At 45.0% G+C, this 57,671-nt stretch carries 53 protein-coding genes, 1 tRNA gene and 1 riboswitch (2 of these 55 cut by a window edge); of the genes, 29 read left to right on the top strand and 25 right to left on the bottom strand.

Annotation, left to right across the window (positions count from 1 at the left end; genetic code table 11):
* Positions 1-469: the 5' end (the start) of a DUF3413 domain-containing protein gene (locus ACF8EG_RS07945; protein ID WP_020841078.1), read on the bottom strand. Its footprint begins 1,340 nt before the window's first position; 469 of the gene's 1,809 nt are visible here — the first part of the coding sequence; the start codon lies at positions 467-469; its stop codon lies beyond the left edge, outside the window.
* A gap of 23 nt (positions 470-492) precedes the next feature.
* Complete coding sequence (locus tag ACF8EG_RS07940) at positions 493-720, bottom strand: YejL family protein (RefSeq protein WP_005461743.1); 228 nt, start codon at positions 718-720, stop codon at positions 493-495.
* Between the two features lie 85 nt (positions 721-805).
* On the opposite strand from ACF8EG_RS07940, the gene yejK reads away from it, so the two are divergent.
* The 3 genes from yejK (at position 806) to ACF8EG_RS07925 (ending at position 4,474) form a co-directional block, all read left to right on the top strand.
* Positions 806-1,804, top strand: a complete 999-nt coding sequence (gene yejK, locus ACF8EG_RS07935; protein ID WP_020841077.1) for a nucleoid-associated protein YejK — start codon at positions 806-808, stop codon at positions 1,802-1,804.
* Between the two features lie 207 nt (positions 1,805-2,011).
* Positions 2,012-3,202 carry an Hpt domain-containing protein gene (locus tag ACF8EG_RS07930; RefSeq protein WP_392411341.1) on the top strand — a complete coding sequence of 397 codons (1,191 nt, stop codon included), beginning with the start codon at positions 2,012-2,014 and terminating at the stop codon, positions 3,200-3,202.
* Positions 3,203-3,310: 108 nt separating this feature from the next.
* The gene (locus ACF8EG_RS07925) at positions 3,311-4,474 is read left to right on the top strand and encodes a chemotaxis protein (protein ID WP_069504714.1); all 1,164 of its coding nucleotides are present in this window, start codon (positions 3,311-3,313) and stop codon (positions 4,472-4,474) included.
* Positions 4,475-4,560: 86 nt separating this feature from the next.
* On the opposite strand, the gene nhaC is transcribed toward ACF8EG_RS07925, so the two are convergent.
* Positions 4,561-5,994 (bottom strand): Na+/H+ antiporter NhaC, encoded by a 1,434-nt coding sequence (gene nhaC, locus ACF8EG_RS07920; RefSeq protein ID WP_069504712.1) that lies wholly within the window; start codon positions 5,992-5,994, stop codon positions 4,561-4,563.
* Positions 5,995-6,428: 434 nt separating this feature from the next.
* Here nhaC and asd point away from each other — a divergent pair, with 434 nt between their 5' ends.
* On the top strand, positions 6,429-7,544 hold the full coding sequence (gene asd / locus ACF8EG_RS07915; RefSeq protein WP_021484870.1) for an aspartate-semialdehyde dehydrogenase: 1,116 nt from the start codon (positions 6,429-6,431) through the stop codon (positions 7,542-7,544).
* A 61-nt stretch (positions 7,545-7,605) separates the two neighbouring features.
* On the opposite strand, the gene ACF8EG_RS07910 is transcribed toward asd, so the two are convergent.
* Positions 7,606-8,463, bottom strand: a complete 858-nt coding sequence (locus ACF8EG_RS07910) for an ion transporter (protein WP_005461750.1) — start codon at positions 8,461-8,463, stop codon at positions 7,606-7,608.
* A 35-nt stretch (positions 8,464-8,498) separates the two neighbouring features.
* Positions 8,499-9,137 carry a YchE family NAAT transporter gene (locus ACF8EG_RS07905; protein ID WP_005461786.1) on the bottom strand — a complete coding sequence of 213 codons (639 nt, stop codon included), beginning with the start codon at positions 9,135-9,137 and terminating at the stop codon, positions 8,499-8,501.
* A gap of 800 nt (positions 9,138-9,937) precedes the next feature.
* Between ACF8EG_RS07905 and adhE the strand changes: the two genes are divergently transcribed.
* A complete protein-coding gene (adhE, locus tag ACF8EG_RS07900) occupies positions 9,938-12,640 on the top strand; it encodes a bifunctional acetaldehyde-CoA/alcohol dehydrogenase (RefSeq protein WP_053815688.1) in 2,703 nt (900 codons plus the stop codon).
* Between the two features lie 149 nt (positions 12,641-12,789).
* On the opposite strand, the gene ACF8EG_RS07895 is transcribed toward adhE, so the two are convergent.
* The 3 genes from ACF8EG_RS07895 to sodB form a co-directional block, all read right to left on the bottom strand.
* Complete coding sequence (locus tag ACF8EG_RS07895; protein ID WP_053815689.1) at positions 12,790-13,533, bottom strand: SDR family oxidoreductase; 744 nt, start codon at positions 13,531-13,533, stop codon at positions 12,790-12,792.
* A gap of 134 nt (positions 13,534-13,667) precedes the next feature.
* A complete protein-coding gene (locus ACF8EG_RS07890) occupies positions 13,668-14,171 on the bottom strand; it encodes a VC2046/SO_2500 family protein (RefSeq protein ID WP_069504710.1) in 504 nt (167 codons plus the stop codon).
* A gap of 154 nt (positions 14,172-14,325) precedes the next feature.
* Positions 14,326-14,910, bottom strand: coding sequence for a superoxide dismutase [Fe] (sodB, locus tag ACF8EG_RS07885; protein ID WP_005485383.1), 585 nt, complete (start codon positions 14,908-14,910; stop codon positions 14,326-14,328).
* A gap of 316 nt (positions 14,911-15,226) precedes the next feature.
* Here sodB and ACF8EG_RS07880 point away from each other — a divergent pair, with 316 nt between their 5' ends.
* Both ACF8EG_RS07880 and ACF8EG_RS07875 read left to right on the top strand, forming a co-directional pair.
* Entirely contained in the window at positions 15,227-15,562 is a 336-nt protein-coding gene (locus tag ACF8EG_RS07880; protein ID WP_005494473.1) for a Grx4 family monothiol glutaredoxin, read from the top strand.
* Between the two features lie 75 nt (positions 15,563-15,637).
* Entirely contained in the window at positions 15,638-16,267 is a 630-nt protein-coding gene (locus ACF8EG_RS07875; RefSeq protein ID WP_069504709.1) for a DsbA family protein, read from the top strand.
* Positions 16,268-16,361: 94 nt separating this feature from the next.
* Here the strand turns inward: ACF8EG_RS07875 and ACF8EG_RS07870 are convergent, their stop codons facing one another.
* Positions 16,362-17,687: a Na+/H+ antiporter family protein gene (locus ACF8EG_RS07870; protein ID WP_005490613.1), complete on the bottom strand. Its 1,326-nt coding sequence runs from the start codon at positions 17,685-17,687 to the stop codon at positions 16,362-16,364.
* Between the two features lie 28 nt (positions 17,688-17,715).
* The gene (gene rnt, locus ACF8EG_RS07865; RefSeq protein ID WP_005490636.1) at positions 17,716-18,360 is read right to left on the bottom strand and encodes a ribonuclease T; all 645 of its coding nucleotides are present in this window, start codon (positions 18,358-18,360) and stop codon (positions 17,716-17,718) included.
* Positions 18,361-18,708: 348 nt separating this feature from the next.
* Between rnt and ACF8EG_RS07860 the strand changes: the two genes are divergently transcribed.
* Positions 18,709-19,590 (top strand): flagellar protein MotY, encoded by an 882-nt coding sequence (locus ACF8EG_RS07860; protein WP_005494483.1) that lies wholly within the window; start codon positions 18,709-18,711, stop codon positions 19,588-19,590.
* A gap of 211 nt (positions 19,591-19,801) precedes the next feature.
* Here ACF8EG_RS07860 and ACF8EG_RS07855 read toward each other — a convergent pair whose 3' ends face one another.
* The 10 genes from ACF8EG_RS07855 to ACF8EG_RS07810 form a co-directional block, all read right to left on the bottom strand.
* Positions 19,802-20,236: a DUF2753 domain-containing protein gene (locus ACF8EG_RS07855; protein ID WP_005490627.1), complete on the bottom strand. Its 435-nt coding sequence runs from the start codon at positions 20,234-20,236 to the stop codon at positions 19,802-19,804.
* A 143-nt stretch (positions 20,237-20,379) separates the two neighbouring features.
* Complete coding sequence (gene gloA, locus ACF8EG_RS07850) at positions 20,380-20,796, bottom strand: lactoylglutathione lyase (RefSeq protein WP_005480812.1); 417 nt, start codon at positions 20,794-20,796, stop codon at positions 20,380-20,382.
* Positions 20,797-20,828: 32 nt separating this feature from the next.
* Positions 20,829-21,470, bottom strand: coding sequence for an endonuclease III (gene nth / locus ACF8EG_RS07845; protein WP_005480814.1), 642 nt, complete (start codon positions 21,468-21,470; stop codon positions 20,829-20,831).
* Between the two features lie 79 nt (positions 21,471-21,549).
* On the bottom strand, positions 21,550-22,242 hold the full coding sequence (locus tag ACF8EG_RS07840) for an electron transport complex subunit E (protein WP_005480817.1): 693 nt from the start codon (positions 22,240-22,242) through the stop codon (positions 21,550-21,552).
* Positions 22,239-22,874 (bottom strand): electron transport complex subunit RsxG, encoded by a 636-nt coding sequence (gene rsxG / locus ACF8EG_RS07835; protein WP_069504707.1) that lies wholly within the window; start codon positions 22,872-22,874, stop codon positions 22,239-22,241. Before rsxG ends, ACF8EG_RS07840 begins: the two co-directional genes overlap by 4 nt.
* 7 nt (positions 22,875-22,881) lie before the next feature.
* The gene (rsxD, locus tag ACF8EG_RS07830) at positions 22,882-23,928 is read right to left on the bottom strand and encodes an electron transport complex subunit RsxD (protein WP_023585259.1); all 1,047 of its coding nucleotides are present in this window, start codon (positions 23,926-23,928) and stop codon (positions 22,882-22,884) included.
* A complete protein-coding gene (gene rsxC / locus ACF8EG_RS07825; RefSeq protein ID WP_392419357.1) occupies positions 23,928-26,195 on the bottom strand; it encodes an electron transport complex subunit RsxC in 2,268 nt (755 codons plus the stop codon). The genes rsxD and rsxC overlap by 1 nt, the downstream gene beginning before the upstream one ends.
* An 8-nt stretch (positions 26,196-26,203) precedes the next feature.
* A complete protein-coding gene (gene rsxB / locus ACF8EG_RS07820; RefSeq protein WP_005480813.1) occupies positions 26,204-26,800 on the bottom strand; it encodes an electron transport complex subunit RsxB in 597 nt (198 codons plus the stop codon).
* A gap of 3 nt (positions 26,801-26,803) precedes the next feature.
* A complete protein-coding gene (rsxA, locus tag ACF8EG_RS07815; RefSeq protein ID WP_005380762.1) occupies positions 26,804-27,382 on the bottom strand; it encodes an electron transport complex subunit RsxA in 579 nt (192 codons plus the stop codon).
* 327 nt (positions 27,383-27,709) lie between these two features.
* Positions 27,710-27,785, bottom strand: a tRNA-Asn gene (locus tag ACF8EG_RS07810).
* Between the two features lie 587 nt (positions 27,786-28,372).
* On the opposite strand from ACF8EG_RS07810, the gene uvrB reads away from it, so the two are divergent.
* From uvrB to luxU, 3 genes are all read left to right on the top strand, one after another.
* On the top strand, positions 28,373-30,403 hold the full coding sequence (gene uvrB, locus ACF8EG_RS07805) for an excinuclease ABC subunit UvrB (RefSeq protein WP_069504703.1): 2,031 nt from the start codon (positions 28,373-28,375) through the stop codon (positions 30,401-30,403).
* 289 nt (positions 30,404-30,692) lie between these two features.
* The gene (gene luxO / locus ACF8EG_RS07800; RefSeq protein WP_053343138.1) at positions 30,693-32,096 is read left to right on the top strand and encodes a quorum-sensing sigma-54 dependent transcriptional regulator LuxO; all 1,404 of its coding nucleotides are present in this window, start codon (positions 30,693-30,695) and stop codon (positions 32,094-32,096) included.
* A gap of 2 nt (positions 32,097-32,098) precedes the next feature.
* Entirely contained in the window at positions 32,099-32,437 is a 339-nt protein-coding gene (luxU, locus tag ACF8EG_RS07795; RefSeq protein WP_023623259.1) for a quorum-sensing phosphorelay protein LuxU, read from the top strand.
* Positions 32,438-32,513: 76 nt separating this feature from the next.
* Here luxU and ACF8EG_RS07790 read toward each other — a convergent pair whose 3' ends face one another.
* The gene (locus ACF8EG_RS07790) at positions 32,514-33,407 is read right to left on the bottom strand and encodes a YvcK family protein (protein ID WP_017447831.1); all 894 of its coding nucleotides are present in this window, start codon (positions 33,405-33,407) and stop codon (positions 32,514-32,516) included.
* A 173-nt stretch (positions 33,408-33,580) separates the two neighbouring features.
* A riboswitch (molybdenum cofactor riboswitch) is annotated at positions 33,581-33,714 on the top strand.
* Here ACF8EG_RS07790 and moaA point away from each other — a divergent pair.
* The 11 genes from moaA to ACF8EG_RS07735 all read left to right on the top strand — a co-directional run bounded on the left by moaA (position 33,703) and on the right by ACF8EG_RS07735 (position 43,877).
* Positions 33,703-34,692 (top strand): GTP 3',8-cyclase MoaA, encoded by a 990-nt coding sequence (gene moaA / locus ACF8EG_RS07785; protein ID WP_005461510.1) that lies wholly within the window; start codon positions 33,703-33,705, stop codon positions 34,690-34,692. It overlaps the preceding riboswitch by 12 nt.
* Positions 34,693-34,794: 102 nt before the next feature.
* Positions 34,795-35,307, top strand: a complete 513-nt coding sequence (gene moaB / locus ACF8EG_RS07780; protein WP_005461494.1) for a molybdenum cofactor biosynthesis protein B — start codon at positions 34,795-34,797, stop codon at positions 35,305-35,307.
* Between the two features lie 26 nt (positions 35,308-35,333).
* Positions 35,334-35,813 carry a cyclic pyranopterin monophosphate synthase MoaC gene (moaC, locus tag ACF8EG_RS07775; protein WP_069504700.1) on the top strand — a complete coding sequence of 160 codons (480 nt, stop codon included), beginning with the start codon at positions 35,334-35,336 and terminating at the stop codon, positions 35,811-35,813.
* Complete coding sequence (gene moaD, locus ACF8EG_RS07770; RefSeq protein WP_020841049.1) at positions 35,810-36,067, top strand: molybdopterin synthase sulfur carrier subunit; 258 nt, start codon at positions 35,810-35,812, stop codon at positions 36,065-36,067. Before moaC ends, moaD begins: the two co-directional genes overlap by 4 nt.
* 1 nt (position 36,068) lies before the next feature.
* Complete coding sequence (moaE, locus tag ACF8EG_RS07765; RefSeq protein WP_005461480.1) at positions 36,069-36,524, top strand: molybdopterin synthase catalytic subunit MoaE; 456 nt, start codon at positions 36,069-36,071, stop codon at positions 36,522-36,524.
* A gap of 560 nt (positions 36,525-37,084) precedes the next feature.
* Entirely contained in the window at positions 37,085-38,758 is a 1,674-nt protein-coding gene (locus ACF8EG_RS07760; RefSeq protein ID WP_069504698.1) for an ABC transporter substrate-binding protein, read from the top strand.
* 132 nt (positions 38,759-38,890) lie between these two features.
* On the top strand, positions 38,891-39,811 hold the full coding sequence (oppB, locus tag ACF8EG_RS07755) for an oligopeptide ABC transporter permease OppB (RefSeq protein ID WP_025552621.1): 921 nt from the start codon (positions 38,891-38,893) through the stop codon (positions 39,809-39,811).
* Between the two features lie 15 nt (positions 39,812-39,826).
* Positions 39,827-40,729, top strand: a complete 903-nt coding sequence (oppC, locus tag ACF8EG_RS07750; RefSeq protein WP_005482423.1) for an oligopeptide ABC transporter permease OppC — start codon at positions 39,827-39,829, stop codon at positions 40,727-40,729.
* A gap of 27 nt (positions 40,730-40,756) precedes the next feature.
* The gene (locus tag ACF8EG_RS07745; protein WP_005482402.1) at positions 40,757-41,728 is read left to right on the top strand and encodes an ABC transporter ATP-binding protein; all 972 of its coding nucleotides are present in this window, start codon (positions 40,757-40,759) and stop codon (positions 41,726-41,728) included.
* A complete protein-coding gene (gene oppF, locus ACF8EG_RS07740) occupies positions 41,725-42,717 on the top strand; it encodes a murein tripeptide/oligopeptide ABC transporter ATP binding protein OppF (protein WP_017447834.1) in 993 nt (330 codons plus the stop codon). Before ACF8EG_RS07745 ends, oppF begins: the two co-directional genes overlap by 4 nt.
* Before the next feature lie 212 nt (positions 42,718-42,929).
* On the top strand, positions 42,930-43,877 hold the full coding sequence (locus ACF8EG_RS07735) for a glutathione S-transferase family protein (protein ID WP_029829328.1): 948 nt from the start codon (positions 42,930-42,932) through the stop codon (positions 43,875-43,877).
* 113 nt (positions 43,878-43,990) lie between these two features.
* Here ACF8EG_RS07735 and ACF8EG_RS07730 read toward each other — a convergent pair whose 3' ends face one another.
* Positions 43,991-44,413: a hypothetical protein gene (locus ACF8EG_RS07730; protein WP_069504697.1), complete on the bottom strand. Its 423-nt coding sequence runs from the start codon at positions 44,411-44,413 to the stop codon at positions 43,991-43,993.
* A 285-nt stretch (positions 44,414-44,698) separates the two neighbouring features.
* On the opposite strand from ACF8EG_RS07730, the gene ACF8EG_RS07725 reads away from it, so the two are divergent.
* Positions 44,699-45,973 (top strand): MgtC/SapB family protein, encoded by a 1,275-nt coding sequence (locus ACF8EG_RS07725; protein ID WP_069504695.1) that lies wholly within the window; start codon positions 44,699-44,701, stop codon positions 45,971-45,973.
* 90 nt (positions 45,974-46,063) lie between these two features.
* Here ACF8EG_RS07725 and pta read toward each other — a convergent pair whose 3' ends face one another.
* Positions 46,064-48,208, bottom strand: a complete 2,145-nt coding sequence (pta, locus tag ACF8EG_RS07720) for a phosphate acetyltransferase (protein WP_005461502.1) — start codon at positions 48,206-48,208, stop codon at positions 46,064-46,066.
* 135 nt (positions 48,209-48,343) lie between these two features.
* A complete protein-coding gene (locus tag ACF8EG_RS07715) occupies positions 48,344-49,540 on the bottom strand; it encodes an acetate kinase (protein ID WP_005461478.1) in 1,197 nt (398 codons plus the stop codon).
* 345 nt (positions 49,541-49,885) lie between these two features.
* Here ACF8EG_RS07715 and yfbV point away from each other — a divergent pair, with 345 nt between their 5' ends.
* From yfbV to ACF8EG_RS07685, 6 genes are all read left to right on the top strand, one after another.
* Entirely contained in the window at positions 49,886-50,338 is a 453-nt protein-coding gene (yfbV, locus tag ACF8EG_RS07710; RefSeq protein ID WP_005461479.1) for a terminus macrodomain insulation protein YfbV, read from the top strand.
* Between the two features lie 367 nt (positions 50,339-50,705).
* Positions 50,706-51,671: an ABC transporter substrate-binding protein gene (locus ACF8EG_RS07705; RefSeq protein WP_005461481.1), complete on the top strand. Its 966-nt coding sequence runs from the start codon at positions 50,706-50,708 to the stop codon at positions 51,669-51,671.
* A gap of 190 nt (positions 51,672-51,861) precedes the next feature.
* Complete coding sequence (locus ACF8EG_RS07700) at positions 51,862-52,797, top strand: ABC transporter permease (RefSeq protein WP_005461508.1); 936 nt, start codon at positions 51,862-51,864, stop codon at positions 52,795-52,797.
* Positions 52,794-53,588, top strand: coding sequence for an ABC transporter ATP-binding protein (locus tag ACF8EG_RS07695; RefSeq protein WP_005482418.1), 795 nt, complete (start codon positions 52,794-52,796; stop codon positions 53,586-53,588). Before ACF8EG_RS07700 ends, ACF8EG_RS07695 begins: the two co-directional genes overlap by 4 nt.
* Before the next feature lie 174 nt (positions 53,589-53,762).
* Positions 53,763-55,589, top strand: a complete 1,827-nt coding sequence (gene malZ, locus ACF8EG_RS07690) for a maltodextrin glucosidase (protein ID WP_206926090.1) — start codon at positions 53,763-53,765, stop codon at positions 55,587-55,589.
* A gap of 108 nt (positions 55,590-55,697) precedes the next feature.
* Positions 55,698-57,158: a sensor domain-containing diguanylate cyclase gene (locus ACF8EG_RS07685; protein WP_206926089.1), complete on the top strand. Its 1,461-nt coding sequence runs from the start codon at positions 55,698-55,700 to the stop codon at positions 57,156-57,158.
* 113 nt (positions 57,159-57,271) lie between these two features.
* Here the strand turns inward: ACF8EG_RS07685 and dusC are convergent, their stop codons facing one another.
* On the bottom strand, positions 57,272-57,671 hold the final stretch of the coding sequence (dusC, locus tag ACF8EG_RS07680) for a tRNA dihydrouridine(16) synthase DusC (RefSeq protein WP_206926088.1). The gene runs 569 nt beyond the window's last position; 400 of the gene's 969 nt are visible here — the last part of the coding sequence; its start codon lies beyond the right edge, outside the window — the gene reads right to left on this strand; its stop codon occupies positions 57,272-57,274.

Here is a 57,671-nt window from a genome sequence, read left to right as displayed (position 1 = left end):
AAACCCATTCTGATAAGGCGAGCTGAACAAGGAATATCAGCGGCATCACAACAAACAGGTGTTGTAGATCCGAGCTTAACGCACTTTTATCATCGCTGAATAACAGCTCCCAAACCACAGGGGTTAGGTGCAGGTTTATGGATTGATATGCCTGGGTATCAATCAATAAGATTGTTTGTCCAACAGTGGTAAAGATCACTGCCACCAAACGAAATAACTTCCGTGATGGCAGGACAAACGTCAACGGGAACAGAACCAATAAGTAGAGAGCGAAAACAAGGAAGCCAAAATGGCCAACCCACGAAACCGCAAGATAGAACTGACCCAGCAACGTCTCGGGCCAAGGCGACTGAACAATGTAGCGTGTGCCTATCAACATCGAAGCTACGATGTTGAAGAATGCAAACCAATGACCCCAACCAACCAGTCGAGATACACGTTCGCCGTATGAGTTTCCGCTGTCTACCATGTATGTGTTCTATTTATCCGTTATTAATGTGTTTTTGGTGTTTCTAATGAAGACATCAGCGCCTGAGCAAACTTTTCAGCAATCAGTTTGCGTTGTGAAGCTGCAACACGTTGATTTAAGACATTCGTTGCGATATTTCCGGCAATCATTAGCGTCAATTCAGGAGAAGCGGCATGTTTTTCAAGAACCAAAGCGACTTCAGCAAGAATTTTCTCTACTTGTTCGTCAGTATATTTAGATGTAATCGGCATAAAGACTCTAATAATGATAGTAAAAGCGGCTTATGATAACCTACAATGCCCTTCAACTAAAACCTTGTAGCAAGATAAAATCACTATGAGCCTTCATCTTTCAAACGTTATTCTGCATCAACTGTGCAAAAACGATCAGGACGAACTGATTGTTAAACTTCGTCCAGCATCACTAGAAAACGATGCTTCAACTGAAAATCTCGTCGCAGAGCTCCATCGAGTATTCCATTCTAAAGCTGGTAAAGGTTTTGGCTCTTTCCAGTCAGACAGCGAATTTCAATTTTGGCTTCAAGAAATGCGCAAAGGAGAGCGAGATTTTTACGACTTCTCACAAATTAGTGCAAATCGCCTGAAAGAAGAACTGATTAAGTACCCATTTGCGGATGAAGGCATTTTGGTTTTTGCTGAGTACCAAAGTTTAGCAACAGATTATCTTTTCATTGGTATCTTGCCGATGAACCAAAGCCTTAAAGTGACTGAGGGTTTGGACATCAGCGCGACGGACTACCTCGATATCACGAAGATGGACATCGCGGCGCGCATTGACCTTTCGAGTTACGAGACGGATAAAGAATCTAACCGTTACCTACAATACATCAAAGGGCGTGTTGGTCGTAAAGTCGCTGACTTCTTCCTTGATTTTCTGCAAGCCGATATTGGGTTAGACACGAAACAGCAAAACCTTGTGTTGATGCAAGCGGTGGATGACTTCTGTGCGGATTCTAAGTTGGAAAAGCAAGAAGTTAACGAGTACAAAAAGCAGGTTTATAACTACTGTAACGAGCAGATCAAATCTGGTGAAGAGGTTCAAATTTCTGAACTTTCTGGTGAGTTACCGCCAAGCCAAGATGGTACGAGCTTTATGGACTTCACCAAAGAGCAAGGTTACGAGCTTGAAGAATCATTCCCTGGTGATCGCTCAACGGTTCGTAAGCTGACTAAATATGTGGGTGCCGGTGGTGGTTTAAATATCAGCTTTGACAGCTTGTTATTGGGCGAGCGTATTTTCTACGATCCAGAAACAGATACGCTGACGATCAAAGGGACACCGCCAAACTTGAAAGATCAGTTAAGTCGTAACTAATTCTTATGAAGAGAGCCCTAGGCTCTCTTTTTTTATGTGAAGCAAGCACAGCCAGAGCTCAGAACATGGTATATGCTTGTAATTAATGGATTATATGAGGACTGAGCGTTGCATCAATTAAGAGCAGGGATTAAGCGGATTATTTGGTTCTTATTCATTTTGTGGTGTGTATTTTCTGCAACTCTTTGGTTTCAAGCAAAGCAGACGATGCAAACGCTTTCCACATTGAATGAACTCGGCAGCAAAGTTGAGGAAGTACGTAACTTCTTTAATTTTGAGTTGCCGTATCGAGTTAAGCATGTCGATCAAGTCTCACTCAAACTTCAGCTTGTGTACGCGGTTCGTCTTCAATTAGAAAGTGAAGTCTCTGATGCGAATGGGCCAGACGTCACGCAATTGCTTTATTCAACTGACCGATTTTTGGAAAGTGCACGCGCTTTTATTGGTAGTGATGGTGAGTTGGTATCGTTGGCGGAGCAACTGCACACCAGCCGAGGTGCGGAAAACAACTCGCAGCAAATTGAAAACATGTATTACCGCTTGGGAGCCTTAGTTCTTGAATCGATTTTTAGCGACTCCAACACCAATACGGATACCTATCGCGAACTGGATTTACTGTTCATCGAATCGGATTCACTGTCGACAGGGGAGCGTTCTGCATTTCAACGTCGACTCGCACAAACCTCAAGTGTTCTTGCGGCGAATGCGCAGGGCAGTTATTTGGCGAATCAGTTATTAAAGCCAGATTTTCCTAATCAGTTGGTGTCGATGAAGGCTACGCTCGAACAAAAACTGGTTTCTTTTATCTTTTGGCTCATTGTCGTGAGCGGTTGTCTGTTGGCGTTGGTCTCATGGGCTGTCTTCTCTAAAAATGCGGTGGCGAATTCAAGTTCATCAGAGCCTGCCGTTTCTCAAACTGAAAACGCATCCAGTTCTTTAGAACACGAGAACAAAGCGCGTGAGTTGGCAAGTGATGCTCAAGCGAATAAAACGCAAGAGCTAGCCCCTGATTCGCGACAAGAATTGCTGGCTCCGCAAGAACCGTTTATCGATATAAACAGAATGCTGGATTCGCTTTCTGGCGATGAAGGCGCTGTCCGAATGTTGCTCGAGGTCTTTATTCAAGATCATGCTGAAGATGGTTCTAAATTACATAAACTTCTAAACGAAGATATAGACAACGCACAGCGCGCGGCGCACAGCCTGAAAGGGGTGTCAGGAAGTTTAGGTGCAATGCCCCTTCATTACATCTCAGGTGAGATAGAATTATTGATAAAACAGGGCAAAGAGGTACCGGATAATAAGCTCTGTCAATTAAGGGACGTATTACAACAAACAACACTTTTCGCAGAGAAAGTTCTCAACAGTGAAAAGATACGAGAAGTGCTAACAGATTGATATTCCTCTGACTTAAAATGTTGGCGGTTGAGGTATTAAAGGCGCGTTCGAACCTACACTTGGGTCCCGCTTAATTCATGTTCTATACAATTTGATAAAGGTAGCTTCATGTCCATTCGTCGATTATCGTCACTAATGGTTTTGTGGTTGGTTACCACTCTTTCAGGGTGTTCCCTGTTAGAAGTGAAAATTGACAGCCAGACCGTTCCTCTCACTAAGCAAGAGCTTAATATGCGCATTTTAACGCGCGAATATGCACTTCAATTTTTTGCTCAAGTTGAGCAAGCCGCCGATGTGCTTCAAGAGCAGTATGATCCCAATGATAAAGTGAACCAGTCTTACGTCCTGCTGTGGAAGATCAATGCAGAAGAAGGCTTGCAAGCTGCAGCATATCAAGTCTCACCAATGGCTGCATTGATTGATACGTGGGTGTTCACTCATCAAATGAACCAGTTTTATGCAACGGGCGCTGGCCGTGACATTTTTGCTACGGATGAAGCCAAACAAGTTTCGGCACACTTAGCCAACGAGGTAGACCAGCTAGCTCAATCACTGTTGAAAAAAGAGGTTTACGATAAAACGAAGCTCTTTGTTGCTGACTTTGTTAAACAGTATCCGTTCGCTGATTTAAGCATGATTAGAACGCCAGCTTACCGTGCTTGGTTAGAAGCCAATCAAATCAGTGAGGAAGACGCGGTAACAACGTTGGGTACGATGCCGGAAGCATTGGGAGATGTATCCGATAGATTGAGTTTGGTCTCTGAACAAACGCCAAAGATCATGACTTGGAAGGCGCAGTTATTAGCGTTGAACAGTTCGGCAAGTATTGAGAAGGTTAATGCCGCTTTGAACAGTCTGCAAGTGACTGCTGACTCAATGAGAGATTTCATCGATAACAACCCTGAGTATATGCGTTATTTGGCTGAACAAATGGCGGTTGAACTGCAGCCTTTAGTGGACGACATTGACCAAAAAACCGAAGCGCGTTTGTCTCAGTTAGGTGAAGAGCGACAAGCATTAGAAGAAATGGTGGCAAGAGAGCGCCAAGAGATCGCTCTGATCATCACTCATGAGCGAGAGAAGTTTGCTCAGGATATGGATAGAGTGTCTCAAGAGGTTGTGAATCTCGCCATGACCAAGTTGATAGAATTAGTGAAGAGCACAATTGTCTACTTTATTCTGTTCATTGCTGCGATATTCTTCGCTCCGCTTGGTTTAGGTTATGTGCTTGGCAAGCGAGCGGCGGTGAAAACAAAAGTAAAACAAAGCTAACGTGTAGTTTAGATACAAAAAAGAGCGCTAATGCGCTCTTTTTTTGTCTTTCATTCGGAAGGGAGGTTCTTCCTAACGCTGTGAAGTTAAGCCGTTTGCTGCTTTAATTTGCCTTCAGTTTGTTCAACTGCTTCTGCTGTTGGTTCGCATTTATCAACAAACCAACCCATGTAAGACGTGAAGATAGTCACAATAATACATACAAAGCTTAGCCACATGAATGGGGCGTAAGACAGCGTAGCAACACCCAAAATACTAGCCATGTAGATACCGTTGTCACTCCAAGGAACCATGCCTGATGTTAGCGTGCCGCCAAATTCTGCGTTACGAGATAAGTTCTTACGTTTGTAGCCTAGACGGTCGTAATTCTTCGCACAGATTTTTGGTGTCAGGATAAGTGAAACGTACATCGCCGAACCAAACACGTTACCCATAAAGGCCGTACCAATTGTGCTTGTTGCCAGTGAACCTGCACTTTGAACGCGTTTTTCAAACAGTTTCGCGATAGTTTCAAGCACGCCCACTTTGTCTAGCAGGCCACCAAAACCAAGGCCGAACACAATAACCGCTACCGAACCAAGCATTGAAGACATGCCGCCACGGTTAAGAATCGAGTCGATGAAATCTACGCCAGATGAGATTGCAAACGGAGCCCAAGCAGTGTTGAACGCAGTCAGGAAGTCCACATCTTGAATCATTACTGCCCAAATAATACCTAGCAGAGAACCAAAACTGATCACTGGGAATGAAGGCATACGCATTGCTAGAAGTGACAATACGATGATCACAGGAACAAATGAGTAAGGCGTGATGTAGAACTGCTGTTCCATCGCTTTAATCACTGAGTCCACTTGGCTCATGTCTATTTGACCTGCGTAGTGGAAACCAAAAGCAGTAAACATAATGCCAGTGATCACGTAGCTGATCAGCGCGATAGGCAGCATGCCTTTGATGTGCTCCATCACTTCAACGTTAGACATTGATGAAGCAAGAATCACTGAATCTGATAGAGGCGACATCTTGTCACCGAAGTAACAACCTGAAAGTACTGCACCCGCTGTAATTGGGGCAGGAACGCCAAGACCTTGGCCAATCCCCATCATTGCGATACCTGCGGTACCTGCTGCACCCCAAGATGTGCCGGTTGCCAACGCAGTCAATGAACAGATGATCATTGTTGCTAGCAAAAAGATAGAAGGGTGGATGGCTTTAAGACCGTAGTAGATGATGGTTGGTACGATTCCGCCTGAAATCCAAGTGCCGACAAGTGCACCAACGGCAAGGAGAATCAATACTGCACCCAGACCATTAGAAATACCGTTTAGCGCGGCTTTTTCTAAGTCTTTGTACTGATGACCAAGTTTAAGACCTAATAGCATGATGATAAACCAGCCGATGTACAGCGCGAGCTGAATTGGTAGGTCTAGCTTGGCAGTAAAGGAAAATGCCAGAAGTAGAAATAAACCTAGCGAGATAAATACCTGTATCAAGCTAGGAAGGCGTGTTGTAACTTGCTTCATATGTGCCTCTGTCAATCTTGGAGCAATAGAGGAAGGCGCTCCTTGTTGTAATGGCGCATAACATACATTAACAAAAATTATATTTCGAATATTTGGTGTTTTATCTTGATGTTCGTCGGCTAAAACGTTTGCTTGTAAAATTAACTGCCAATTAACTTTAAAATCTATGTATTTAAATGTTGTGTGATGTGAATTTATTGTGCTTCAGTTGTTGTTTTCTCACTGAGTGGTAAGACCAATACGCTCGGAGTAGGGGATTTCCCTACTTGTTAATCGAGGAGTAAAGGCAGCAGAAATAGTTCGAAATTACGGCTAACGTGAATTTTCTCGGTAAAAGGGTAAAAATTGACCTCATTTACAAATTAGGGCTTGAGATTTTTCTGCGAAAAATGAACTATGGGGTAGGTTTAATTTATTACATGGAGAGTTATGCGATGAGAGTAGGTTTAGTTGGTTGGCGCGGCATGGTCGGTTCGGTTCTAATGCAGCGTATGGTCGAAGAAAAAGACTTTGACTTGATTGAACCAGTTTTCTACAGCACTTCTCAAGTAGGTATCCCTGCGCCTAATCTAGGAAAAGATGCAGGTATGCTTCAAGATGCCTTTGATATCGAAAGTTTAAAACAGCTTGATGCGATCATTACGTGTCAAGGTGGCAGCTACACTGAAAAAGTGTACCCAGCACTTCGTCAAGCAGGCTGGAAAGGTTACTGGATTGATGCTGCTTCAACGCTGCGTATGGCGGAAGATTCGATCATCACGCTAGACCCTGTGAACCTAAAACAAATTCAACATGGTATTCATGGCGGCACGAACACCTTTGTAGGTGGTAACTGTACCGTTAGCCTGATGCTGATGGGTCTTGGTGGCCTGTTTGAAAAAGGGTTGGTGGAATGGACCAGTGCGATGACTTACCAAGCCGCTTCTGGCGCTGGCGCGCAAAACATGCGTGAGTTGATCTCTCAAATGGGCGTTATCAACGATGCAGTAAGTTCAGAACTGGCAAATCCAGCAAGCTCAATTCTTGATATTGACAAGAAAGTTGCAGACACAATGCGCAGCGCGTCATTCCCTACAGACAAGTTCGGCGTACCACTAGCTGGCTCGTTGATCCCGTGGATCGATGTGAAGCGCGATAATGGTCAGAGCAAAGAAGAGTGGAAAGCGGGTGTTGAAGCGAACAAGATCCTTGGTTCACAAGGTTCTCCAGTTCCTATCGATGGTACATGTGTGCGTATCGGTGCGATGCGTTGTCACTCTCAAGCATTAACTATTAAGCTTAAGCAAAATGTGCCGATGGATGAAATCGAAGAAATCATTGCAACTCACAATGACTGGGTGAAGGTGATTCCAAACGATCGTGACATCACGGCTCAAGAGCTAACGCCAGCGAAGGTCACCGGCACTATGTCAGTTCCTGTTGGTCGTCTACGCAAGATGGCAATGGGTGATGATTTCCTAAACGCGTTCACTGTTGGTGACCAATTACTTTGGGGTGCTGCTGAGCCACTGCGTCGTACGCTTCGTATTATCCTTTCTGAAAAAGCGTAATCGACAAAACTTCGTAAAAAGAGCTCCTATATAGTAGGAGCTCTTTTTTTAACCTTCTATTTTAACCTTCACCTCGAACCACTCTTTTGTCCGGGTCGGCCAACTCGCTTCCACAATGTTTACAGTAGATAGCGTCCGAGTCATGTCCAGCTTGAGAGCAATTAGGGCACTTCACCAGTACTTTGTGGGATTGCATCTCTTGATGTAGCTCAGCTGTAAATATCCCTGTCGGAACCGCGAGAATCGAGTAACCCAAGAGCATGGTTATAGATGCCAGCGCTTTACCTAAGTTAGTTTGAGGAACCAAATCTCCATATCCCACGGTGGTTATGGTCACAATAGCCCAATAAATACTTTTCGGAATACTGGTAAATCCGTTTTCTGGCCCTTCAACAATAAAAATCAATGAACCGAAAATCGTGACTAAAATGGCGACGGTTGTGAAGAAGATGAAGATCTTTCTGCGAGCCATTAGTAATGAGCGCAACAAAATGTTGGACTCTTGCAGGTACCTCACCAACTTCAAGATACGAAAAATACGCATCACACGTAGTGCTCTGATCACGCCCATGAAAGAGGCGGATGGGAAGAACAATACTAAGTAAGTTGGGATGATCGCCAACAGATCGACAATACCGTAGAAACTTTTTGCGTACGCCACCGGTTTTGGCGAGCAATACAGACGTAGCAAGTACTCAATGGTAAACAGGCCGGTGAAGGTGTATTCAAGGTACTTCAGTTCTTTTGCCCACTCGGCACGTACCGAGGGAATGGAATCTAGAACGAGAACGGCTAACGAGCTGATGATGGCAATAATAAGCGCGATATCAAAAGCACGGCCGGCTTTGGTGTGGGTGCCAAATATAGTGACGTAAAGTGTATTTTTTAGAGAGTGAGTCGTCATGACAAAGCGATCCATTGTTGAATCGCTCTATCATAACGTCATTAATAAAATCAGGCTAATCCAGGGAACAAGTTACGTAAGCCGTTTGCAATAAACTCGATGCCTAGCGCACCAAGAATCAAACCCATGATACGTGTGATCACGTTGATGCCTGTTTGACCCAAGAAACGAACGATCAAAGGTGCCGAACGAAATAGCAACCAAGAACAAAGGCAAAATAGACCAATCGTGATAACGATGCCCACGGTATCGAACATACTTGGGTAACGCGCGCCATAAACGATTGTTGAGCTGATTGCACCAGGACCAGCCATTAGTGGCATCGCTAGTGGTACAACGCCGATCTGTTCGCGGCTAACGTACTCAGATTTTTCTTGTTTGTTCTGCTTATCCTCACCGAGCTTACCGCTCATCATCGAAAAGGCGATGCTTAACAGCAGCAAGCCACCCGCCACTCGGAATGAATCCAGTGAAATACTGAACATATCCAACAGTAACTGACCTGCAAGCAGGGAAATGATCAGGATCACGGCCACTGCCACATTGGCTGTTGTCGCGGTTTTGATCTTTTCTTCTGGTGTCATATGTCCGCTTAAAGACACGAAAACAGGCATGATGCCTACAGGGTTAACGGCGGCAACCAACCCCAAGAAAAACTGCAGGAAAATGGCTAGCTCTAAAGTCTGCATATTGCGTACTCGTAAATGTTCACATTAGTGAAAAACGGAAAGGGTAAATTTACACCAATCTATCGGGTTTTGTTGCTAAGTAAATTCGTGGGAGGTGACTACAGTTAGAAAGGGATGGATAACTGTAGTCACCTTTGTTCTTATCGAATTTCTGCGCAATTATTGGAACATCTACTTACCAGATTCCAGATTGGTTTTCGGCGCTAAATGTAAGGCAAAAGTGCATTAGGAAGAAATGAAAAAAACTAACGTATTGACCCCACTATTTGTGAGAAAAACTAATTTTTTAATAAAATGTATCTAATCTGAGAGTGAAATGTTACATAGAATGTTGCTGTGAAATTGTGCTGTTTTACACAAACGTTAACATTCGCACATTTTTGATAAAAACAAAGGTGGTTTGTAGAGAGATGTATTTGATTCGATATACTCTCAGTAGCACAAAAAATTAGGCCTACATGTAATTTTGTTGGCTAAAAATGAAACTTTTTTACAGGTTGTTGTTGTTTCTTTTATTTTTTTGTCTGTTTGCTTGTTTTTTATGCAATAAATAAGTTGGTTTAATTTATTTGTTTATCAAATAGTTACATTAAATTGTTGTGGTTAACCACTACTTTGGTGGTATTTCGAGTGTGAGAACTGATCCAAGTCAATTTTTTTCACACTCTGAAATATTATACTCAGTCCTGAAAGCAATTTACTAAGACGTTTGTTCTCTAAGTGACTGATAAACAGTAAAAACGAAAGACAATTGCCTTAATAAAAAGTTTTTAATATTTGTTAATTTTAGGAGAATCCCTATGCCTGTAACTAATATGGCTGAACTAGATGCAATGATTGCTCGCGTTAAGAAAGCGCAAGAAGAGTTCGCTACTTACTCTCAAGAGCAAGTAGACAAAATCTTCCGTGCAGCGTCTCTTGCAGCTAACCAAGCTCGTATCCCTCTAGCGCAACAAGCGGTAGAAGAATCTGGTATGGGTATTGTTGAAGATAAAGTAATCAAGAACCACTTCGCTTCTGAGTTTATCTACAACAAATACAAAGACGAACAAACGTGTGGCATCCTAGAAGAGGATGACAACCTAGGTACTATGACTATCGCTGAACCTGTTGGTATCATCTGCGGTATCGTACCAACAACTAACCCTACATCTACAGCGATCTTCAAATCTCTAATCTCTCTGAAGACTCGTAACGGTATCATCTTCTCACCACACCCACGTGCGAAAAACTCTACTAACGATGCAGCTAAACTTGTTCTAGATGCAGCAGTAGCAGCAGGTGCACCAAAAGACATCATCGGTTGGATCGACCAACCTTCAGTTGAGCTATCAAACGCTCTAATGAAACACGATGACATCGCGCTTATCCTTGCGACTGGTGGTCCAGGCATGGTTAAAGCAGCTTACTCTTCTGGTAAGCCAGCAATCGGTGTAGGTGCTGGTAACGTTCCTGTAGTTATCGATGAAACAGCAGACATCAAACGTGCAGTTGCTTCTGTACTAATGTCTAAAACTTTCGATAACGGCGTAGTATGTGCTTCTGAGCAGGCTGTAATCGTAGTTGACGAAGTTTACGACGAAGTAAAAGAGCGTTTTGCTTCTCATAAAGCTCACGTTCTATCTAAAACAGATGCTGACAAAGTACGTAAAGTGCTTCTAATCGACGGCGCGCTAAACGCGAAAATCGTTGGTCAACCAGCTACAGCTATCGCTGAAATGGCGGGTGTTAAAGTTCCTGCAGATACTAAAGTGCTTATCGGTGAAGGCCTAGGCAAAGTATCTTACGATGACGCATTTGCTCACGAGAAACTGTCTCCAACTCTAGGTATGTTCCGTGCTGACAACTTCGAAGATGCAGTTGCTCAAGCAGTAACAATGGTCGAGATCGGCGGTATCGGTCACACATCTGGTCTATACACTAACCAAGACGTGAATGCAGACCGCATCCGTTACTTCGGTGACAAGATGAAGACTGCTCGTATCCTAATCAACATCCCGACTACACACGGTGGTATCGGTGACTTGTACAACTTCAACGTTGCACCTTCTCTAACTCTAGGTTGTGGCTCATGGGGTGGTAACTCTATCTCTGAGAACGTAGGTCCTAAGCACCTAATCAACAAGAAAACTGTAGCGAAGCGAGCTGAAAACATGTTGTGGCATAAACTACCTAAGTCAATCTACTTCCGTCGTGGTAGCCTTCCAATCGCACTTGGCGACCTAGAAGGTAAGAAACGCGCATTCCTAGTAACTGACCGTTTCCTATTCAACAACGGTTACGCAGATGACGTAGTAAGCCTACTGAAAGCTCAAGGCATGGAAGTTCAAACATTCTTCGATGTTGAAGCTGACCCAACACTATCTGTAGTAGAAAAAGGTGCGGCTCAAATGGCTAGCTACCAACCTGACGTTATCCTAGCGCTAGGTGGTGGTTCACCAATGGATGCAGCGAAAATCATGTGGGTAATGTACGAGCACCCAGAAACTCACTTTGAAGAACTAGCAATGCGCTTTATGGACATCCGTAAACGTATCTACAAGTTCCCTAAAATGGGTAAAAAAGCTGAGCTTGTATGTATCACTACAACTTCAGGTACTGGTTCAGAAGTTACTCCATTCGCAGTTGTTACTGACGACAAGACTGGTGCTAAGTACCCACTAGCTGACTACGAAATCACGCCAAACATGGCTATCGTTGATGCGAACCTAGTAATGAACATGCCTAAGTCTCTAACAGCGTTCGGTGGTTACGATGCAGTAACTCACGCTCTAGAAGCTTATGTATCTGTTCTTGCGAACGAATACTCTGACGGTCAGGCTCTTCAAGCACTTAAGATGCTAAAAGAATACCTACCATCAAGCTACGCGAACGGTGCTAACGACCCAATCGCTCGTGAGAAAGTACACAACGCAGCTACTATCGCTGGTGTAGCGTTTGCGAACGCATTCCTAGGTGTTTGTCACTCAATGGCACACAAACTAGGTGCTGAGTTCCACATTCCACATGGTTTGGCTAACGCACTACTTATCTCTAACGTGGTACGTTACAACGCGAACGACAACCCAACTAAACAAACTGCGTTCTCTCAATACGACCGTCCACAAGCACGTCGTCGTTACGCTGAAGTTGCAGACCACCTAGGCCTAAGCCAAGCTGGTGACCGCACTGCTCAGAAGATTGAACGTCTACTAGCATGGTTGGATGAACTAAAAGTTAACCTAGACATCCCAATGTCTATCCAAGCGGCAGGTGTTGCTGAAGCTGACTTCGTAGCGAAACTAGACGAGCTAGCGGTTGAAGCGTTCGATGACCAATGTACTGGTGCGAACCCACGCTACCCTCTAATTAGCGAGCTAAAAGACGTTCTACTAGCTTCTTACTACGGTAAAGCTTTCGTTGAAGGTGAAACTTTCGAAGGTACTACAGTAATCAAGAAGAAAGCAGACCAAGAAGCAGCGAAATCTGCTCCTAAAGCTAAAAAAGAAAAGGCTGACGCGTAATTAAGAGTCGCTTTGAGTAAGGTTTTCGCTAGCACGAAACTTTAATCGGGAAAAGGTTAAAGCCCCAGTCAAATGACTGGGGCTTTTTTTGTTTAGGAGCTGGAGGTTGCTTACATCGGAGTCGGGAAACACAGAGCAATGGTGTATGTTTACACTTCGGTCGCAACTACTCGGCCACTGAAGTATTCATTTGAGACGATGTATGCTGTGTTACGGACCAGTTCGTCTTGGATCTCTGCCCAGTGCCTTTCGTCAAGATCCTCTCGTGTATGACTGACAGAGGGAATCACGCCGCCGACGCGGATATTGAAAGGGGTGAGCTCTTTTGCCCAGCTGCGCGTAAAGCCAGACACCAAAGCCGCCATGCTTTCAACACCAGTCAGATCTTCGTGGTTATCGTGCGAAATGACATTCACGATCACACCTTTTTTATTGCGCGCTCTAAATCGTTCCGCGCCGACTTGCCCGTAGGTATAGAGAAAACGTGCCGCGGAAGATAGGTGGTCGATATAGATACTCATTGGTTCTGGCGCCATTAGGCTTGGCATCGGTGAGCTCGTCCAACAATTAACGATAACATCTGGCGTTGCTCTTAGCTGCGATTCGATCTGATCAAACAATAGGTTTATAGATGTGGGGTTATCACTACACACATTCATTGCATAGACTTTGTCGGTAAATGCGCGGATCTGATCATAGCTCGCCTTTAGGGCGCTTGAATTTTGGTCACACAGGATCAACGTCGCTCCGAGATGAGCGAAATGGCTGGAGCACGTTCTTCCGATGACCGAACCCGCAGATGTGACGAGAATGATTGACTCTTTAATATCCATAACACCTTCACTGTATCCATGTGTGAAAAACAATACACCAGTGGTTTGTGCTATCAGCATGGTTGAAAATCGTTGAGCTCAGTGTGAAAGGCTTCAAACTAACGCTTTCGAGTAAGGACTATTGTGCGGTAATTTGTAAGGCGTCACATTTCTGACGTGTTGATACTGCAAGCTGTTGGATGAAAAGCTGATCTCTATGCTTGAGCTTGGATCTGATACTGACGTTGAGCCGTCACTAGCTGATTGTAGAGGCCCGCGTCAGGAATAAGGCTCTTGTTGCGCTCACCTAAAGTGCGGCGCTCATGGCCTGACAAATTATGATAAACGTCTTCAGGAAGATCGAACGTATCTTCTGGCAAGTAGGTTAGGGCGTCTGGTTTTAGGTAGTGGCTTAACTTTGCAGATGGCAGACCCGCATTATGGAATTGTTTCGCTTGTAATGCGGCGAGCTCGTAGCTGCTGCTATCGGAGCGCAAAGCTTGAGGCTGAGAGAGCCCAAACTGTTGACGAAGAATCTCGTCGCTTGTGGCCGTTTCTTTAATTTCTTCAGCCGGTACGACATCTCGAACATCGTTTGAGAACATAGACAAAATCAGCGAAAAATCGGCACGACGACCTTCGTGAACAGCATAGTTGATACTGTTGCCGAACCGAATTTCGTTGATAATTGCTGCTTTGTCTAACGTATGAATTTGCATGATGTTCCTCTTGAGATGCTTTTATAACGGCGCATCAAAGAAGAACTTTAGGAAAAAGAAGAGATTAAATGGGTATTTTTAAGCGAGAAAAGAAAAAGCTCGCTGATTCAGCGAGCTTTTAAAATAAGACTAAATTGAACTAGGGGGAAGTCAATTACTTCGCTAGGTTCTCAGCTACGAAGTCCCAGTTTACAAGAGCCCAGAAGCCGTTCATGTAATCAGGACGTACGTTGCGGTAATCGATGTAGTACGCGTGTTCCCATAGGTCAACAGTTAGAAGTGGAGTAGTACCTTCTTCTGTTAGTGGCGTTGCTGCGTTAGAAGTGTTAACGATTTCTAGAGAACCGTCAGCTTTCTTAACTAGCCAAGTCCATGAAGAACCGAAGTTGTTGATTGCTGCGTCAGTGAACTTCGCTTTGAATTCTTCGAAAGAACCGAATGCTGCGTTGATTGCGTCTGCAACTGCGCCAGTTGGTTCGCCGCCCGCGTTTGGAGCAAGACAGTGCCAGTAGAACGTGTGGTTCCAGATTTGCGCTGCGTTGTTGAATACGCCACCAGTAGAAGTCTTGATGATCTCTTCTAGAGTTTTGCCTTCGAACTCAGTACCAGGGATAAGACCGTTAAGCTTAACAACGTAAGTATTGTGGTGCTTACCGTGGTGGTAGTCTAGAGTCTCTGCTGAGATGTGTGGTTCTAGTGCGTCTTTCGCGTAAGGAAGAGCTGGTAGTTCAAATGCCATTACTCGATTCTCCATTGATATGAAAGGTTAACCTTTCGATTGCTTCCAGTGTTTTTTATAGCTATGTAGCCTTTACGGCTGACTTGCTAGGTATTTTAGCAAGTTTTTACTTTATTAAAACCCCGATATGAAAATATTTTGAGATGCTAAGTGTTGTTCATGCTCGTCCACTTACCAACGAAGTGGTAGTAAGCGGTCAAACTTTTTGCTTTTAAATCATCTCAGTATAAACCGTATCAATTACATGGTTTTTATTCTGTCGTTATTGAGTAGAATGTGGCAAATAAACAAGTTCACATCCATGAATGAGGAAGCGATGGAAACTATCGACAAAATCAAACAGCAGATCTCTGAAAACTCAATCCTGCTGTACATGAAAGGCTCACCGAAACTGCCAAGCTGTGGTTTCTCTTCTCAAGCATCACAAGCGCTAATGGCATGTGGCGAGAAGTTCGCTTACGTAGACATTCTACAAAACCCAGACATCCGCGCTGAGCTACCAAAATACGCACAATGGCCAACGTTCCCACAGCTATGGGTTGAAGGTGAGCTAATTGGTGGTTGTGACATCATTCTGGAAATGTTCCAGAAGGGTGAACTTCAGCCTCTAATCAAAGAAGCTGCAGCACGCGCTGAAGGTCAAGCTGAGTAATTCGTAAATACTCACATTTGGCGATAGAATACGAAGGAGCCGCATTGGCTCCTTTTTCTTTTTTAGGTTAGTGGAATGAACATAACGCTTTACTACGTACATGACCCTATGTGCAGTTGGTGCTGGGGATACAAACCAACCATCGAAAAACTAAAACAACAACTGCCAGGTGTGATTCAGTTTGAGTATGTGGTGGGTGGGCTTGCACCAGATACTAATTTGCCAATGCCGCCAGAAATGCAACAAAAGCTTGAAGGGATTTGGAAGCAAATCGAAACTCAGCTAGGCACCAAGTTTAACTACGATTTCTGGAAACTGTGCACACCAGTGAGAAGTACGTATCAATCATGCCGCGCTGTTATCGCCGCCGGATTCCAAGATTCGTATGAGCAAATGCTCGAAGCGATTCAGCACGCCTATTATCTACGTGCAATGCCACCTCATGAAGAAGCAACGCATCTTCAATTAGCGAAAGAGATTGGCTTGAATGTGCAGCAGTTTAAAAATGATATGGATGGCACGTTATTGGAAGGTGTATTCCAAGACCAACTGAGTTTAGCGAAAAGTTTGGGTGTTAACTCTTACCCTAGTTTGGTGCTGCAAATCAACGATGCGTATTTCCCAATTGAGGTGGATTACCTATCGACCGAGCCAACGCTTAAGTTGATTCGTGAACGCATTATCGAAAACATGCCAGCGCAATAGTGGCTTCGTTTTCGATTGAATTAAAAAAACCGCTCATATCGAGCGGTTTTTTTGTTAGCAAAGGCATCAGTCTTTTCTGTTCGAAAACTTGATACTAAAGCACCATTGCAGCGATCCAACCGAAGATGATCAGTGGGATATTGTAGTGGATGAAGGTTGGAACAACCGTTTCCCAAATGTGTTCGTGCTGGCCGTCAGCATTTAGGCCAGAAGTTGGGCCCAATGTTGAGTCGGATGCTGGAGAACCTGCATCACCTAGCGCTGCAGCTGTACCTACTAATGCGATCGTTGCCATTGGTGAGAAACCAAACGCCAAAGAAAGCGGAACGTAGATGGTTGCAAGAATTGGAATCGTCGAGAATGAAGAACCAATACCCATGGTTACCAATAGACCAACAACCAGCATAAGTAGCGCAGCAAGCGGTTTGTTGTCACCAATACTTGTAGACAGTGACTGAACTAGGGTTTCTACGCCACCGGTTTGTTTCATTACCGCTGCAAAACCCGCGGCTGCGATCATGATAAAGCCGATCATCGCCATCATGTGAACGCCTTTGGTGAATACGTCGTGGGTTTCTTTCCACGCGATAACGCCACCAAACGTGAACACCATAAAACCAGCAAGAGCACCGATGATCATTGAGCCGGTGTAAAGCTGAACACCAAGCGCGGCAATAATACCAAGTGCAGCCACTAGGATGTGCTGTTTGTTAATGCTGTGGTCGGTTTCGTGAACCACAGTCAGTTCTGTTTCTTTGTACTCACGAGGTTTTCGGTAGCTAACAAAAATGGCCAGTAGCAAACCAAAAATCATACCCGCGCCAGGAAGCAACATTGCGGTTGGTACTTGGCTTGCGACAACGTTCTCTAAACCGTTGTCATGCAGGTTCTTCAGCAAGATGTTGTTTAAGAAGATCCCGCCAAAACCAACAGGAAGCACCATGTAAGGTGTAATCAGACCAAAAGTCAGCACACACGCAATTAAGCGACGATCCAGTTTAAGCTTCGCAAATACGCCCAAAAGAGGTGGAATCAAAATTGGAATAAAGGCGATATGAACAGGAATTACGTTCTGAGAAGACATGGTTACGAGCACTAACGCCACTAATACAGCGTATTTAAGGCCAGTAGTCGATGCCGCACTTTCTTTGCCGTTTAGGCGTTTAATCACGCTTTTTGCGAGCAGGTCAGTGATACCAGATTTAGAAATGGCAACGGCGAATGTGCCAAGCATAGCGTAGCTAAGTGCAATCGTTGCACCGCCACCTAAGCCACTTTCGAAGGCCGCTACGGTATCGCCTAAGCTCATTCCCGCAACAAGGCCACCAACAATGGCACTAAACGTGAGGGCGACCACCACGTTTACACGCATCAATGCTAACACGAGCATGACGCAAACTGAGATAACGACAGGATTCATACTATTCCCAATATGTTGTGTTTACTTATTATTCTTCGTTAACAAGCGGCCAACCGCCGAGGGCCTTCCATTTGTTCACGATGCCACAGAATAACTCTGCAGTTTTTTGTGTATCGTAAAGGGCAGAGTGCGCTTCACGATTGTCGAATTCCATCCCTGCCGTTTTGCATGCTTTAGCGAGAACAGTTTGACCATAAGCAAGGCCGCTTAATGTGGCGGTGTCAAAAGTAGCAAAGGGATGAAAAGGGACTCTTTTTAACTTGCAGCGTTCGTTTGCTGCATTAACAAAACTTAAGTCGAAAGCGGCGTTATGTGCAACCATTATTGCACGTGAGCAATCAGATGCTTTTTGTTCTTTACGAATCAGCTTATAAATTTCTTTTAATGCTTCTTGTTCAGAAACTGCACCGCGTAACGGGCTGAAAGGGTCACGAATACCATTAAACTCAAGCGCTTCTTTCTCTAAATTCGCGCCTTCAAAAGGTTCAATATGAAAATGAATAGTGGAGGCTGGATGCAGAACGCCTTCTTCATCCATACGAAGGGTGACGGCGCAGATTTCTAAAAGTGCATCGGTTTGAGCATTGAAACCAGCGGTCTCAACGTCAACAACCACTGGGAAATAACCACGAAAACGCTTTTTCAGGGTTAGGGCTTCATTTTCTATTGTCATGTTGGCTTATTTTTGTGTGACGAAGGCTGCATTATTGCAGATTATATCGATGAGAAAAACCGCAATTTTGGAGAAAAACGGAATTCTATTTTCCATCTAATCAATAAGCTCGCGCGGCGCTTGAGATAAAGAGCACAAGTACCGATTTTGGTATCACGCAGGTGCATATTTAACTCGGAAATAGATACGATTTAGCGGCATTTGTGGGAGAAATTAGAGCTGGAATCGTTCATTTTGATACTCTCACCAAGAAAGTTAGAGCATTGGCGGGATTTTTGCATGACAATCGTTGTAGTTTTAATGATTCCAATTAACGGCAAAAGACTGCCGTTTGAGAGATTGTACTAGATGAATAAATGGCTGATAACCAGTGGTGTCATGCTTTCACTGCTTAGCGCAAACAGTTACGCGGTGATGGGCAAGCGTTATGTCGCTACTCCGCAGCAATCACAATGGGAAATGGTGGTAAATACCCCTTTGGAATGTCAGCTTGTGCATCCAATTCCAAGCTTTGGTGATGCGGTGTTTTCGTCGCGTGCGAGTAAAAAAATCAATTTGGATTTTGAACTTAAGATGCGTCGCCCTATGGGTGAAACACGCAATGTCAGCTTGATCTCAATGCCACCACCTTGGCGACCGGGTGAGCATGCCGACCGCATCACGAATCTGAAGTTTTTCAAACAGTTTGATGGGTATGTCGGTGGGCAAACTGCTTGGGGTATTTTATCTGAATTAGAGAAAGGCCGTTACCCAACATTCAGCTATCAAGATTGGCAAAGTCGCGATCAACGAATTGAAGTCGCGTTGTCATCCGTATTATTCCAAAGTAAGTACAATGCGTTTAGTGACTGTATCGCTAATTTGTTGAAGTACAGTTTCGAAGATATTGCGTTTACGATTTTGCATTACGAACGTCAGGGTGACCAACTGACGAAAGCGTCTAAAAAGCGTCTTGCTCAGATTGCTGATTATGTGCGTCACAATCAAGATATCGACCTCGTGCTGGTGGCGACATACACTGATTCAACCGATGGTAAGAGCGAAAGCCAGAGCCTATCGGAGCGACGAGCAGAGTCTCTACGTACTTACTTTGAATCACTGGGTTTGCCAGAGGATCGTATTCAAGTGCAAGGTTATGGCAAGCGCCGACCTATTGCTGATAATGGCACGCCGATTGGTAAAGACAAGAACCGTCGTGTAGTCATCTCTTTAGGTCGAACTCAAGTTTAGGCCGTAGTAAAGCATGCTTACATATAAAACGCCGGAGAAATAATCTCCGGCGTTTTTGTACATTGACGTTGTTAGCTTGTAAATTAAGTAAAAGCATCGAAAACGCTCAAGTCTTACTTTGTATATGTTAGTGAGTATCTACTTACTGTCGAATAGCTTTCGTTGAGTCATTTCCAAGTGATGAGGTCAGCTTATTTTCGACCTTTGCTCATTAATTTAAACGAAACTTAGCGATCACTTCGCAATTGGTTGCGGTATCGATCTTCTCTACTTGTTTCGCAATTGCTGGGTTTGGATGACGCTTCATAAAATCGATAAGTGCTTTTGTGCAACAGCCGATGGAGTCAATAAAGCTCGCGCAATTCTGGTTTGGGCATTGGGGAATAAGTGTGAGCACTTTTTCAGATGCCAGCTGAAGATATTTGAGTTCGTATTCGGTATCACCAGCCCAGCGCCAAAATTGCGCGAGGTTGTGACAAGAGATTACAGAAATCAAAAGGCGCTCGTCTGCTTCAATTTCCACGCATTCACTAATGTCTTCACTTAAGCTTAAAGCTTGTTGATAGTGAAGAATGCTGCGTACAGGATCATCTAGTTGCAGGGCAGTATCGGCTAGGAGTGTGTGTTTTTCCCATTCACTGATCATTATCGTTGTCCCACGTATCGAATTTGGGATGAATCTAAACGATAATTATTATCAAGTAAAGTAGTTTGTTTACAAAAGGACAGGCAGATCGCAGACCTGCCTGTAATTGAGGTTCGACTTGCAATGCAAGTGAATCAGATGTTCTAGCCTTCTAGACCCGCAGAAGCTTGTTTGTTCTGGATAAGCTCAATCATGTAACCATCAGGATCTTTTACAAAGGCGATGTGTGTTGTACCACCTTTCACTGGGCCCGCTTCGCGAGTAACGTTACCGCCTGCGGCTTTGATTGCATCACATGTTGCGTAGATGTCGTCTACGCCAATTGCAATATGACCAAATGCTGTGCCTAGGTCATATTCTGTCTTACCCCAGTTGTAAGTCAGTTCAATCACGGCACCTTGGGATTCATCACCGTAACCAACAAAGGCAAGTGTGTATTCGTACTCTTTGTTTTCGTTGGTACGAAGCAACTGCATGCCCATGACTTCAGTATAAAATTTGATTGATTTGTCTAGATCACCTACGCGAAGCATAGTGTGTAGAATTCGACCGTTTGACATTTTTAGCTCCTAGCTTCTGTTTTCAGATAGCGTTAACTATCTGGGTATACTTTCTCTTTATATTCGCACAAATCTTCAATAATGCAGCTTCCACAGCGAGGCTTTCTCGCTAAACAAGTGTAGCGACCATGAAGAATTAACCAGTGGTGTACATCGAGTTTGAACTCTTTTGGTACCACTTTTAATAGTTTTTGTTCGACATCATCTACCGTTTTTCCCATCGCAAACTTAGTACGATTCGAAACGCGATAAATGTGCGTATCGACGGCAATGGTTGGCCAACCAAATGCGGTGTTGAGCACGACATTGGCGGTCTTACGGCCGACTCCTGGAAGAGCTTCAAGAGCGTCGCGATCTTCAGGCACTTCGCCATTATGTTTTTCTAATAAGATCTTACAGGTTTTGATGGTGTTTTCTGCTTTTGAGTTAAACAGGCCAATAGTTTTGATGTATTCCTTCAAACCATCGACACCCAAATCGAGAATACTTTGTGGCGTATTCGCAACGGGGAAGAGTTTATCAGTGGCTTTGTTGACACTGACATCGGTCGCTTGCGCTGAAAGTAGCACAGCGATGAGTAACTCAAATGGAGAGCTCCAGTTCAGTTCCGTTTCAGGATTGGGGTTGTTTTCTCTTAATCGTTCAAGAATTTCTATTCTTTTTTCTTTGTTCATTGCTGACTTCCAAACCCGTCTTTGCGGTTTATGAAAAAGGCCCTACGAGTGGTAGAGCCTTGATTTTAGAATTCTTATATTATGCGTTAGTTACGCGAGCACGCTCAATGGCCGGCTTTTCTTCTTTCGGCTGACGAGCCTGAATTGAGCTGTCGATAACATTTTTCAACGCAATCAAAAGTCCTACACCGATGAAAGCACCTGGTGGTAATAGTGCTAATAAGAAGCTGCTATCAAATTGGAATACTTGAATGCGCAGCGCTGCAGCCCAGTCACCCAATAGCAAGTCTGCACCGTCAAACAATGTGCCGTTGCCGATAAGCTCGCGCATTGAGCCCAACACAACTAGCACACTGGTCATGCCCAGTCCCATCCATAAGCCGTCCAATGCGGCAGGAAGCACATCATTTTTTGAAGCGTAAGCTTCGGCGCGACCGATGATGATACAGTTGGTTACGATCAACGGGATAAAGATACCCAGTGATAGGTACAATCCGTAAGCGTAAGCATTCATTAGTAGCTGGACGCAGGTTACGAGTGACGCAATGATCATAACGAAAACCGGAATTCGGATCTCTTTAGGAACATAGTTACGGATCAGTGAAACCGTTACGTTAGACCCCACTAGTACCAGTAATGTGGCAATACCAAGACCCAGCGCGTTGGTGATCGTCGATGAAACGGCGAGTAGAGGACATAAACCGAGCAGCTGAACCAATGCTGGGTTGTTGCTCCACATGCCGTTCTTCATCAATTGTTTGTTTTCGCTCATTGATTGTCTCCTGCGCAGTTTAGTGGCTGGCTGAGAATCTCATCACGAGATTGATTTACGTAGTTTACGGTGTTTCTGACTGCTTTGACGACAGCTCGAGGCGTAATGGTAGCGCCAGTAAACTGATCAAAGTCTCCACCATCTTTACGAACTTTCCAAGAATTCCAATTATCTTCGGTGACTTGCTTACCCGTGAAGCCAAGAATCCAACTGGTAACGCGAAGATCTATTTTATCGCCTAGCCCCGGTGTTTCTTGATGGCTAAGTACGCGCGTACCTAAAATCTTACCTTGATTATCGATACCTGTGATGACTTTGATTTCACCGTTATAGCCATCTGGTGCAATCGACTCAATGGCGATGGCTGTTGGCTCGCCATTTTTGGTGGCAATGTAGGTAGGCATTGCGTGCATCGTGCCAAGCTCTGGAGACGTCACCAACGTGCATGATTGAGTTAATGCGTTGTCGTGCATCGTTTTAGGAATTACTTGATTAAGCACTGAAAGTAGCTGCTTTTGTTCCTGAAGCTTGATTTGATCTTCGGTTAAGTACTGAGTCAACGCGACCAAACCTGTTGTGGCGCAAGCAAAGATCGCCAGTGTCAGACCATTTTTTCTAATTGCGGTTAACATGTTTACCTCAGTGGCCGTAAGTTCTAGGTTTGGTGTAGTAGTCGATAAGCGGAACGCACATGTTGGCTAATAGAACCGCAAAGGCGACGCCATCAGGGAAGCCGCCCCAACTACGAATAATAAAGACAAGAGCACCGATTAGCGCACCAAAAATAAGGCGGCCTTTTACTGTGGTAGATGCCGATACTGGATCTGTCGCAATAAAGAACGCACCTAGCATGGTTGCGCCTGACAGCAGATGGAAGATTGGCGAAGCCGTCTCTCCCGGCGTGATAACGGTGAAAATAAGGCTAAACAGAGTCAAACTCGCGAGGAAGCCTGCTGGAATGTACCACTGAATGATGCGTTTTTTGATCATCACTAAGCCGCCAATCAGGTAGGCTATGTTCACCCACTGCCAGCCGATGCCAGCCAAGCCACCAAAGATCGGCTGTGAAAGCACTTCACTAGGGGTTGCTCCCGTGTGAATACCTGTTTTAAAGGCATCCAGTGGAGTTGCCATTGTTACACCATCAACACCAGCGCGAACTTGTTGCAATGAAAGACCGTCATAATCAAAACCAGTGAAAATCAAAGAGAGGGTATCTGCGAAATTCACATGGTCTGGAATCAACAGTGTTGGTGCACTCCAACTGGTCATTTGAACCGGGAAGGAAATCAAAAGTACAACGTAGGCGACCATTGCTGGGTTGAAGAGATTCTGTCCAATGCCACCATAAAGGTGTTTGGCAATCACAATCGCAAAAATTAAACCAATAACTATGATCCACCACGGAGACCAAGGTGGAATGGCAACGGCGAGTAGCCATGCGGTGACAATTGCACTGTTGTCTCGTAACGCTCTCATTGGCGAGCGTTTACGACAGATCATCACGAGTGCTTCAAGTGATACTGCAACGGCGATAGCAAAAATCAGCTGGATTAATGTGCCCCAACCAAAGTAGTACGTTTGCGCTGCCAAGCCAGGGATAGCACATAAGGCTACCCATTTCATTAAGTCAGGCGTGCTGCGACGACTATGCGCATGCGGTGAACTGGCAATAAAAAACGACATTACTCGTTCTCCTCGGTATTATTTTTATTCGCGTCTTGTTGAGCTTTTCGCGCTTTTGCACGAGCAATCGCAGCAGCGACCGCGGCTTTCTTCGGATCTTCGGCTGGCTCTTGAGAAGCGGTTTCTTCAACAGGTTGAGATTCAGTCTCTTGTTGCGCTTTACGCGCTTTTGCACGAGCAATAGCGGCTGCAACTGCGGCTTTCTTCGGATCTTCGGCTGGCTCTTGAGAAGCGGTTTCTTCAACAGGTTGAGATTCAGTCTCTTGTTGCGCTTTACGCGCTTTTGCACGAGCAATAGCAGCAGCGACTGCGGCTTTCTTCGGATCTTCGGCTGGCTCTTGAGAAGCTGTTTCTTCAACAGGTTGCGATTCAGTTTCTTGTTGTGCTTTGCGCGCTTTTGCACGAGCAATAGCAGCGGCTACTGCGGCTTTTTTATCTTCTGGCTCTTCAGATGCGTTTTCTTCCTGCTGAGCTTTTTTCGCTTTCGCGCGCGCGATTGCTGCAGCAACTGCGGACTTTTTGTCATCAGCGTTGTTAGCAGGGGTTTCGCTTTGTTCTTTTTCTGTTTTACGTTCACGAGCAAGACGCTTGCGCTCTTCACGCAGTTTTGCCATTTCGGAGTTGTCAGGCTCAGTTGCACCAGCTTTTGCTGCTGCGGCTTGCTTCGCTTTTGCTTTGGCAATGGCAGCCGCGACAGCAGGTTTAACTGCTGGCTCAGCTTTATTATCTTCGTTCGATTTTTGTGCTTTAACACGAGCAATGGCTGCGGCGATCGCATCATCACCACCGGTTGATTTCATCTCTTTTCGACGGTCATCCGCGGCTTTCTTGAAGCGGTTCTCACGTTCTGCTTTTTCGCGCTCCATACGCGCTTTTTTCTCTTCGAAGCGCAGTTTCGCACGCTCTGCGGCTTCTGCTTCTTGAGTTCGAGTACGAATTTCTGCTTTTGCTTGGCGGTAATATTGCACCAGTGGAATTTCACTTGGACAAACAAACGCACAAGCGCCACACTCGATACAATCTTTTAGATTTAGTTGTTCTAGCTTGTCATATTCTTCGGCCTTAGCATGCCATTGAAGCTGCTGTGGCAGTAGAGATGCAGGACAAGCTTCCGCACATTGACCACAACGTATACATTCCATCTCGTATTGATGAGCTGAAATCTCGTGACGAGTCGGAGCTAAAATACAGTTCGCCGTTTTGGTGATAGGAACCTGTGAGTGGGGCAGGGTAAAGCCCATCATTGGTCCGCCCATGATCAAACGCTGAAGTTTTTTATCGGCTTTGTACCCGAATTCGTCGAGCAGTGCTTGAACTGGGGTACCCAAGAGCGCCCATACGTTTCGAGGCTGTTTAAAGGTTTTACCTGTTAACGTAACGACACGTTCGATCATTGGCTCGCCATCGATGATAGCGCGCTTAATTGAGTATAAAGAACCGACGTTTTGAACCAAGATGCCAATATCTGCAGGGATAGAGCCGCTAGGAACTTCCTTGTTGGTCAGAATCTTAATCAGCTGCTTTTCACCGCCCGATGGGTATTTCGTCGGGATTACTCGAATAACAATGTCCTTGTTCAGAGCGGCGCTTTCCAGCGCTTTAATGGCATCTGGCTTGTTATCTTCGATACCAATGATCGTCAGTTTTGGCTTAAGGATGTGTTCGACGATTTCGATACCCTGGATAAGCTCTTCGGCATGCTCCTGCATCAGTTTGTCATCGGCCGTGATGTACGGTTCACATTCTGCTGCATTCACAATCAGGATTTCTGTACGAGCAATGCCCGATTGGATCTTTTTCGCAGTAGGGAAGCCAGCACCACCCATCCCTGAAATGCCAGCAAGGCGAATAATGTCGATGAGTGCATCGGCGGATTCTTGAGTGTAGTCAGCGATAGGTGACTTTTCACACCAAGTATCTTGGCCGTCAGGAGTGATGACGGCGCACAATTCGCTCAAACCAGAAGGGTGAGCCACCGTTCGAGGCTCGATGGCAGTGATTGTGCCAGAAGTTGGCGCATGTACAGGTACTGTAAACCCCGTTTCTGATTGGGTTAAAGCTTGTCCTTTTAAAACGTGCTCACCAACAGAGACCAATAAGTTACCCGCTTTACCAATGTGCTGTTTCAGCGGAAGAATGATTTCAGCGGGAATGGATGCTCGCACTAAGTCGGCTTTATTGGATTGTTTTTTGTTTTCTGCCGGATGCACACCGCCTGGGAAGTCCCAAAGCGAGCCAGTACGAATTTGTTCAATCAAAGACAACATACGAAACCTTACTTAATTGAATCTTTCACGTTCGCTGCATCGCTGGCAGCATCCGTAATGTTAACCACTGGGATGGCGTTAAGTTGCCACTTCCAGCTATCTGTGGTGGTTTCCACAGGAATCATTTCAATACAATCGGTTGGACATGGCGCGACACACAAGTCGCAGCCTGTACATTCGTCTTTGATGACCGTGTGAACGGCTTTTGTCCCACCAACAATCGCATCAACAGGACAAGCTTGAATACACTTAGTACAACCGATACACATATCTTCGTGAATGAAGGCAACGGTCGGTACTTTGCTGTCTAGATCGTGTGCCGACTCTTCAGGTTCCACACCCATTAAGTCTGCGAGTTTTTCGATGGTTGCTTGACCGCCGGGAGGACACTTATTGATGTTGTCTCCATTCGCAATCGCTTCTGCGTATGGTCGACAGCCTGGATAACCACATTGGCCACATTGTGTTTGTGGAAGAATCGCGTCGATTTGATCCACGATAGGATCCGCTTCAACTTTAAAACGAATAGAAGCAAAACCAAGAATGGCGCCAAAAATCGCAGCAAGCACAGCGAGTGCGATGATCGCAATTAAAATCGTACTCATTGTTTACTTCACCAAACCTGTAAAGCCCATGAAAGCAAGCGACATTAAACCCGCTGTGATCATTGCAATCGATGCACCTTTAAATGGAACAGGCACGTCAGCCGCAGCGATACGCTCACGCATAGAAGCAAAAAGGATCAATACAAGTGAAAAACCGACGGCTGCACCAAAACCATAAATGATAGATTCGATGAAGTTATGATTCTCATTGATGTTGAGAAGTGCAACACCCAATACGGCACAGTTGGTCGTGATCAGTGGTAAGAAGATACCAAGCAAGCGATAAAGGGTCGGGCTAGTTTTGTGTACCACCATCTCGGTGAACTGTACCACGACAGCGATCACCAAAATAAAGCTCATGGTTCTTAAGTACTCGATACCGAGCGGTCGCAAGATATAGCTTTCCACTAAGTACGCACACACAGATGCGAGGGTTAGCACAAAAGTGGTTGCTAACCCCATGCCTATTGCTGTTTCCAGTTTTTTAGACACGCCCATAAATGGACACAAGCCCAAAAACTTCACCAGTACAAAGTTGTTCACCAGCACAGTGCCGACCAACAACAAAACATATTCGGTCATAGTTATTACGTTCTTAAAATCCGATCCCAATATTATCGTGTTTTGTGACACCAATAACAACCAGTGAACGATGTGGTTTTATACACACGGCTGAAAAATAACCGTCAATGTGAGTTAGATAGATGAATTTGTATCTGAATTAATAGTTTGGTGAATAATTTGTTGGGGGAATGAGAGCTAACGAAAAGTGCGCGAATCCTGAGTGGCCCATACGAACGATTGAGTTGGCCTCTGATACTTAGCAAGTGGATAGAAATTTTAAGCCGATTTTTTGACGATTAAAAACGAAAAAAGCTCAGTTTTTCAACTGAGCTTTTTTCTTGAATTTGGCTCCCCCTGCAAGACTTGAACTTGCGACATACGGATTAACAGTCCGCCGTTCTACCGACTGAACTAAGGGGGAATTGCTTTGCTTGAAAGCGGGAAGAATCTTACCGAGCACGAAAACTAGTGTCAACAGTAAAAAAATACATTTTTTTGAAAAAATTGCGCTTAAAGCGCTTTACTTTTTTGTAGTGCTTGCCAGTAAAGGGCTAGAGTTACTTATCCACTAAAATTGTGGATAAGTGTGTTGATGAGATCTGAGTAAAGATCTTTTATATGCAACTCGGTTTGTTTTGTGTGCATTTTTAGTCAGCTTTATGCGCAAAATAGGCAAATAAAACAGTGGTTTATTGAGTGCGTGGGTAAAATATTCAAAGTGGATAAAAGATGAGCTTTTGGGGATAATGAGCTTCTTAGAGAAGTTTTGGGGAAAAGTTGTGGAAACTATAAGTTGATATTAGAGGAGTGTTTATCAACTAGGGCGAAGTACTATATCAGAGCGACTCGAATAAGGCTATAGCCATATAGACAAAGTACAAAAATTATTAACAATGAGTGAGAAAAATCATTTAGGCATAGATTTCGTTTACTAAGGTGTATATATATACAGCATAGAAGTGGTAACACAGCCTAACGTAGTAAAGGCAGTAAAGATTGAGGAAGGGTATGAGTAAAGTTTATGAACTGGTCTCTGAGTATCAACCATCAGGTGACCAGCCAACCGCGATTAAGCAATTATTAGAAGGCTTAGATTCGGGGTTGGCGCATCAGACGCTTTTAGGTGTAACGGGTTCTGGTAAAACGTTCACGCTAGCGAATGTGATTGCTCAAGCACAGCGCCCTGCAATTTTACTGGCGCCAAATAAAACCCTCGCGGCTCAGTTGTATGGGGAAATGAAATCGTTCTTTCCTAACAATGCGGTCGAGTATTTTGTGTCTTACTACGACTACTATCAACCAGAAGCGTATGTGCCTACAACTGACACCTTTATTGAAAAAGATGCGTCAGTGAACGCTCACATTGAGCAAATGCGTTTGTCTGCCACCAAAGCTTTACTAGAACGAAAAGACGCCATCATCGTAGCTTCTGTCTCGGCCATTTATGGTTTGGGGGATCCCGAGTCGTATTTACAGATGATGCTGCACTTACGCCGTGGTGACGTGATCGATCAGCGTGACATGCTTCGTCGCCTAGCGGAACTCCAATACTCGCGTAATGATGTCGCTTTTGAACGCGGTCAGTTCCGTGTTCGCGGCGAAGTGATCGACATATTCCCAGCTGAGTCTGACCAAGATGCTGTCCGTGTTGAAATGTTTGATGATGAAGTGGATTGCATCAGTGTGTTCGACCCATTGACGGGTGTCGTGAAACAAAGAGATTTGCCGCGTTACACGATTTACCCGAAAACGCACTACGTGACGCCCCGCGACCGTATTCTCGAAGCGATAGAAAGTATCAAAGTTGAGCTCGAAGTACGCAAGAAACAATTACTAGAGAATAACAAGCTAATAGAAGAGCAGCGCATTAGCCAGCGTACACAGTTTGATATCGAGATGATGAATGAGCTCGGTTTCTGTTCTGGTATCGAAAACTACTCACGTTATCTCAGTGGTCGTTCTGAGGGCGAGCCGCCTCCAACCTTGTTCGATTACTTGCCTCATGATGGTTTGCTTATCATCGATGAGTCCCACGTGACTGTACCGCAGATTGGTGCGATGTATAAAGGTGACCGTTCACGTAAAGAAACTCTGGTTGAGTTTGGTTTCCGCTTACCATCGGCGTTGGACAACCGTCCTCTAAAATTTGAAGAATTTGAATCTCTTGCTCCGCAAACTATTTTCGTCTCGGCGACACCGGGCAATTATGAGCTAGAGAAATCGGCAGGTGAAATTGCGGATCAAGTCGTGCGTCCTACCGGCTTGCTGGATCCAATACTCGAAGTTCGACCAGTCGCGACTCAGGTCGATGATCTGTTGTCTGAAATTCGTATTCGTGCCGCCAAAGAGGAACGTGTTCTTGTTACGACTCTGACCAAACGAATGGCGGAAGATTTAACGGAATATCTGCATGAGCATGATGTTCGTGTTCGTTATCTTCACTCAGACATCGACACGGTAGAGCGCGTCGAGATCATTCGAGATTTGCGCTTAGGTGAGTTCGATGTCTTAGTGGGTATCAACTTGCTTCGAGAAGGGTTGGATATGCCGGAAGTCTCGCTGGTGGCAATTTTGGATGCCGACAAAGAAGGTTTCTTGCGTTCAGAACGTTCACTCATTCAAACGATAGGTCGTGCTGCACGAAACATTGAGGGTAAAGCGATTCTCTATGCGGATAGCATTACAAAATCGATGAAAAAAGCGATGGATGAAACCAATCGTCGTCGTGAGAAGCAGCAAGCGTACAACGAGAAAATGGGCATTACGCCGCAAGCGTTAAAACGTAATATCAAGGATATTATGGAATTGGGCGACATTACTAAGTCCAAACGTCAACGCAATACTAAGCAAGTGCCACTGTCTAAAGTCGCTGAACCATCTCAAACTTACGAAGTGATGTCTCCACAACAATTGGAGAAGGAAATCAGTCGACTAGAAGCGGCGATGTACCAACATGCTCAGGATCTGGAATTCGAGCTTGCGGCTGAGAAGCGTGATGAAATAGAAAAACTGCGTGCGCAATTCATCGCGAATAGCTAGTTAACACGAAAAGCTGTTTCTAAAGAGATACTTGGAATAGGCAAAAAAAGAAGCCAATAGGCAGTCGGGTCTATTGGCTTGTTTTGTGAACATATCGTTCACTAACAACGTCAGTTGGCTAGGTGACCCGAGGGGTCGCTAATATATCAGCATGCTTTATGCCACTTTTTAACCTATTGATATCGTTTTTGATTCTATTATCATTAACCGTAACTTTGCTAATGTTATTTGCAAAATGCAAAGCGTAATGCGATTATTGTTTAAAACACAACAAAATATTAGCTAGGTTATGCAACAAAAAACTGAAGGCCCAAAATCTCGTTACCTTCTGATGGTTGAGGATACAGCATCGGTTGCGGCGTTATACCGCTCGTACCTCACGCCGTTAGGGATCGACATTAATATTGTCGGTACAGGTAGAGATGCCATTGAAAGTCTCAATCATCGAATTCCAGATCTTATTCTTCTCGATCTTCGTCTGCCTGATATGACGGGGATGGATGTTTTGCACGCCGTTAAAAAGAGTCATCCAGATGTGCCGATCATTTTCATGACGGCTCATGGCTCTATCGATACAGCGGTAGAGGCGATGCGTCATGGATCTCAAGACTTTTTGATCAAACCGTGTGAAGCAGACCGTCTGCGTGTTACGGTCAACAACGCAATTCGCAAAGCAACTAAGCTAAAAAATGAAGCAGATAATCCGGGTAATCAGAATTACCAAGGTTTTATCGGCAGCAGCCAAACCATGCAGCAGGTCTATCGCACCATTGACTCTGCCGCTAGCAGTAAAGCGAGTATCTTTATTACTGGTGAAAGTGGTACGGGTAAAGAGGTATGCGCAGAAGCCATCCACGCTGCAAGCAAACGTGGTGATAAGCCGTTTATTGCCATCAACTGTGCAGCCATACCTAAAGACTTAATTGAAAGTGAACTATTTGGTCACGTAAAAGGGGCATTTACTGGTGCGGCAAATGACCGTCAAGGTGCCGCTGAGTTAGCCGATGGTGGCACGTTGTTCCTCGATGAATTGTGTGAAATGGATTTGGACTTACAAACCAAATTATTGCGATTCATCCAAACCGGTACGTTCCAGAAAGTGGGCTCTTCAAAAATGAAGAGCGTGGACGTGCGCTTCGTTTGTGCGACCAACCGAGACCCTTGGAAAGAAGTTCAAGAAGGGCGTTTCCGCGAAGACTTATACTACCGTTTATACGTGATTCCTTTGCATCTTCCGCCTCTTCGCGAACGTGGTGAAGATGTGATTGAAATTGCGTACTCACTGTTAGGCTACATGTCTCATGAAGAGGGCAAAAACTTTGTCCGCTTTTCTCAAGAAGTGATTGATCGCTTTAACAGTTATGAGTGGCCGGGTAACGTCCGACAACTACAAAACGTACTACGCAATATCGTGGTGCTCAACAACGGCAAAGAAATTACGTTAGATATGTTGCCACCGCCGCTGAATCAACCGTTAGATAGGCCATCTGTATCTAAACTGATTGAGCCAAAAGCGATGACTGTTTCAGAGATCATGCCGCTATGGATGACAGAGAAAATGGCGATTGAGCAAGCGATTGAGGCGTGTGACGGCAATATTCCAAGAGCCGCTGGGTATCTTGATGTCAGTCCGTCAACGATTTACCGCAAACTACAAGCATGGAATGGTAAAGAAGAGCGGCAGAAGGTGTAAGCATGACGATATTGAATCAACAAAAAATAGATGAACTGTCGATGGAAATCGGCAGTGATAACGTGCCTGTTTTGCTCGATATTTTTTTGGGTGAGATGGATACGTACATTGACAACTTGTCGCAGTTAGAAGGTTCAGAGCGCTTAATGTATTTGAAAGAGATCAGCCATGCGCTAAAAAGCAGTGCTGCGAGTTTCGGAGCCGACAGTTTGTGTGAGTTAGCGATGTCTATCGATAAAAAAGCCAAATCTGGTGAGTTAGTTGAACAGGGTAGTGAGGTTAACACTATGCTTGATCGCTTGAATGAAACACGCGACGCGTATCGCTCTTGGACTCAATAAAGTCTTTACTTTTTAAACACAAAGCCCTTCCATATTGGAAGGGCTTTGTCGTATCAACGTTGGCAGTCTCAAGTGGCTACTTAGCGAGTAGTTGGTTTTCTATCGCTGCTTTCAACTTATCTCGGTCGTGACGCCAATCTCGGTTGGTTGAGGCTAATGATTCGGTAACGACGTTCCATTGTTCCAACACTTTCTGGTCCGTTTCTTCGGCAAGGACGACATCGATTCTTCGTCCTTGGCACGCACGTTCACACCATTCCAGCTTTTGCGCCATCGACATTCGACCTGCTGGGCCGTATTCAGGGCTGAGGTTAGCAACGAATATCACCTTCGCTTTTCGGTTTGCTGCAATGGCTTTGCCCAGCTCAGGCAATAACAATGGCGGCATAATACTGGTGAGGAAACTGCCTGGGCCAAGAATGATTGCATCGGCTTCTGCCAGAGCAGTAACGGCTTCTTTAGTGGCTGGAACTTCTGGTGAAAGATCTAAGCGACGTAAGTCGGTTTCCATCTCATCCACATTGGTTTCACCTGTGACCCATTGCCCGTTCACTGAAAGCGCAGACAAATCCGAAGGGTGCTCTGACATTGGCAGAATATTGACATCAACCTTAAGCATGTTTCGGATCAGATTGATTGCATCCAGCGGTCGAACCGACAAGTTATCCAATGCTGTTAGCATCAAATTGCCAAGGTTGTGGCCGTCCAGCTCTCCCGTACCTTTAAAGCGGTATTCGAACATCATCGAACTGATAGATGGTTCAGTGATTAGCTGGTTGATGCAGTTTCTGGTGTCTCCCCAAGCGATGCCACCTTGGCAGTGACGAATACGTCCAGTTGAACCGCCATTGTCGGTTGTGGCTACAATGCCCGTAGCATTGCTGCCAAAGTCTTTTAAAGCGGCTAACATTCGACCTAAGCCATGACCACCGCCAACTGCGACCACTTTCTTATCCGTATAGATATTCATTACGTTCTTCTAATAATGTTGTAAAAAACGGCTACAATTTAACTTAATGAGTGTCCTAACGGTACTCACTAAGCGGTAATTTGTGTCTCTAGAGAGTTTTTTATCACTCAAGTCTGGATTCCATTACAAATATTAAGTATTTTACACCGCAAAGCTATCAGGGGTTATCCCTCTGGTTGCCATAACTCCGAGCTCACTATGCTAAGTCCGAGGATAAGCATTTTGAGCCAGTGACATACTGTCACAAGGGCATGATTGGAAATGGCCATGCCTCCCGTGTTTGGAAAGGTGTTCCGTGGCGCAACAATTCGAAGACAAATTTCATCGTAAGTTTTATTACTTGCGTCTGTCTGTGACCGACGTATGTAATTTCAAATGTACCTATTGCCTTCCTGATGGTTACAAACCATCGGGCAACAAAAACTCGTCTTTTTTATCTCTTCCTGAAATCAAACGGGTCGTAAAAGCGTTTGCTGATTGTGGCACGTCAAAAGTGCGCATTACTGGCGGCGAGCCAAGCTTGCGCAAAGATTTCACTGACATCATTCATTCTGTCGCAACGACGCCAGGCATCAAAAAAGTGGCGACGACGACCAACGGCTACAGAATGGCGAAGCAAGTTGCTGACTGGCGTGAAGCCGGTTTAACAAACATCAACGTGAGTGTAGATAGCCTCGACCCTCGAATGTTCCATCAGATTACTGGTGAAAATAAGTTCACTGAAGTCATGAATGGTATCGAGCGTGCGTTCGAAGTCGGTTATGAGCAGGTCAAAGTTAATGTGGTGTTGATGAAAGATCTGAACCATCACGAGCTACCCGCGTTTCTTAACTGGATCAAAGATCGTCCAATCCAATTGCGCTTTATTGAGCTAATGCAAACGGGCGAGATGGATGACCTCTTTTCAAAGCATCATGTTTCTGGTGTTGCGATTCGTAATCAACTGATTGCGAACGGCTGGTTACTGAAAGTGCGTTCGCACAATGATGGCCCCGCTCAGGTGTTTGTTCACCCAGATTATAAAGGTGAAATCGGTCTTATCATGCCGTATGAAAAAGACTTTTGTGAAAGCTGTAACCGTCTGCGTGTTTCTGCGCTGGGTAAGCTGCACCTTTGTTTGTTTGGTGAACATGGCGTTGAACTGCGTGATTTGTTGGAGCGTGATGACCAAGAAAACGAGTTGATTGAACGTATCCAATCGCAGCTGCAAACAAAGTCCGTAAGCCACTTCTTACACGATGGCAATACTGGTATGACGCCGCATCTTGCGTCTATCGGCGGCTAACTTTATTCAATTTTTTAGAGAGAGCTTAGTGCTAAGCTGGATCTAACTTTTTCCGAATCGATACCAAGCGTATCAAAGCTAATTTAGAGAATAGGTGAACAAATGGGTCACGCTGAAAGCAAATTTCAACCTGCAAATATTGCCGTTCTAACGGTATCTGACACACGTACAGAAGAAAACGATACCTCTGGTCGTTACCTTGTTGAACACGCTCAAGAAGCGGGTCACAACGTAGTAGACAAACAAATCGTTATTGATGACATGTACAAGATCCGCGCGATCGTTTCTCAATGGATTGCCGATGAAAACGTCCAAGCGATCATGATCACTGGCGGTACAGGTTTTACCTCACGCGATAGCACGCCAGAAGCACTTAAGCCTCTATTTGATAAAGAAGTTGAAGGTTTTGGTGAGTTGTTCCGTATGGTGTCGTATGAAGAGATCGGCACGTCTACCATTCAGTCTCGTGCGATTGCAGGTTTTGCTAACCACACCGTGATCTTCGCAATGCCAGGCTCAACGGGTGCGTGTCGTACAGGCTGGACAAAAATTATTAAACAGCAGTTGGATGCAAGTCATCGCCCTTGTAACTTCATGCCACACCTATCTGTATAACCTTTCCTAAAAGCGAAGGAAAAACAATGACCCAATTTACACACATTAATGCATCTGGCGAAGCGAACATGGTCGATGTGTCTGCAAAAGCAGAAACCGTGCGTGAAGCTCGCGCTGAAGCATTTGTACACATGGCTCCAGAAACCTTGCAACTTATTGTCTCTGGCCAGCACCACAAAGGTGATGTGTTCGCAACGGCTCGTATTGCTGGTATTCAAGCAGCGAAGAAAACATGGAATTTGATTCCACTTTGTCATCCGCTACTGCTTTCTAAAGTTGAAGTTCAACTGGAAGCTATCGAAGCAGAAAACAAAGTTCGCATCGAGTCCGTATGTAAACTTGCGGGTAAAACTGGTGTCGAAATGGAAGCGCTCACTGCAGCTTCCGTCGCTGCACTAACGATTTACGATATGTGTAAAGCAGTACAAAAAGACATGGTCATTGGTCAAGTTCGTCTATTAGAGAAGACGGGTGGCAAATCTGGACATTTCAAGGCGGAATCATGATTAAAGTACTTTTCTTTGCTCAAACCCGCGAGCTAGTGGGTATCGACAGCGTTGATTTGGACGGCCAGTTCGATACGGTCGAAGCCGTTCGCGCACATCTTGTCGAAGCGGGCGCAGAAAAAGCAGGCAAGTGGGATTTGGCGCTTGAGCCAGGCAAGCTGCTTGCTGCAGTGAACCAATCGATCGTCCCATTGGATACACAAGTAAACGCTGGCGACGAAGTTGCGTTTTTCCCACCGGTAACGGGAGGCTAAGATGGATCCTCGTGTTTCTGTACAAGTTGAAGACTTTTCTGTTGATCAAGAATATCAACGCTTGTCGGAAGGCACTGCTGCTGGTGCGGTCGTGACCTTTATCGGTAAAGTCAGAGATATGAACCTTGGTGACAACGTGATTGGCCTGCACCTAGAGCATTATCCGGGCATGACGGAAAAGAGCTTGAGCGATATTTGTGATGAAGCGGAAGCTCGCTGGCCTCTGCTTGGCGTGCGCGTGATTCATCGTGTGGGTGATATGGACAGCGGCGACCAAATTGTATTTGTGGGCGTTTCTAGTGCGCACCGCGGCGCGGCATTTGATGCGTGCGAGTTCATTATGGACTATCTGAAAACCAAAGCACCGTTTTGGAAAAAAGAGCGCACAACTAACGAAGATCGTTGGATTGAATCGCGTGACACCGATCATCAAGCAGCGCAGCGCTGGGAAAAATAGAACCAGCTACTCGTTTTGACAAAAAATAAAAAGCTAAGTGTTAATCGCACTTAGCTTTTTTGTATTTCGCGATTTGTTCAACCATATTGAAACGGTTCAATATTGCGATTCTTATCTTCGAAAACACCCGTGTTTTATCTCGGTGATATTGTTCACAATAAAAAATATCGAGCAATATATAAACGATTATTTGTTAGACTTCGTTTGTCACAAATGTTAAATAATATGCAAATATCTAGCATAAGATGCTATCAAATAGTTTAAATTCAGAGTAATCGAAAGTTTTGGCTGATAAATGTCAGTTACAGTCTTCATTTTACTAGTGAATGCTTTTGTATTGGAGTTTATTGCTAGATATGTGCGGTTATTACAGAATTATTAGTTTTTTTGCTACATTTTTATGGCAAATTACTTCAATGATTGCTAATGTGTGCCGCAGTCTCTGTAAGGTTTTAGGCTTTTGTGCTCAGAAAGTGCACTAAAAAAATCTAAAACGCTGACCGTTCCAGTCCCTTATAGAGAAGTCATGGATGCTAACGAAAAAACTTGGAGTTTTACGCATGTATAAGAATAAAATCACGCGCGCTTTATTTATTGGTGCTGGTCTTTCTCTTGCCCTAGCGGGTTGTGGCGACAATAAGCCAGAAGAAAAACAGGTGGCTCAGCCGGCACCTGCACCAGAAGCAAAAACTGATTCTTCAGAACCGAAACTAGCAGCAGTTCAAGAATTGGTGCGTGGTAACGGTACAGAAGTTGCGACAATAGACCCTCACAAATCTCAAGGTGTTCCTGAATCTCACGTGATTCGCGACCTACTTGAAGGCCTAGTAAACCAAGACGCAGACGGTAACACTATCCCAGGTGTTGCAGAATCTTGGGAAACTGAAGACAACAAAACATACACTTTCCACCTACGCAAAGACGCGAAATGGTCAAACGGCGATCCTGTAACAGCAGGTGACTTCGTTTACAGTTTCCAACGTGCTGTCGACCCTGCAACGGCTTCTCCATACGCTTGGTACATGGAATACACCAAGATGAAGAATGCGAAAGACATCGTTGCTGGCAAAAAAGACAAGAGCGAGCTGGGTGTTAAAGCTGTGGATGACCACACTCTAGTGGTAGAGCTAGATACAGCTGTACCTTACTTCGTGATGATGATGGGCCACACAACAGTGAAACCTGTTCACCAAGCGACAGTAGAGAAGTTCGGCGATCAATGGACGAAGCCAGAGAACTTTGTTGGTAACGGTGCTTATGTTGTTGACAACTGGGTTGTGAACGAGCGTCTAGTATTGAAGCGTAACGAGCAATACTGGGACAACGAAAACACCACACTAGAGAAAGTTACTTTCCTACCGATTGAAAACCAAGTTGCAGAAATGAACCGCTTCCTAGCGGGTGAAATCGACTTCACGAACGAACTGCCAACAGAGCACTTCAAGCGTCTGAAGAAAGAGCACCCACAAGAAGTATCTGTGACGGGTAACCTATGTACTTACTACTACATCTTCAACACGAAGAAAGCTCCGTTTGATGATGTACGTGTTCGTCAAGCTATCTCTTACGCGATTGACCGTAACATCGTAACTGATGCGATTTTAGCTCAAGGTCAAAAACCAGCTTACTTCCTAACGCCAGAAATCACAGCAGGTTTCAACCCAGAAATTCCTGCTTACGGCAAGATGACGCAAGAAGAGCGTAACGCAGAAGCGGCTCGTCTATTGGAAGAAGCAGGCTATGGCGCAGATAATCCACTTAAGTTTAACCTTCTTTACAACACGTCTGAGAACCACAAGAAAATTGCGGTTGCTCTAGGCTCTATGTGGAAGAAAACACTTGGTCTAGATGTAACGCTAGAAAACCAAGAGTGGAAAACATACCTATCAACAAAAGACTCAGGTAACTTCGAAGTTGCTCGTGCTGGTTGGTGTGGTGACTACAACGAAGCTTCGTCATTCTTGACTCTAATGATGAGCAACAACACCACTGGTGGTATTCACTACGACAGCAAAGAATATGATGCAATTATGAATAAAGCGTTCAGCTCTACGTCAAACGAAGAGCGTCAGGCGCTTTACCTAGAAGCTGAGAAGCTAATGGCGAAGGATATGCCAATTGCACCTATCTACCAGTACGTGAAATCACGTCTACTATCTACGAAAGTGGGTGGCTTCCCATCAAACAACGCGGAAGAAAAGATCTACTCTAAAGATCTCTACATCACTGAGTAAATCTTCAATCAGATAGAACTATAAAAATTAGGCTCTGCATGTGAGAAATTGCATGTAGCGCCTATGTTCAGTCCAAAATAAATCGGACTATTCTTTTTCATTTAAATTGTCACAGACTGAAAGAGTGAGTTTATGCTTAAATTCATCGCAAAAAGGATATTTGAGGCGATCCCAACAATGTTGGTTTTGATCACCGTATCTTTCTTTCTTATGCGTTTTGCACCGGGAAACCCTTTCTCGACAGAACGTCCACTACCGCCAGAAGTTATGGCGAACATTGAAGCGAAATACGGCCTTGATAAGCCAGTATTCGAGCAATACACAACGTATTTGATCAACGTTCTGCAAGGTGATTTTGGTCCATCGTTTAAATACCTAGATTACACCGTCAACGAGTTGATCGCCGTTGCTCTGCCAGTGTCAGCGAAAGTGGGTTTTATCGCCTTCATTTTTACGTTGGTCATGGGCGTTACGGTCGGGACGATAGCGGCTCTCAAGCAGAATACGTGGGTTGACTACACCATAATGTCGACCGCGATGCTTGGTGTGGTTATGCCGTCGTTCGTATTGGCGCCAGCTCTGATTTACCTATTCTCTCTACATTGGCACATTTTCCCTGCGGGTGGTTGGCAAGATGGTAGCTGGCAGTTTTTAGTGTTGCCGGTTATTGGTATGTCATTGCTTTACGTTGCAACGTTTGCCCGTATTACTCGCGGTTCAATGATTGAGACACTAAACAGTAACTTTATCCGCACTGCTCGTGCTAAAGGTCTGAGTTACCGTTACATCATCATCAAACATGCTCTTAAACCAGCACTTCTTCCTGTTGTTTCATACATGGGTCCTGCTTTCGTAGGCATCATCACGGGTTCTGTTGTTATCGAAACCATCTTTGGTTTACCGGGTATCGGTAAGCTATTCGTTAACGCTGCATTTAACCGTGACTACTCGCTAGTAATGGGTGTAACCATTCTGATTGGTTTCCTATTTATCTTATTCAACGCGATTGTAGATATTCTACTTGCAATGATTGACCCGAAAATTCGCTACTAACAGGGAAGTTTGGTTATGTTGACGAAAAAAGAAAACCTAGAAGCGATTGAAAAATTCTCTGAGAACTTAGAGATTGAAGGTCGCAGTCTTTGGCAAGATGCTCGTATCCGCTTTATGCGTAACAAAGCGGCGATGGTGAGCTTATTTATTCTTGTTTTAATGACGTTGGCGGTAATTGTTCTGCCGATGATCGCTCCTTACGCGTTTGACGATACTGACTGGTATGCAATGCACGTTGCGCCAAACTCTGAACATTGGTTTGGTACCGACAGTCTAGGCCGAGATTTGTACGTGCGTACTCTAATCGGCGGCCGTATCTCGCTAATGGTTGGCGTGATGGGTGCGTTCGTAGCGGTATTGATTGGTACACTTTACGGTGCGGCTTCTGGCTTCATTGGCGGTAAAGTTGACCGCATTATGATGCGTATTCTAGAAATCTTGTACGCTGTACCGTTCATGTTCCTAGTTATCGTACTTGTTACCTTCTTCGGCCGTAACATCATTCTTATCTTCGTTGCGATTGGTGCAATCGCTTGGTTGGATATGGCGCGTATCGTACGTGGTCAGACACTCAGCCTACGTAGTAAAGAGTTCATCGAAGCGGCGCACGTTTGTGGTGTAAGTAATTGGAAGATCATTACTCGCCATATCGTACCGAACGTATTGGGTATTGTAGCGGTTTACTCTACGCTTCTAATTCCGAGCATGATTCTGACCGAATCATTCCTATCATTCCTTGGTCTTGGTGTTCAGGAACCAATGACAAGTTGGGGCGCACTTCTACAAGAAGGTGCACAAACAATGGAAGTAGCAATTTGGCAGTTGGCATTCCCAGCGGCGTTCATGGTTGTGACTCTATTCTGCTTCAACTACGTTGGTGACGGCCTGCGCGACGCGCTGGATCCAAAAGACAGATAATTAAAAGATAAGATTAAGGAAGCAATGATGAGCTTATTAGATGTCAAAGATCTGCGTGTCGAATTTACCACCCAAGATGGTATCGTAACCGCAGTAAACGATTTGAACTTCTCTCTGAAGCAGGGCGAAACTCTCGGTATCGTGGGTGAATCTGGTTCAGGTAAATCACAAACTGTATTCGCAATCATGGGTCTACTGGCGAAAAACGGCAAGATCTCAGGCAGTGCGAAATTTGAAGGTCGAGAAATTCTTAACCTTCCAGAAAAAGAGCTGAACAAAGTTCGTGCAGAACAGATCGCGATGATCTTCCAAGATCCGATGACCTCGCTAAACCCATACATGAAAGTGAGCGATCAGCTGATGGAAGTGTTGATGCTGCATAAAGGCATGGGCAAGTCAGAAGCGTTTGAAGAATCTGTTCGCATGCTTGAAGCGGTAAAAATCCCTGAAGCTCGCAAACGTATCACCATGTATCCGCACGAATTTTCAGGCGGTATGCGTCAGCGTGTAATGATTGCGATGGCGCTATTGTGCCGTCCTAAACTGCTTATTGCTGATGAACCAACAACCGCATTGGACGTAACCGTTCAGGCACAGATCATGGACTTGTTGAACGAGCTGAAATCCGAGTTCAACACGGCAATCATTATGATCACCCACGACCTAGGTGTTGTTGCTGGTTCATGTGACAAAGTGCTTGTGATGTACGCAGGTCGTACGATGGAGTACGGCAACGTAAACGAAATTTTCTACAACCCAAGCCACCCTTATGCGGAAGGTCTGTTAAAGGCGATCCCTCGTCTGGATACAGAAGGTGAAATTCTGCCAACCATTCCTGGCAATCCACCAAACTTACTGCGTCTACCACCGGGCTGCCCTTACCAAGAGCGTTGTCATCGTGTGATGGACCGCTGTAAGCGTGAAGCACCAATCTTGACGCCATTTGGTGATGGTCGTCAGCGTGCATGTTTTTCTGAATGGGAGGCTTGGAACAAATGAGCGCAGATAAAAAGTTAATTCTGGATGTATCTGATCTGAAAGTTCACTTCAGCATCGCATCAAAATCAGCGTGGCCTTGGTCAAAACCTTCTAGCCTAAAAGCGGTAGATGGCGTAAATGTGCGCCTCTACGAAGGGGAAACGCTTGGCGTAGTAGGTGAGTCAGGTTGTGGTAAATCGACCTTCGCACGTGCCATCATTGGACTTGTTGAAGCGACCGATGGCGAAGTGGTTTGGTTAGGCCAAGACCTCACCAAAATGAAAGATGTACAGCGCCGTGAAACACGTAAAGAAATCCAGATGATTTTCCAAGATCCTTTGGCTTCTCTTAACCCGCGTATGACGGTTGGTGACATCATCGCAGAGCCGCTAGAAACGTTCTATCCAGAACTGTCTAAGCAAGAAGTGAAAGACCGCGTTAAAGAGATGATGGCGAAAGTTGGTCTATTGCCAAACGTAATCAACCGTTACCCGCATGAATTCTCAGGTGGTCAGTGTCAGCGTATCGGTATTGCGCGTGCGCTTATTCTTAAGCCTAAGATGATCATCTGTGACGAACCAGTCTCGGCACTGGATGTTTCTATTCAGGCTCAAGTCGTTAACCTTCTGAAAGAGCTGCAAAAAGAGCTAGGACTTTCTTTGGTGTTTATTGCGCACGATTTGTCAGTGGTGAAACATATCTCTGATCGTGTTCTCGTGATGTATTTGGGTAACGCGGTAGAGTTAGGCGAAGCGGATGCGCTATTTGCAGACCCTAAGCACCCTTATACGCGTGCGCTGATGTCGGCGGTTCCAATCCCAGACCCAGAGTTAGAACGCAATAAAACCATCCAAATGTTGGAAGGGGATCTGCCATCACCAATCAATCCTCCTTCAGGTTGTGTGTTCCGTACTCGTTGCCCTCAAGCGACAGAAGAGTGTGCAAAAACCAAACCTACGATTGAAGGTACAGACATTCACGCAGTCTCTTGTATTCACGTGAGCGTGTAACCAACCAAATGTTAGGTTAAGTAAATTCAGCCTGTGACGGGCTTAAGCGCGATTCCTTTTAATAGGGTCGCGCTTTTTTTATGCTCACTTTCTTTGAACATGAATTGCAATGCTCATTCGAATTTCTTGAACAAGATGTCCTAAGCGTGATGATTTTCTGTTTCTTATGAATCTCTAATATAAAGGGAGACATAAGAAATAGGAGAGCAATCATGGGTAAGTTGGTCGAAGGCGTATGGCACGATGTGTGGTATGACACAAAAGCGAATGGCGGGAAGTTCGTTCGTGAAGACGCTGGATTTCGTGACTGGATTAAAAATGATTCAGAGGCGGTATTCCAACCAGAATCTGGCCGTTACCATTTGTATGTTTCTCTCGCGTGCCCTTGGGCACATCGAACGCTTATCTTCCGTATGTTGAAAGGTCTAGAGCCACACATTGATGTGACGGTTGTTTGCCCTGATATGCTCAGTCAAGGTTGGCAAATGGGTTTACCCGAGCCACTGTTTGGTCATACACGTATGCACCAAATCTACACTCAAGCGAAACCCGACTACACAGGGCGTGTTACGGTGCCAGTTTTGTGGGACAAAAAGACCAACACCATCGTGTCGAATGAATCGTCAGAGATCATTCGTATGTTTAACTCCGCATTTAATGATCTCACGGGCAATCATGACGATTATTATCCCGAGCCACTACGCGGTGTGATTAATGAATGGAATGATTACATTTATCCAAACGTGAATAATGGGGTGTACCGTTGCGGTTTTGCTACTTCGCAAGAAGCGTATGAAGAGGCTTTTGAATCATTGTTTTCGGCCTTAGATAAAATTGATGGTCATCTGGCGACCCATCGCTATCTAGCAGGCAATAAAATTACGGAAGCCGATTGGCGTTTGTTCACCACGTTAGTGCGTTTTGATGCAGTGTACGTTGGGCACTTCAAGTGTAATAAACAACGCATTGCCGATTACGTCAATATTCAGGGTTATCTGAAAGAGTTGTATCAGATTGACGGTATCGCCGATACCACCGATTTCTATCATATTAAGCGCCATTATTACTTCAGTCACACAGGGATTAATCCAACGCAAGTGGTGCCTAAAGGGCCTGATTTAGACTTTAGTTCTCCTCACCAAAGAGAAATGATCGGTTAGTTTGTAACGGTTCATCCAATACAAAGCCCTTAACGACGAACTGCGTTGTTAAGGGCTTTTATTCACGCTAAGTACTGGGAGATAGAGGGGCAATTTTTAAATATATGCTCGCCTTATTTAGCGCGGACGATGTCCATCACCAACTTACCGTCAACCTTTACAGGACCATCTTCTTTGGCTCCGAGTGAATACTCAAATACGCCCGTCTTCATTCCACCTTTTTCTCCGTGGACCATTAGCATCAGCATGTCACCAGACTCAACCGGTTCCATCAAAATTGCATTCACGTTCTCATTTTGTCCCATTTTAAGCGGAGCATAGCCGATCACGGGGCCTGGCTTCATCGATTCATCTGTTCGGTGTACAACCATCCACCCGTTTTCGTCAGCATGAGCCATTTTTGCCGTTACGGTGCCCGTGGACATATCTTGATCTGCGCCTTCAATACTTGGAGAGGAAAAACTAAACGCAGAAAAACTGAACAGACATGCAGCTAAACCAAACTTTAGGAATGAGTTGTTGATGGATTTGTTCATATGTATTCCTTACTTATGTGTGAGATTGCGTAATTGCATCCCATCTTCGTTACGTAGTTTCTCGTAAGAAAGTTCAGATGATATGAAAATAATGCCGATAAATTGAACGGGATCGGGAAAATCGCTCTGTATTATTGAGCTCTGGTGATAGTTAAAAGCCAGGACAAGACCCGCAGGTAAGGCAGGAACTATGGCTAGTTTCAGATTATCTTCTTGTCGTCACAGCTTCTTACCAATATTCAAATAAACTAATGATATGACAACCGCTTTTTAACGGGGTGATGCATGGATATCAACGAGTTTGCGACTGGCGAGCATCTTATCTGGAATCTGCTTATTGCCTTGCTATTGGGCGCGATTATCGGGACACAGCGCGGCTGGGTGATGCGAAATAGTGTTGAAGGTAGTCGTGTTGCTGGTATTCGTACGTTCTCTCTTGTCGGGTTACTTGGTGGTCTTGTCGCGATTCTTGCGGATCTCTATTCTCCTTTATTGCTTGGTTTTGCCTTGATTGCGTTGGTGATATTGGCGTGTATCGCGTTTATCATGCAGCAGAAGAAGAGTCGCGATATCAGTATTACTGGCGTGGTTAGCTTGTTGGTGACGTTTGTGTTGGGCAGTTTAGCTGTGTCGGGAGAGGCGGTGCTTGCGGCATCTGCAGCTGTGATTACCGCAGTGGTGCTCGACAACAAACGAGAACTTCACCAAGCGTTGCAAAAATTACAGGAATACGAGCTAGATGCAGCGCTCCGGTTGCTGATTATCTCCATCGTGTTATTGCCGCTTCTTCCAAATCAATCCTATGGCCCTTGGAACGCTCTTAACCCTTACGAAATTTGGTGGATGGTCGTATTGATTGCCAGTATTTCGTTTGTGGGCTATTTCGCAATTAAAATCGGTGGGGCGAAACGTGGCATATTGTTCACCTCCATTTTTGCAGGTTTAAGTTCTTCGACGGCGTTAACGCTGCAGTTTTCCCATCTTTCTCGGGAGCAAGCCAATATCAGCCCATTGCTCGCCAGTGGCATACTCTTGAGTTGCGGCACCATGTTTCCTCGGCTGTTGATTATTCTGTTTGTGATTAATCCTCAACTTGTCTCGTTACTATGGCCGATTGTGATGGCCATGATGGCGGCGCTGTATTTGCCTGCTTGGTGGATATGGCGGCGGAGCGAAGTGGAACAGATCGAACAATCGAACAAACAGAGCAACCCACTCGCACTGCAATCGGCGCTGTTTTTTGGGATGATGCTGGCGGTGATTATACTGCTGTCACATGCGCTTGCTGAGTGGTTCGGTAATGCGGGTGTCTTAATTTTATCGGCCCTTTCAGGGATTACGGATGTAGACGCGATTTCCTTGGCGCTCGGTCGTCAGAGCATCCAAATATTGAGCGTAACCACCGCCGCGCTGGGTATCTTAATTGCCGCATCGGTCAATACCATTGTTAAGATGAGTATGGTTGTCGCGATAGGAGACAAAAAATTATGGCTTAGGGTCGCGCCTGTGATGGTGGGATGTGTTGCCGTTGGGGCACTGATGTTCTTTGTCTTGTATTGAGTATCTGTTTTCTAAACCGTGTGTCTTGAACAACAAAAAAGCCCTCGACGAATCGAGGGCTTTGACTATTCATTCAAGCAGAGAAAAGAATTACTTCTGTTCTTGAGTTGCTTGGATTGCTGTTAGAGCGATGGTGTACACGATATCGTCTACTAGCGCGCCACGAGACAAGTCGTTTACTGGCTTGCGCATACCTTGCAGCATTGGACCGATAGATACTAGGTCTGCTGAACGTTGTACCGCTTTGTAAGTCGTGTTACCAGTGTTTAGGTCTGGGAATACGAATACTGTCGCTTTACCTGCAACTGGAGAGTTTGGTGCTTTAGAAGCAGCAACGTTTTCCATGATCGCAGCGTCGTACTGTAGAGGACCGTCGATGATAAGATCAGGACGTTTCTCTTGAGCCAGTTTTGTTGCTTCACGTACTTTATCAACGTCTGCACCCTTACCAGATTCACCAGTAGAGTAAGAGATCATTGCAACGCGTGGTTCGATACCGAATGCTGCTGCAGAGTCAGCAGATTGGATAGCGATTTCAGCAAGCTGTTCAGCTGTTGGATCTGGGTTGATTGCACAGTCACCGTATACCAGTACTTGATCAGGCAGAAGCATGAAGAATACTGAAGATACGATAGACGCGTTTGGTGCAGTCTTGATGATTTGGAACGGAGGAACGATAGTGTTCGCCGTAGTGTGAACAGCACCAGAAACTAGGCCGTCAACTTCGTTGTTCTCAAGCATCATTGTGCCAAGGAATACTGAATCTTGTAGTTTCTCACGAGCTACAACTTCAGTCATGCCTTTCGCGCCACGTAGCTCAACTAGACGAGCAACGTAGTTTTCGCGAATAGCATCAGCGTCGATGATTTGAACGCCAGCACCTAGCTCAACACCTTGCTGCGCTGCAACGCGTTTGATTTCTGCTGGGTTACCTAGAAGCACACATTCTGCAATGCCGCGCTCTGCACAGATAGCCGCTGCTTTCACTGTACGTGGCTCATCACCTTCAGGAAGAACGATGCGCTTACCTGCTTTACGAGCAAGTTCAGTTAACTGGTAACGGAATGCTGGTGGGCTTAGACGACGAGATTTTTGAGTACCTTCCGTCATTGACTCGATCCAGTTACCGTCGATGTGACCAGCAACGTGCTCGTTAATGAACTCGATACGCTCTTTGTCGTCTGCAGGTACCTCAATGCTGAAGCTCTGTAGGTTTAGAGAAGTCTGCCAAGTGTTACCTTGTGCTTTGAAGATAGGTAGACCAGTTTCGAATGCTGGCTTACATAGACCTTCGATCTCACGTGGGATGTCGTAACCGCCAGTTAGCAGTACAGCACCGATATCAACGCCGTTCATTGCCGCTAGAGAAGCTGCAACGATTACGTCTGGACGGTCTGCAGAAGTAACAAGTAGAGAACCTGGTTTGAAGTGCTCAATCATGTTTGGCAGAGAACGTGCACAGAACGTGATGCTCTTGATGCGACGAGTGTTGATGTCACCTTCGTTGATGATATCTGCTTTCAGGTGCTTCGCCATGTCGATTGCACGAGTAGCAATAAGATCGATGCTCCATGGCACGCAACCTAGTACACGAATTGGAGAAGTGTTGAAGATTTCCATCACTTTCATTTCGTTTTGCTTCGCGCTGTCTGCATCGTCAAAGATTTCAGATAGGTCAGGGCGAGTACGGCCAGCTTCGTCAACAGGTGCGTTTAGCTTGTTGATGATAACGCCAGAGATGTTTTTGTTCTTAGTACCGCCGAAGTTAGAACATGCTACTTCGATGCGCTCTTTAAGTTGAGCTGGGTTATCAGTGCCTGGAGTAGCCACTAGAACAATTTCTGCGCCAAGTGTTGCTGCGATTTCAGCGTTCACTTGGTTAGCGAATGGGTGCTTACGAGTTGGTACTAGACCTTCGATAAGTGTTACATCCGCATCTTTATTGATTTGGTTGTAACGCTCAACAACAGTTTCTAGTAGCTCGTCCATGTTGTCGTTACCGATTAGGCTCTCAGCAACAGACATCGCCATAGGTTCACCGATCTTCATATCGCTGTTGTGGCCAACGATAGTAGAAGTCAGATCAGGTTGATCACCACCAGAACGTGGTTGAGAAATTGGTTTGTAGAAAGAAACCTTAACGCCTTTGCGCTCCATTGCGCGAAGAACACCCATGCTTACGCTAGTTAGACCAACACCAGCACTTGCAGGGATAAGCATAATAGTACGAGACATTCGTAGAGTACCTTTAGCTATTGGGGGATAAAAGCTCAACTCTTATTCCATGACGCTCGAAGAATAGGAGTTGAGCCCCTAAGAAATTCGTTGGATGAAAATCTGGCTAGCCAAGTGGCTAGCCAGAAAATTCAATTAAAGACCTGCTAGACGTGCAGTGTCTTCAGCAATAACTAGCTCTTCGTTAGTAGAGATAACCATTGCAGGGATACGGCTGTTTTCAGTAGTGATAACGCCTTCGCCGCCGAAACGAGCTTTAAGGTTAGCTTCGCTGTCTACTTCGATACCGAAGATACCTAGACGGTTTAGAACCATTTCACGGATAGGTGCAGAGTTTTCGCCGATGCCGCCAGTGAAAGTGATTGCGTCTAGACGACCATCTAGAGTTGCAGTGTAACCAGCAACGTACTTAGCTAGACGGTGACAGAACACGTCCATTGCACGAGTTGCTTCTTCTTTCTCACCGTAGTTGTCTTCAACGAAACGACAGTCAGAAGTCACTTCAGTTAGACCTTGAAGGCCAGACTCTTTAGTTAGCATTGTGTTGATTTTCTCAACTGAGTAACCAAGAGTGTCGTGTAGGTGGAAGATGATCGCAGGGTCGATGTCACCACAACGAGTACCCATTACTAGACCTTCAAGTGGCGTTAGACCCATTGAAGTATCTACAGATTGACCGTTCTTAACTGCACATACAGAAGCACCGTTACCTAGGTGACAGTTGATGATGTTTACTTCTTCAACTGGTTTGTTTAGTAGGCCTGCAACTTCACGAGTGATGAATAGGTGTGAAGTACCGTGCATGCCGTAACGACGGATACCGTGCTCTTTGTATAGGTTGTATGGAAGAGCGTATAGGTAAGACTCTTCAGGCATTGTTTGGTGGAAAGCAGTATCGAACACAGCAACGTTTTTAAGTGCTGGGAAAGATTTTTGAGCTGCTTTGATACCGATGATGTGTGCAGGGTTGTGAAGTGGTGCTAGAGTTGCACAGTCTTCGATACCTTTTAGTACGTCGTCAGTGATAAGTGCAGACTGAGTGAATTGCTCGCCGCCGTGTACTACACGGTGACCGATAGCAGCTAGGTTCTCAGAAAGCTCTGGCTTAGAAGCAAGAATAGTTTCTACCATGAACGCTAGTGCTTCTTCGTGTGCTGCACCGTTACCAAGTTGAGCTTCGTGTTTGCCATCAAGTTTCCACTTGATACGTGCTTCAGGAAGGTGAAGACATTCAGCAAGACCTGATAGATGCTCTTCGCCGTTCTCGGCATCAACAACAGCAAATTTAAGAGAAGAACTACCGCAGTTTAAAACTAAAACTAGCTTAGACATGTGTGACTACCTGTTATTCGTCTGATCAAAATCAGTTAAAGGATGAAAAATTAATCACAAGAATAGCCGATACCAGCAATGCTGCGTACTAATCTTGGTCAAAAATCGTTCTAATTCCATATAAAGAAATAGTGATGAACCCATCCATCACTATGATGCGATCCGTGCAGATAGATATCTCGGAGTTGCTTAAATTGTAAATAACAGCAACAATGAGATTGAGGGTCTGCAAAGGATAGCGATAATAGGCAATGATAACAAAAAAAATTTGAAAGAATATTAACTTTCATCAATTTTTTGCACCTTCAGTTGAAATGTTCAACTATTTTTTAGTGAGAGAGCGGTATGAGTAATAAAGTCGGATTGATCCATAGCCTGAAAGACGGCCAAAGTTACATGGAGATCTGGCCAGTTCGTAAAGAGCTGGGTGCCATATTTCCTGAGCAACGTATTATCAAAGCGACTCGTTTTGGCATTAAAGTCATGCCGGCTGTCGCTGCTATCAGTGTTCTCACTCAAATGGCGTTCAACAATTACAACGCGTTACCTCAATCTATTGTCGTTGCCCTGTTTGCTATCAGCTTGCCTTTGCAAGGTATCTGGTGGCTCGGTGCTCGCTCAAACACCAAATTACCGCCATCATTGGCTTCTTGGTATCGCGAACTTCATCAAAAAATCGTGGAAACAGGCTTTGCCTTAGAGCCAGTTAAAGCGCGACCTCGTTATAAAGAGCTCGCAATAATTTTGAATCGTGCTTTCCGCCAGCTTGATAAGTCCTCACTAGAGCGCTGGTTCTAACTCATTTTAGCGTTCAACAATTTTTAAATGGAGTGTGCAATTGCCACTCCATTTTTTGTTTTGTCTATATCCTCATCGCGCAGTATTCGCAGTGGGGCTAAGCCTTTAGCCCGCAACCATCCTCTAGCTACGTTTGAGTGCATTACATTGTTGCGTAATAGAATGCTATCTTGCGATCACAAATGTTGCCTTAGTGTTAAATGTTTCTTTTCTTTACTAAGACTTAGTAGTAATAATAAAAATAAGATGCACAAGAAGTGCACAGATACGCAAACACAACATCACGCCTTCTCACATTTGATCTCATGAGTATCCACATATTGCTGAAGCTCGTGAAACAAGGACGAAGACACATCAAGGAGTTATGATGAAAACGAAACGTTTATTAGCCACTGCCGTTCTATCCGCTACTGCTATTCTTTCTTCCACCCATGTATTTGCTAATACCGCAACAGTTGCGGTTTCTCAGATCGTTGAGCATCCAGCTTTGGATGCCACTCGCCAAGGTTTGCTAGATGGATTGAAAGCAAAAGGGTATGAAGAGGGTAAAAACTTAGAATTCGACTACAAAACAGCACAAGGCAACCCTGCAATTGCGGTGCAAATTGCGCGTCAATACGTGGGAGAGAGCCCAGACGTGCTAGTCGGTATTGCAACGCCGTCAGCGCAGGCACTGGTTTCTGCGACTCGTACTATTCCTGTTGTGTTTACTGCGGTGACTGACCCGGTAGGAGCCAAGTTGGTTAAATCGATGAAGCAGCCGGGCAAAAACGTAACAGGTTTATCAGACCTGTCTCCAGTGGCTCAGCACGTTGAGCTCATTCAAGAAATCCTTCCTCAAGTCAAAAGCATTGGTGTCGTCTTCAACCCTGGTGAGGCGAATGCGGTGACGCTGGTTAACCTTCTAAAAGAAAGTGCAGAGGCGAAAGGCATTAAAGTGGTGGAAGCCACAGCTTTGAAAAGTGCCGATGTTCAATCTGCTACGCAAGCCATCGCAGCAAAATCAGACATCCTTTACGCGCCTACGGATAACACTGTAGCGAGTGCGATCGAAGGCATGATTGTCGCGGCGAACCAAGCGAAAAAACCAGTCTTTGGCGGTGCAACATCTTATGTTGAAAAAGGTGCGATTGCTGGCCTTGGTTTTGACTACTACCAAGTCGGTGTGCAAACGGCAGATTACGTAGCAGCCATACTTGATGGTCAAGAGCCAGGAAAGCTGGATGTAAAAGTCGCAACGGGTTCGGATTTGGTCATCAATGAGAGCGCCGCTTCTAAGTTGGGCATCCAACTGCCGAGTTCTGTTGTTCAACGTGCGACTAGCATGCAGTAAATCACTTATCTTGAGGTAAGGACTCTTTCTCTCAGGCCCATTTGTCTCAGCATGAAAAATGGGCTAGTAAATCGTAAGTTTATGAGAGCAAAGTTTTTTCTGAGCGGATTGCTCTCTTTACCTCGACCTAAGTTGAAAGTTGTAACGTCAGATCGCTGCTAGCGATCTGAACATGCAGAAAGGAGCAGTTATGTCTGCATTTGCTTTTTTTGGCGCGCTTGAGATCGGCTTGATTTATGGCTTGGTTGCTTTGGGCGTCTATCTTACGTTTCGTGTTCTTGATTTTCCTGACTTAAGTGTTGATGGTAGTTTTCCTATGGGAGCCGCGGTTGCTGCGACAGCTATCGTTGCAGGCATCAACCCTTGGATTGCAACCGGTATGGCGATTATCGCTGGTGGCATGACAGGCTGGGTCACCGCATTTCTCGCTGTACGCTGTGGAATTTTGCATCTCTTAGCGTCCATCCTCACTATGATTGCCGCGTTTTCTATCAACATTCGCATCATGGGCAAACCCAATATGGCTCTTTTGGGTGAAGACACCATTCTCACTCCTTTTGAATCGATGGGTGATGCGATGTTTATTCGTCCGTTGGTCGTAGGCGTACTGGTTCTCATCTCTGCCTTTTTGGTGGTGCGATTGCTAAATAGCGACTTCGGCTTGGGCCTTCGAGCGACGGGTGTGAATGGCCGAATGGTGTCTGCACAAGGCGCAAGCACAGGGTTCTACACCTATTTTTGTTTGGCGCTGTCGAATGGATTTGTTGGCTTCGCTGGTGCGCTATTTGCGCAAACCAACAGCTTTGCTGACGTAACATCAGGCGTTGGTACCATCGTGGTCGGCTTGGCTGCGGTTATTTTGGGTCAAACGCTAATTCCAGGTCGCAAAATTTGGGTTGCCGTTTGCGCCGTTATTTTGGGCTCGGTGTTGTATCGACTAGCCGTCGCTTTTGCGTTGAGTTCTGGCATGTTTGGCCTTCAGGCCTCGGATCTCAACCTCGTGACCGCAGTGTTGGTTGCGGTAGCGCTCATTGCGCCTAAGCTCAAGCAAAGTATGAAAGCCAAACAACGCGTAACGACTGCGAAACAAGCGGCATCTAAAAATGGTTCTGGGGAGGCGTTATGATTGAACTCAACAACATCCAAGTGACGTTCAACCCTGGTACGATTTTGGAAAATCGCGCGTTGAAAGGGGTATCGTTAGAAGTACCAGAGCACCAATTTCTAACCGTAATCGGGTCTAACGGTGCGGGTAAATCGACATTGCTCGGAGCGGTGACGGGTGAGACACCAATGATTGGTGGTCAAGTGATCATTGATGGCAAAGACGTCACCAAGCAGACGGTTGCCCAGCGCGCTACTCAATGTGCACGAGTGTTTCAGGACCCGTTAGCAGGAACGTGTGGTGAGCTAACCATTGAAGAAAACATGGCTCTAGCGTACATGCGAGGTAAAAAACGTGGCTGGGGGCTGGCGCTGTCTGCCAAACGTCGCAAGTTGTTCCAAGAACGCATCAGTATTTTGGGGTTAGGTTTGGAAGACCGATTAGGTGACAGTATTGGTTTGTTGTCTGGTGGACAACGACAAGCCGTGAGCCTGGTGATGGCGACGTTATCGGAGAGTAAGTTATTGCTGCTTGATGAACATACGGCCGCGCTTGACCCACGTATGGCGGCTTTTGTCATCGATTTAACCAAGCGTATCGTCAATGAGTTTGATTTGACGGTGATGATGGTAACGCACTCGATGAAAGACGCGCTCGCTTGTGGTGACAGAACCGTCATGCTCCACCAAGGGGAAATCGTTCTGGATGTCGCTGGAGAGCAGCGCGCCAATATGCAAGTACCTGATTTATTAGACATGTTCTCTAAAGTTCGAGGCGAAGAACTTTCGGATGACAGTTTATTGCTCAATTAAATAGCATGTCTGATTCGTTACGCGTTTCTTCGACATAGTCAGAGCCGCGACTACGCCTACCAAGTGTGATCCTCCTTGAGAAAATAGGTAAAACACCGAATTTCCAAGGAGGATTTTTTATCTCTCATTCTTTAATAAAATAGTGGCATATCCACCTATTAAAGAGTGCTTATTATGTCTTTGCCATTTCTCTTTCATAGCCAGACGGTTGATGGTTTAGCTTTCGATGGTAAACGCGTGAAGGTCTGTCTAAAAACAGAAGCGTTAACATTTGATGCTGTTTATGTGCGTATTGAGCCAGACAACGAAGAATACCTTGTCGACATGGTGCAATGCGGCAGAGCTGGAGAGTTACTGCTGTGGGAAGTATCGTTCGAGCCGAATAGAGATCGAGACATCACCCACTATGTATTTAAAGTCGTTAGAAACGGTCAGCAATATTGGCTAGACGCACGTGGCGTGCAAAAACGTATTCCGCCCAAAGAATTTCATTTCAAATTGAATGTAAACCATCAACCGCCAAAGTGGGTTCAAGAACAAGTTTTCTATCAGATTTTTCCTGATCGTTTTGCCGCGAGTCAAAGTGAGTCTGCAATTCGTGAAGCGTACTGCGAGTACGATCCTGATGCTGTGATTAAAACGTGGGGAGAACCTGTAGGGAATCACCAAAATTCTGGGGCACGTGAGTTCTTCGGTGGTGATCTAAAAGGCGTTGAGCAAAAGCTTGGATACCTTGAACAATTGGGTGTGACTGCACTGTACTTCAATCCGATTTTTTCCTCGCCAAGTAACCATAAGTACGACACCACGGATTATTTCACGATTGATCCTATGTTCGGCACTAACGAGCATTTTGCGTCATTGTGCGAAAAAATCCGCAGCAAAAACATGAAGATCGTATTGGATGCGGTCTTTAACCATACTTCTGTGCATCACCCTTGGTTGGATATTCAGCAGAAAGGGAAAGGCGCGTACGGGAATCCTAAATCCGATTTTCGCGACTATTACTTCTTTGATGGGGAGAGTAATCACTATATTGGCTGGAAAGGTATCGACAATCTGCCGGTATTGAATTTTGAGAATCACGAAGTCAGAGAATATATCTACCAAGGTGAGGCATCGGTTATCAAACATTGGCTGAAGCCGCCATATTCCGTGGATGGCTGGCGTTTTGATGTCATTCATATGCTAGGTGAAGGGGAGGGGGCGAAAAACAACGCTCACTACGTGAAAGCATTTCGCCAAGCGACCAAATCCGTTAATCCGAATGCTTATGTGTTAGGTGAGCATTTTTTTGAGGCGACTCAATGGCTGCAAGGGGAGCAAGAAGACGGCGCGATGAACTACTACGGTTTTGCCCACCCTGTTCGAGCGTTTATCGCGCATCAAGACATCACGTACGACCCAATCGATATAGATGGTTTTGAGTTCAAAGCGTGGTTGGATGAATCCAGAGCAAAAGTTCCTTTTGCCAATCAGCTCTCACAACTCAATCAACTTGATAGCCATGACACGGCGCGTTTTCTCACCTTGGTGAATGGGGATGAGAAAAAAATGAAAATCGCGTTGGCCTTACTCATGACTTATGTAGGTGCGCCATGCATTTATTATGGTAGTGAAGTCGGTCTTGAGGGAAGCTTTGACCCAGATAACAGACGTTGTTTCCCTTGGCATTTAGTTCAGGGTTCGCATTGGATCCATCTGTACCAACAGTGGATTGAAATTCGCAAACAGTTCAAAGCCCTACAATCTGGCAGCATGCAATGGCTTTATTGTGACGAAAGAGCATTTGCTTATGCAAGACAGCTTGGTGAAGAGACGATCATTGTTGCAGTCAATATTGGTCTACAAGAAAGCACGATTGACCTACCATTGTGGCAGTTAGGCTTGAATGCGAAACACTTGCATCAATTATTAGATAAGTGTGAAATAATTGATTATGAAGGTCATGTTTCTGTCAATATGGCAGCATTAAGTATCAATTTGTGGCAAGTGAAGTGACACCGCATTCTATATTTATTAAAATTTGTGAATATGTTCATTAATAACTATAAACAGCCTCTTTAAGCCGATGCATATGAGAGGCGAACACTTAAACAATGGTACTCAATGGTTAACCAAAGGCGATTTAGCCTCTCATTTGTTGTTTTCTTTCCTTTAGTTCTATTCATTGTGGTAATGCTCGTTACTACAAAAAACTACTACGATGCAGTCAATCGCTATATTGATACTGAATATTCGCGTATCGATAGAGCGTTAACTCGTGGTATCAAAGTCTTAACTGCACTGGACTACAGCTTTACCAATTATTCAAACTTCGCGAACCCTCTTTCTGAAGAGCATAACTCTATTGTGAAAGGCGATATCTGCTATATATGGCCGATTGATGTTTTGCTATTGGAAAATGTTTACAGCGATGGCCTGCCAGCGGTTGATGTTGATTACATGATCGTCGGCGAAAAAAGCTTGTGTCAGGCAGGGACGAAAATCAACAAACTTGCAGAACAAAAAGCAGGCTTTGCCCCTTCTTTGTCCTTCCTTCATGATATTGAATCCCACATTGTTGGTATCCATTACATCGATAAACGTGGTTATGTGATTTCGTCGCCCGATAAGTACGCGAAGAATTTTACTAAAGAGCTTTGGTCAACGTTAAAGGCGAGGCCATTCTGGCAAAAAACCGCGCAAGATAAGGTCAACATTACATTGGCTGGGCCTGGGCCGATGCTTGATTCCATGGAAGGGCAAATCATCAGTTTAACAGTGCCAATTTACGAAAAAGGCGTCCACCAAGGGGTGCTCTCGATTGATTTTGATGTCGATGCGCTGCTCACGACTTCTGAAAACCTTGTCGGGAAGCTGCACTTAGTTTCCAATTTCCAAACGATTCCTGAAGATGCCGTGCGGATCAAGCCCATTGAAAAAGAGCGCTTGAGTGCCAATCACAGTATTTATTACGAATATAACTTATGGAGCGAGATTAAGAATTTAACGTTCTTTGAAAAGTTCAGCATCATGGTCGCGGTCTTTATTTACGTATTGAGTACCGTAGTACTGTTTTATGTCAACATGCACACCGAACGTCGCTACTTTAAAGATCTTGCTGCAAGAGACCCAATGACAGGGCTGCTCAACCGCAGAGGAATGCAGGCCGTTTGGCGTAATAAAATGACGAAGAAGAACGTGGCATTGGCTGTGTTCGATATCGATAACTTTAAGACTATCAATGATACTTACGGCCATGATGTAGGTGACTCTGCGATTCAACTGGTCGCGAAGTGCATCCGAGACAACATTCGTCACAGTGACGTCGCATCTCGCTTTGGTGGCGAAGAGTTTATTCTCGCGATATACGATGAAGATATTGAAGGGATGAAGCACATTCTTGAGCGAGTCAAAAAAGCGATTGATGAACGATCACGACGAGTCACGAAGAATGGGTTTACCGTGTCGGGTGGTGTGGTCTTTAGCTCTGCAAGCAAAGCGGAAAGCTTTGATGAACTGTTCAAGGCGGCTGATGAGAAGCTCTATGAAGCGAAAAGTACCGGAAAGAACAAGATTTGTTATTAGTTCGTGGCGCGCTTACTAAAAGGCCGTCTGACAAATAGCTAAAAGGGCGATAATATCGCCCTTTTTTGTACTTGTCGTTCAACCATTGCGCACAATTCGTGCATGTTGAGTGCTTAAGCCACTTGGCTTTGACGCGATTGGAGTTCATAGCGGTAGCGCTGGATGTGCTCAACAATCGGTGCTGCTTTATTAAATGTTCGGATTTCGCGGAATAATTCGTTAGCTTCTGGGTAAGATTGGCGCAGGTAAGCGAACCATTGCTTCACGCGGTTTGGATAGTACAAACCTTTATCACCCTTCATTTCAAACTTTGAGTAGTAGATCAGCAGGTCGACCACATCAGACCAAACCATTGGCGTGTGGTTGTGTTTTACCATGTTACCCAGGTTAGGAATGTTGAACGCGCCACGGCACACCATCAGAGAGTCGACACCAGTGGTTTCAATGCAGCGTTGACCATCTTCGAAATTCCAGATTTCACCATTGGCAATCAAAGGGATGGAGAATCGCTCG

Origin of the sequence: Vibrio sp. YQ_11 (assembly GCF_043103065.1) — a bacterium.
Taxonomy (GTDB): Bacteria; Pseudomonadota; Gammaproteobacteria; order Enterobacterales; family Vibrionaceae; genus Vibrio; species Vibrio parahaemolyticus.
The sequence above is the reverse complement of the archived record's forward strand: the minus strand, read 5'-3'. Positions and strand labels throughout refer to the sequence as shown.

Coding starts and splice junctions, on each gene's coding strand:
- oppC (WP_005482423.1), top strand. CDS start 39,827: ATGTTGACGAAAAAAGAAAACCTAGAAGCGATTGAAAAATTCTCTGAG.
- adhE (WP_053815688.1), top strand. CDS start 9,938: ATGCCTGTAACTAATATGGCTGAACTAGATGCAATGATTGCTCGCGTT.
- rsxG (WP_069504707.1), bottom strand. CDS start 22,874: ATGTTAACCGCAATTAGAAAAAATGGTCTGACACTGGCGATCTTTGCT.
- moaC (WP_069504700.1), top strand. CDS start 35,334: ATGACCCAATTTACACACATTAATGCATCTGGCGAAGCGAACATGGTC.
- rsxB (WP_005480813.1), bottom strand. CDS start 26,800: ATGAGTACGATTTTAATTGCGATCATCGCACTCGCTGTGCTTGCTGCG.
- ACF8EG_RS07730 (WP_069504697.1), bottom strand. CDS start 44,413: ATGAACAAATCCATCAACAACTCATTCCTAAAGTTTGGTTTAGCTGCA.
- moaD (WP_020841049.1), top strand. CDS start 35,810: ATGATTAAAGTACTTTTCTTTGCTCAAACCCGCGAGCTAGTGGGTATC.
- ACF8EG_RS07875 (WP_069504709.1), top strand. CDS start 15,638: ATGAACATAACGCTTTACTACGTACATGACCCTATGTGCAGTTGGTGC.
- rsxD (WP_023585259.1), bottom strand. CDS start 23,928: ATGTCGTTTTTTATTGCCAGTTCACCGCATGCGCATAGTCGTCGCAGC.
- ACF8EG_RS07695 (WP_005482418.1), top strand. CDS start 52,794: ATGATTGAACTCAACAACATCCAAGTGACGTTCAACCCTGGTACGATT.
- oppB (WP_025552621.1), top strand. CDS start 38,891: ATGCTTAAATTCATCGCAAAAAGGATATTTGAGGCGATCCCAACAATG.
- ACF8EG_RS07840 (WP_005480817.1), bottom strand. CDS start 22,242: ATGAGCGAAAACAAACAATTGATGAAGAACGGCATGTGGAGCAACAAC.
- ACF8EG_RS07930 (WP_392411341.1), top strand. CDS start 2,012: ATGCAAACGCTTTCCACATTGAATGAACTCGGCAGCAAAGTTGAGGAA.
- nth (WP_005480814.1), bottom strand. CDS start 21,470: ATGAACAAAGAAAAAAGAATAGAAATTCTTGAACGATTAAGAGAAAAC.
- ACF8EG_RS07895 (WP_053815689.1), bottom strand. CDS start 13,533: ATGCTGATAGCACAAACCACTGGTGTATTGTTTTTCACACATGGATAC.
- ACF8EG_RS07860 (WP_005494483.1), top strand. CDS start 18,709: ATGAATAAATGGCTGATAACCAGTGGTGTCATGCTTTCACTGCTTAGC.
- moaE (WP_005461480.1), top strand. CDS start 36,069: ATGGATCCTCGTGTTTCTGTACAAGTTGAAGACTTTTCTGTTGATCAA.
- oppF (WP_017447834.1), top strand. CDS start 41,725: ATGAGCGCAGATAAAAAGTTAATTCTGGATGTATCTGATCTGAAAGTT.
- ACF8EG_RS07735 (WP_029829328.1), top strand. CDS start 42,930: ATGGGTAAGTTGGTCGAAGGCGTATGGCACGATGTGTGGTATGACACA.
- gloA (WP_005480812.1), bottom strand. CDS start 20,796: ATGTCAAACGGTCGAATTCTACACACTATGCTTCGCGTAGGTGATCTA.
- ACF8EG_RS07715 (WP_005461478.1), bottom strand. CDS start 49,540: ATGTCTAAGCTAGTTTTAGTTTTAAACTGCGGTAGTTCTTCTCTTAAA.
- asd (WP_021484870.1), top strand. CDS start 6,429: ATGAGAGTAGGTTTAGTTGGTTGGCGCGGCATGGTCGGTTCGGTTCTA.
- rnt (WP_005490636.1), bottom strand. CDS start 18,360: ATGACAATAGAAAATGAAGCCCTAACCCTGAAAAAGCGTTTTCGTGGT.
- ACF8EG_RS07905 (WP_005461786.1), bottom strand. CDS start 9,137: ATGCAGACTTTAGAGCTAGCCATTTTCCTGCAGTTTTTCTTGGGGTTG.
- ACF8EG_RS07700 (WP_005461508.1), top strand. CDS start 51,862: ATGTCTGCATTTGCTTTTTTTGGCGCGCTTGAGATCGGCTTGATTTAT.
- rsxC (WP_392419357.1), bottom strand. CDS start 26,195: ATGTTGTCTTTGATTGAACAAATTCGTACTGGCTCGCTTTGGGACTTC.
- ACF8EG_RS07870 (WP_005490613.1), bottom strand. CDS start 17,687: ATGAATCCTGTCGTTATCTCAGTTTGCGTCATGCTCGTGTTAGCATTG.
- ACF8EG_RS07880 (WP_005494473.1), top strand. CDS start 15,227: ATGGAAACTATCGACAAAATCAAACAGCAGATCTCTGAAAACTCAATC.
- ACF8EG_RS07855 (WP_005490627.1), bottom strand. CDS start 20,236: ATGATCAGTGAATGGGAAAAACACACACTCCTAGCCGATACTGCCCTG.
- yfbV (WP_005461479.1), top strand. CDS start 49,886: ATGAGTAATAAAGTCGGATTGATCCATAGCCTGAAAGACGGCCAAAGT.
- ACF8EG_RS07890 (WP_069504710.1), bottom strand. CDS start 14,171: ATGCAAATTCATACGTTAGACAAAGCAGCAATTATCAACGAAATTCGG.
- moaB (WP_005461494.1), top strand. CDS start 34,795: ATGGGTCACGCTGAAAGCAAATTTCAACCTGCAAATATTGCCGTTCTA.
- ACF8EG_RS07685 (WP_206926089.1), top strand. CDS start 55,698: ATGGTTAACCAAAGGCGATTTAGCCTCTCATTTGTTGTTTTCTTTCCT.
- ACF8EG_RS07910 (WP_005461750.1), bottom strand. CDS start 8,463: ATGGATCGCTTTGTCATGACGACTCACTCTCTAAAAAATACACTTTAC.
- ACF8EG_RS07925 (WP_069504714.1), top strand. CDS start 3,311: ATGTCCATTCGTCGATTATCGTCACTAATGGTTTTGTGGTTGGTTACC.
- ACF8EG_RS07760 (WP_069504698.1), top strand. CDS start 37,085: ATGTATAAGAATAAAATCACGCGCGCTTTATTTATTGGTGCTGGTCTT.
- ACF8EG_RS07705 (WP_005461481.1), top strand. CDS start 50,706: ATGAAAACGAAACGTTTATTAGCCACTGCCGTTCTATCCGCTACTGCT.
- sodB (WP_005485383.1), bottom strand. CDS start 14,910: ATGGCATTTGAACTACCAGCTCTTCCTTACGCGAAAGACGCACTAGAA.
- luxU (WP_023623259.1), top strand. CDS start 32,099: ATGACGATATTGAATCAACAAAAAATAGATGAACTGTCGATGGAAATC.
- ACF8EG_RS07790 (WP_017447831.1), bottom strand. CDS start 33,407: ATGAATATCTATACGGATAAGAAAGTGGTCGCAGTTGGCGGTGGTCAT.
- yejK (WP_020841077.1), top strand. CDS start 806: ATGAGCCTTCATCTTTCAAACGTTATTCTGCATCAACTGTGCAAAAAC.
- rsxA (WP_005380762.1), bottom strand. CDS start 27,382: ATGACCGAATATGTTTTGTTGTTGGTCGGCACTGTGCTGGTGAACAAC.
- nhaC (WP_069504712.1), bottom strand. CDS start 5,994: ATGAAGCAAGTTACAACACGCCTTCCTAGCTTGATACAGGTATTTATC.
- pta (WP_005461502.1), bottom strand. CDS start 48,208: ATGTCTCGTACTATTATGCTTATCCCTGCAAGTGCTGGTGTTGGTCTA.
- uvrB (WP_069504703.1), top strand. CDS start 28,373: ATGAGTAAAGTTTATGAACTGGTCTCTGAGTATCAACCATCAGGTGAC.
- malZ (WP_206926090.1), top strand. CDS start 53,763: ATGTCTTTGCCATTTCTCTTTCATAGCCAGACGGTTGATGGTTTAGCT.
- ACF8EG_RS07745 (WP_005482402.1), top strand. CDS start 40,757: ATGAGCTTATTAGATGTCAAAGATCTGCGTGTCGAATTTACCACCCAA.
- luxO (WP_053343138.1), top strand. CDS start 30,693: ATGCAACAAAAAACTGAAGGCCCAAAATCTCGTTACCTTCTGATGGTT.
- ACF8EG_RS07940 (WP_005461743.1), bottom strand. CDS start 720: ATGCCGATTACATCTAAATATACTGACGAACAAGTAGAGAAAATTCTT.
- ACF8EG_RS07725 (WP_069504695.1), top strand. CDS start 44,699: ATGGATATCAACGAGTTTGCGACTGGCGAGCATCTTATCTGGAATCTG.